Raw genomic sequence first — 41,049 nt, 5'->3', positions numbered from 1 at the left:
TCCACACCTACAACCACCACCGATGCCACACCGCACTCGCAGGCAAGCCCCCCATCAGCCGCGCAAACAACGCTTCAGGGCAATACACCTAGCCCGCGTGCCGCCACAGCGTCATGTCCGTGGACAGAAAGGCGATGTCCGGCATCGCGGTCGACTTCGTCTGGATCACGAGCAGCGCGATGTCTCCGTTGCGGTGCCGGACGCAGATCTCGGTGCCCGACGCCGCCGCGGCGAGCGGGAGGTGATGCTCCGTCTGGCCTTTGGTGAGGCTGCGGCACTCGTCGAGATCCGCGCCCGGCTCGCCGAAGATCATGGTGAAGACGCTGGTGTCGCTGTCCAGCGCGCAGCCGTCGTCCTTCGCGCAGGTGAAACGGATGTCCCCCGCGCGGTCCTTGCGCTGGAACGGTTCCCTGAAGCTCAGTGAGTCCTTCGCGTCCAGCCACTGCCCGGAGTGGGGCTCGCCCCGCACCCGCCCGGCCGTGGTGGGGGTGTCGCCCGCCGTGGCCCCCGTCTTGTCCGTTTCCTCGTCGGCTCCGGTGCCGTCTGCCCCCGACGCCTTCCCCGCTCCCTGGGCCGACGCCGATGCCGACGCCGACGCGCTCTTCGAGCCCTTTGGATCGGCCCCTGCCGACGTGCCCGTACGATCCGAGCCCGTGTCCGCCCGGTCGCGGAACGCGCCCGTCGCGTCCATGACCGTCCACGCCAGAACCGAGAGGACCACCACGGCCGCCGTCACGGCCACGCCCACGGCCAGCCTGGCCCCGCGTCTTCGTGACGCCGCCTCGCCCGAGCCCGTCGGCGCCGCCCATGGGTCGCGCGCCTGCCACGGCTGCGCGGCGTCCAACGGCAGCGTGTGTACCGGCGTCGGGACGGGCACCGGCGGCGGCACCGTCACCTCCGGCCCCATGACCTCGCGCCAGACGGTCGGCCCCGCGCCCGCGTCGGCATCCTCGCCCAGCTGCTGCCGGCACCACTCCACGACCTCGGCGAGGGTGGCTCGTTCCGCCGGATCGGCGGCCAGGCAGCGGGCGATCAGCGGACGGAGTCGAGCGGGCAGCAGCGACAGATCGGGCTCGGAGTGCACGATCCGGTACAGCACGCTGACCGCGGGACCATCCCCGTACAGCGGCTCACCGAGGGCCGCGAACGCCGCGGTCTGGCCGAGCGCGAACACGTCGGTCGCCGCCGTGACCTCGCCCGCGGAGGCCTGCTCGGGAGCCATGAACTGGGGTGTGCCGACGGTGGACCCGGTGGCGGTGTACGAACTGACGCCCGCGGCCAGCGAGATACCGAAGTCGATCACGCGCGGTCCGTCGGACGCGAGCAGGACGTTCGACGGCTTCAGGTCGCGGTGCACGATCCCCGCGCCGTGGATGGCCTGGAGCGCCTCGGCGACTCCGGCCATCAGCCACAGCACCGCGGGCACCGGCAGCCCTCCGCCCCGGCCGACGGCTTCCGCCAGCGAGGGTCCGGGAACGTACAGCGTGGCCAGCCAGGGCGGTGCGCCGTCTGCGTCGCCGTCGATCAGCTCCGCGGTGTACGCGCCCTTGACCCGCCGGGCGGCCTCCATCTCCCGGCGGAAACGCCGCCGGAAGTCGGGGTCGTCGGCCAGTTCGGGCCGGACGACCTTGATCGCCACGGGTCGGCCGCCCTGCGTATGTGACAGATAGACCCGTCCCATGCCGCCTGCGCCGAGCCGCGCGGCCAGCCGGTAACCGGCCACCACGGCCGGATCGTCCGCCTGCAGCGGCTCGAACACCTCATGCGCGTCGCACGTCGCCACTCGTCACCCCCCTGATCCCCGGGATCACCTGATCCCGGATCCCCTGGCCTTCTGGCCCCCTGGCCCCCTGGTCAACAAGCGAGTTGCTGCTGACCGACGGCAGTAGCCTAAGCCGTCCCCGCCCCTGGGGGATCTACCTGTCGCGGTGGCTTTCGGCTCGCACGCCCGGGGTGCGGCTGGCTCATTCACGTCGAGGTCGCCAAATGTCGTCGACGGTTCCGGGAACGTAGCGGGAACGTAGTCGGAGCCGCCGCCACTGGACAGATGTGCGGAGCTGGTCCACTCTTCTCGTCCGTGATCACCCCTTCCCAATCCCCTGAGCCCAGCGCGGGCGCCCGCTCGCGGCAGTTCGAAGCCATCGCCGCCGTGGCGGAGCAGACGGCCGCCCTGCTGCGGTCGTGCGCGGACACCGCGGTGCCCATCCCTGGTGCGCAGTGGACCGTCGGCGAGGCCGCCGCCCACCTGATGGTGGCCAACGAGCTGATGGTCGGCCTCGCCGAGGGCCGCCAACTGCCGTACGGCGACGGCACCCCGGAGAGCCTCGCCGAGGCCAACGCCGCCTCCCTCGCCGCCTTCACCGAGCGCGACGGCGCCGTGCTGGCGGACGGCATCGTCCGTCACGCTCAGGCGTTCAACGAGGCGGCCTGTCTGCGCCCCGCGGACGAACCGACGCTCACCCCGCTGGGCCCCATGGACCTGGCGACCCTCGGCTCGTACCTGCTGACCCACATACTCGGCCACGGCTACGACATCGCCGTCGCGTTGCGCCGTCCCCACATGGTCGACCGTGAACGCGTCGAACTGACCCTGCCGTTCCTCACCTTGGCGATGCCCCGGGTCGTCGACAAACGGGCCGCGGCCGGCCATGACGGCTGCTACGAGCTGCGCGTGCGCGGCGGCTCCCGCTTCGCGGTGACCTTCGCCGACGGCGTCGCGACCGTGAGCGCCGAGCCACCGCGCCGTCCTGACTGCACGATCGAGGCCGAGCCGGTCACGTTCTTCCTGCTGGCGCTGGGCCGGTGCAGCCCGACGCGGGCCATCGCGCGCGGCAAGATCCTCGCTTGGGGGCGCAAGCCCTGGCGCGCCCCGGGCTTCCCCACCCTGTTCAGGGCGCCGTAGCGGGTGCCCGTGCCCGTACGGGAGTCGCTGCGGCGGCACCGCCCGTTTTTGTTGCTCAGGTCTTACTCAACTCTCTTCATCCCAGGCCGGATCACAGCGATGATCACTCCAACGAAGACATCGAGTGGCGAAGCGTGGACCGACCGCCGCCCGGTCGCCGAAGCGCAATCATGGGGGAGCGGAAATGGCGAAAGCAGTGCGGGCCTCGTTGGGGGAGATGTGGATCACATGCCAGGTCTGCAAGAGCGATCTCTTCCGTGAGCGAGGCGTCAAGCTCAACAGCACTGGTGGGGAGCTGTTCAATCTGGCCTGGGCCGATGAGACCGCGACGGGGCTGATCTGCTGGCGATGCGGCTTCGTGCACCTCTTCGTGAATCGAGAGATCCAGTTGCACCGCGTCAAGGACTGAGCGATGACTGACGTGCCGGCCATGCCGTGGCTCGCCGGCCAGTCAGTCGGTGGCGTGGCGGGGTGCCTTCTGCGGGATCGGGATGCAGAAGAGCGCAAGGGCGGCGGCCGTCAGGTACGCGGCCGCACCGATGGCCATGCTCGTCCGCAGCCCGGCGGTGAAGTTGCCCGCGGCGGCCAGCAGGGAGCCTCCCAGCGCGACGCCTGCGGCACTGCCAATCTGGCGGGTGGTGTTGAACAGGGCGGAGGCGGTGCCGGAGAACTCGTCCGGGGCGGCGGCCATCACGGTGGTGGTTGACCCGGTGAGGGCGAAGGACGTCCCGAAGCCCGCCGCCATCATCGGCGCGACGAGCAGTGCGTAGTCCGGGTTCGGTCCGGCCGCGGCCCAGCCGGCCAGGCCTGCCGCTCCGAGGAGCATGCCGGTGACCACAAGCGGGCGGTGTCCCGTGCGGCGTGCCAGTCGCCCGGACAGGACGGAGGCGAACATCGTCATCGCCACCGCCGGGAAGAGGGCGAGCCCGGTGCGCAGCGCGGTCAGGCCGCGCTGATGCTGGAAGTACAGACTGGCGGTGAAGACCATGCCGTAGAAGGCGAAGTTGAACAGCATGCCGATGGTCGCTGCCCCGCTCATCGGGCGGGAGCGCAGTAGACGCAGGGGCAGCACGGGGGTGCGGGCCAGGTGCTCGCGCAGGACGAACGCGGCGGCTGCCAGCACGCACAGGCCGGCCCCGGTCAGGATCAGTGGGTCCGCCCAGCCGCGTCGTCCGGCCTCGTTGAGTACGGCGGTCAGCAGGGCCACCATCGCGATGATCGCGCACTGGGCCGGCCAGTCCACGGGGCGGTCCGTCCGCCGGACCGAAGCGGGCACGCGGCGCAGCGTGAGCAGCAGGCAGGCGCATCCGACGGGCAGGTTGATGAAGAACACCCAGCGCCAGCCCACGGTCGTGACCAGGAGACCGCCCAGGAGGGGGCCGGCGGAGGCGGCGATGCCTGCCATGGAGCCCCACAGGCCGAAGGCCCGGGAGCGCTCGACGGGTGAGGGGTACGCCTCTTGGAGGAGAGCGAGGGAGGGGGGCACGATCAGCGCCGCACCGAGTCCTTCCAGCAGCCGGGCGGCGACCAGAGTCCCGGTGCTCGGGGCCAGCCCGCAGCCCGCCGAGGCGACGGTGAACACCGCTACCCCGGTGCAGAAGATCCGGCGGTTGCCCAGCCGGTCCCCGAGCGCACCGCCGGTGAGCAGCAGGCCGGCGAAGATCAGGGTGTAGCTGTTGGTGATCCACTGGATCCCGGTCAGTGAGGTCGACAGGTCCCGCCCCATCACCGGAACGGCGACGTTGATGACGGTCACGTCCAGGATGACCATGAAGTAGCCCGCGCAGACCGCGAGCAGCGGGGCCAGGGGCCGGCCCGAAGCCGCAGACCTGTCCGGTCCACAGCCCTGAGGGCCGCCGCTACGCATCATGGCGACACGTTATTTCAGGAACGCGCCTCCCTCGGCAGCCCACGGCCGTGTCAAGCTCTCACGCTGAACCGCTTCGTCAGGAGTGCGATTCGGGACGGCCGCGGGGCCGGGCCACCCTGGCCCGTGGGGTCAGGCATCGCCCGGCCCCTGCCAGGGTGGCCTCGCCTCGCCTCGCCTTGCTGCGTCCGTCAGGAGATTCGGACGAGGTGGGATGCGGTCTAGTACGGGCCGTTCACGTTGTCGATCGAGCCGTACCGGGCGGCCGCGTAGTGGCAGGCAGCGGTGATGTTGGCGACCGGGTCGTAGCTGTCCATCGACGTGCCGGGCACGTGGTAGGCGGCGAACGTGGGGGCGATGACCTGCAGGAGTCCCTTGGACGGGGTTCCGGCGAGAGCGTTGGAGTCCCAGTTGTTGATGGCCATCGGGTTGCCGGAGGACTCGCGCATGACGTTGCGGTGGATGCCCTCGTAGGAGCCGGGGATGCCATGCTGGGCCATGATGTCGAGCGACTCCTTGATCCAGCCGTCGAGGTCGTTCGTGTAGGACTTCTTCGCCGGGGCGACGGCGGGCTTGGCGGTGAGCGTGGTCGTGCGCTCGGAGCGGTCCGCCCGCTCGGCGGACGCCCTGGCGGCGGCCGGCTTCTGCGCGGACTCGGCCGGGCCCTTCTTGCCGAGGGTGAGCTTGACGCCGGGGTGGATCAGCTTCGGGTCGTCGCCGAGGACGCTGCGGTTGTCGTCGTACAGCTTCTTCCACCCGCCGCTCAGGGAGTGGTCTCGGGCGATCTTGGAGAGGGAGTCTCCCGCGACGACGACGTAGCTCGTCTGGGCCGCGGCGGGCTTGGCCGCCGTGTCGGCCTGCGCCGCGCTGGCGGCGGTCGCGCCGAGCAGCGGGAGAACGAGCACAGCCCCGCCCGTGCCTGCTGCGGCGAGGCCCCGGGTGAGCGAGCTGGACTTGGGGCGGCGGTGCTTTCCCTGTGCAGCCATGACGAATTCCTCTCCGTCGCCTACGAGGTGAGCTGTCGGGTTCGGACGGGAGACGTCCGGCCGCACTGTGAATGCGACTTCACCCCGAGCCGTTCCGGAATCCGGATCAGCGACTTACCTGGGTTCCCCGCTCCTGCCGTGCGTGCGTGAGTGAGTGGGAGTTTCCGGACAGCGGCAGGATTCGGCGTTCCATCCGGATTGGCCGTGACGTTAGGCGAGAAAGCCCGGACGGAACAAGACCAAAATTTGAATAGGGAATGCGCGAGGTCGGTTCCTGGCGGCCGGAACACTGCGCCCTCTTTGATCGAAAAGCCCAACTCTCTTTGCGTGGAACGGAAGTCCGCTCGGCCGGCCCCGGGGGCCAAGGTGGTCGGCGTGACCCATTTCACTGAATGGGATGCGGGTTGGAATGCGGCTCGACGGAGATGCCGGAGCGTGATGTTTCGCGTGAATGCCGGGCAATGCGGTCAGTCTTTGTATATGTCGTTAATAATGCGAAGAAGTATCATTCATGCGCAAACATGGACATATCGAGGAGTGGGCATTTCGTGTCAAACTGGACATATGTCCATCAATGCTGGCCTGGCCGCGTCCGGACCTTCCTCTGCACGCACCGTTGAGGCACTCGCTGCGGCCGATGGTCGGCAGGCCCTCTCGGGTCAGTGGAATGTGGAGTTCCTAGTTCCTGCTCGAGTGCATCCCGGATGGCGCGATTCGTCGACGGCTGGGTGGCGCCTGGTGATTCCTCGACCGTGAGCTGATGCCCGGCGTTCCCAAGTGGTCGGGTCCATTGGGCGGCCTTGCCGGCGGGCGAGTTGAGTTCTCTGCGGACAGGTCAACGATGGTCACAGGGCTAAAGATTGATGGTCCAACCGCCAGTCCCGAAGGCGAAGGACGCCTCGAATCAGGGTCTTGGCAGTTCCGTCGAGACCGATCCCGATAGTGACGGGACGTCAATTAGGGACCGGAACGCACCATCGGATAATTCAATTGATCCCACTCACTGAAACGCGAGAGGGAGCGGGAGCGTCACTATCGACGGCTCGCTCACGGCCTTCCTCGTCGCCGTGCTCAGCGGCCGGCTTCCCGTCCCGCTCAACAGAGCCTGACCGAAGGCACGCCGCCGTACCTGCCAGGGCGCACTGCCGGCAATCCCACCCATCGGGAAAGCGCCATGGCCGTCGTCCTGCCTCCGGCCCATACTCGTCTCCCGCCGGCTGACAGGGGCGGGGCGGCACCGACGTGCTGATCCCCGTCCACCACGAGGACACGCACGCGCGCACGGCCGCCGACTGGCGCATCGTCACCCGCGCCGTTCACCTGCTCTGGTACGAGCGCCGTGCCTTCCCGGCTGCCGGCGCACAACCACCGGCAACCCACCACATCCAAGGGACGAGATGCCGAACACGCAGAACAGCACCACGCAGAACACGACCACACAGAACAGATGGGACCAGGAGTGCGACGTCCTGGTGGCCGGTTCCGGCGGTGGCGCGCTCACCGGCGCGTACAGCGCGGCGGTCCGTGGACTGGACACCCTGGTCATCGAGAAGACCGGCTACTTCGGCGGCACCACCGCCTACGCAGGCGCCGGCCTGTGGCTGCCGGGCAATCAGGCCCAGGAGCGGGGCGGTGTGGCGGATTCCGCCGACCTTGGTCGCGCGTACTTCCGTGGGGTGGTGGGCGACGCCACCCCGCATGAGCTGCAGGACGCCTACCTCGACCACGCCGGAGAGACGGTCGCCTTCCTCGAGGGCAACGCGCACGTGCGATTCGAGTACCGCGCCTTCCCCGACTACTACGCCGCACCCGGCCGCTTCGAGGCGGGCCGCGCTGTGTTCCCCGTGGACCTGCCGGCGCCCGAGGCGCCGCACGCACTTCTCGGCGCGGTACGGCCACCGGCGTGGGCCGAACGGTTCGGTCTGCCCATGCCTGACGGCCCGCTCACCGACGGCCGTGCCTTGATCGGTCGCCTGCTGCTCGCGCTGGAGTCCACCGGGCACGGCCGCACCCTGCGGCACACCGCCCTGCGACGGCTGATCGTCGAGGGCGACCGCGTGGTCGGTGCCGAGGCCGAGCAGGACGGCGGCACTGTGCGGATCCGCGCCCGCCGGGGAGTGCTGCTCGCCGCGGGCGGCTTCGAGGCCAACGCCGAGCTGCGACGCCAGTGGCAGAACCTGCCCGGTGCCGACTGGACGATGGGCGCACCTGGAGGCAACACCGGAGACGCGATCACCGCGGCGGCCGAGGCCGGAGCCGCCACCGCTCTGCTCGACGAGTCGTGGTGGTGCCCGTCGTTGCGCTTCCCCGACGGTTCGGCCGCCTTCACCCTCGGCCTGCATGGCGGGATCTTCGTCGACGGCTCCGGCCGCCGGTTCGCGAACGAGTCGCTGCCGTACGACCGGATGGGCCGTCAGATGCTGGCCGCCAAGGCCGGAACCACGCACGACAACCCGGTCTGGTGGGTCTTCGACGGACGGTTCGGCGACGAACTGCCCGGGATTACGGTGGTGCCCGCCGACCGGAAGGCCTTCACCGAGGCCGGGCTGTGGCGCACCGCTGACACGCTGTACGGCCTCGCCGAGCGAATAGGTGTCGACGCCGGAGCCCTGCGGACCACCGTGCAGACGTTCAACAGCTACGCAGCCGACGGCGTCGACGCGGACTTCCATCGTGGAGAGGACCCGTACGACCGCTTCTTCGCCCAGGGCGACGCGGTCAACCCCTGCCTGGTGCCGATCGAGGAGGGCCCGTTCCACGCGGTGCAGATCGTCCTCGGCGACCTGGGCACGAAGGGCGGTGTACGGACCGACGCCCGGGCCCGGGTGCTGCGCGAGGACGGCAGCGCGGTCCCCGGTCTGTACGCGGCGGGCAACACCACCGCCTCCGTCTCCGGCCCCGTCTATCCGGGGCCCGGAGTACCCATCGGCTCCGCCATGGTCTTCGGGCACATCGCCGCCTCGGACATGGTGCAACAGCGGGCGGTGGCCCGGTGATCGGGAACGCCGCCCGCGTGGCCGTCCACGCCGGCCGCCACAGCACCCGTACGCGATCGCGTATTCCGGTTCCGTGAGGAGAAGTTGATGGAATGCGCTCTGGTGCTCCACGTCCCACGGTGACGCGGTGACGTTCTTGCCGTCGGAGCAGTCCGGGGTCATCACCGGGACGACCCTGCGGGGGTGGACCGCGGGATCCTCGCGGCGCCGGGCTGGTTCCGGCGTGACGAGGAGTGCTTCACCAACATGCCCCGTCCGCTGCGGTGAACGGCCGACGCGGCTGACGGGGCGGGCCGCGTCCTGCCTGCCCGCCCACGCCAGTGCTACCGGTTCAGCGCCGCGCTGCGTCCTGCCCTGCGGCCGAAGAAGCTGCCGTCGCCGAGCGACGCACCGCTCGCGTACCCCCAGGAGGCGATGCCCGCCGTGGCCCGGCCCGCCGCGTACAGCCCGGGGATCGGCTCCCCGTTCACATGCAGCACCTCGGCGTCCGTGCCGGTGGTCAGTCCACCGAGGGCGAAGCCCGAGGTCATGCCCCGCAGGTCGACCGCGCCCAGCGGGCCGCGCAGCGGCCGCAGCCAGCGGGCGGCCTTGTGCAGCAGCGGGTCCCGGCCCTCCTCGGCATGCCGGTTGTAGACCTCCAGCGTCGCCTCCAGGGCACCGGGCGGCAGCCCCATCTCGGCGGCCACCTCGGCCGCCGTCTCGCACACCCAAGTCGGCCTCAGCTGGAGGGAGTCCGGTGCGGAGGAGGCTTTGCGGGCCTCCTCGAACCCCTGCTCGTCGAGGACGAGGAACGTCTGGTTGTCCTGCTGGAAGAGTGCGGCCTGACCGATCCGCCCGGGGTACGTGTCCTCGTTGATGAATCGCTGTCCCCGGCCGTTGACCATCATTCCGCGGATCAGGTACTGCGGGTCCATGTGGAGCGCGACCTCGCAGGCGTCCATGTGCGCGACCCCCGCGCCCAGCGCCTGAGCGAGTCGGACCGCGATGCCGTCGTGCTCCTCGACCGCCGAGCCGGGACGGTCGAGGAGCAGTGGGGCGTGTGCCGCCAGCATGCCCTCGTTGTAGGTGAAGCTCCCGGTTGCCAGGACCACGCCGCGCCGGGCTCGTATGGTGATCCGCTCGCCGTAACCGCGCGCGACCACTCCGCACACCCTGCCGTCCTGCCCGACCACCAACTGCTCGATGCGCGAGCCGTATCGGGCCTTGACGCCGAGCCGTTCGGCGGTCTCCACCAAGGGCTTCATCAGCATGTATCCGCCGCCGCGTTCGCCGGTGCGCTTGTTCTCCATCCGCGGGAGGTGCCCACGCGGCGCGGGCTGGGCGATCTCGTCAAAGGGGTGCGCGTTCTCGCCGCCGGAGTACATCAGCCCCTCGTCGGCGGCGGGTTCCCAGGCGGGCTCGCCGTAGAAGACGGGCTTGAACGGCACACCGCACTCGACCAGCCAGTCGAAGTGCGCGACGCTGCCCTCGCAGTACGCGGAGATCTTCGCTGCGTCGCTGCCCGGCCCCATCGCGGCCATCAGGAACGCGGACATCGCCTCGGGGGAGTCGTCGAACCCGCAGGCACGCTGCAGTGCGGTACCGCCGCCCAGGTAGATGAAGCCACCGGCAAGCGCCGCGGCCCCGCCCCAGCCGCCGGCCCGCTCGAGGACCAGAACCTCGGCCCCCGCAGTGGCGGCCTCCACGGCGGCCGCGGCTCCGGCCACGCCGTACCCGGCGACCACCACGTCCGTGGTGAGGTCCCAGGTGCCGATCTCCGTTGCTGCGCACGGTCTCATGCCGTCGTCCTCTCGCCTCGGGGAAGGAAGGCAGGAGCGTAGAGCGGCCGCTCGCCACCGCACACGCCGCAGGTCCCGGTGAGCGGGAAAACGGCCGGCACAGGGCGAAGCAAGCCGAGTCCCCACGCTTGACGGCCCGCGGCGGGAGGTCGCCGCGAAGGTGGAACCGGTGAGCGGTCCGTGTGGGTAGCCCCAGGTCAGGGTGAAGTCGGTGGATGTGCCGTCGGCGTACTCGGCGTACTGGACCCGGGCGGTGCCGGAGGGCGAGCCGTGGCCGTCGAGGGAGGCGATGCCGAGGCCGGTGCCGAGGTCGGTGCCTTGCGTAGCTGAAGAAGGTACGCCGCAGTCAGCGCAACGGCACGGTCCTCGTCACCCGACAGCTCCACGAGGGCACGTGACGCCGTCTTTCCCGGGACGGCGGCCAGCGCCTGAGTCACCCGTCCGCGTGCTGCCGCTTCAGTGGTGTCGTGGGTGAGGCGGTCGACGAGCCAGGTCGCGATCTGATCGGCCGTCGCGGTGTCGCTCGCCAGCACGCTCAGTGCGTCGGCTGCGTCGACATCGTTCTTTCCGTCCACGATCATGTCGATGAGCACCGGGACCGCGTCGGCCACGCCACGTGTCCCGAGCGCCAGAGCCGCACACCTGCGGACCACGACGTCGGAGTTCGCGAGGGCCTGCCGCAGCCGCGCGGTGGCCTCACCGCCGGTCATCTCGGCGAGGGATCGAACGGCACGTTCCCGCACCGCGGCCACCGGTGAGCCGAGGCCCTCCGCCAGCAGTGCCGGGCCGCCGTCGCCCGATCGCGCCAGCGCCCAGCGAATGGCTCCGGCGACGTTCGGCTCCGTCTCGCTCAGTGCCGCCTCGACCAGAGCCCCCACCGGGACGGGAACCTCCACCGCGGAGAGAGCCGCGCGCTGGCGTGCGTCGGCGCTCGTCGAGCCCAGTGCCTGGAGGAGCGCGACGACCTGAAGGACGTCCTCCCAGTCGGCGGGATTCGCGGCATCGATCCGGCGCAGCCGCGTGAGCAACTCGGTCTCGGCCGCGATGCGTTCGCGTGTCTGACCGATGAGGTCGCCGACGAGCGCCGAGGGCGTGAAGCCGGAATCGTCGAGCGCGCGCCCGATCTCACGCAGCGACAGCCCCAGCGACCGCAGGCTCTCGATGTGGAAGATCCGCCGGATGTCCTCCCCGTCGTACTCCCGATAACCGGAGCCCGTACGACCGGAAGGTCGTATTAGGCCCAGCGACTCGTAGTGCCGGAGCATGCGGGCACTGACCCCGGACCGTCGCGCCACCTCACCGATCAACACGTCTTATCGTCCCTCCTGGCCGGACCCGCCGAGGGCCACTACGCGCTTCGCCTCCTCGATCGCGAACTCGAATCCGGTGTCCGGATCGCGCAGCAGCCGTTGTGTGGCGAGCGCGTGCGCACGCACGCGCGGGTCAGGGACCATCGTCGCAGCACGCAGAGCCGGCGCGATTGCTTCACCCAGCGCGACCAGTGCCCGGCTGAGACTCAGCTGCGTCTCCCGCTCACCGCGCCCGAGCTGCGTCGCCAGCGCCGCGGCCAAGGCGGGCTCCTCGCCTTCCGGTACGAGTACGACCGCGGCCCGCCAGGCGCTCCGCGCCACCTCGTCGTCGGCGTCGGACAACAGCGTCCGTGTGATCGCCGGCCAGGCCTGCCGGTCTCCGATCTTGGACAGCGTGTGCAGCGCCTGGCTCCGTGCCTGCGCACGCTCCGAGCGGACCTCGCGGACCAGCCCGGGAAGCGTCAAGGACACCGGATGGCGGGTGAGCGCCCAGGTCAGCATGTCGCGGACGAAGAACTCGGGCTCGATCGCGCTTCGCTCGACGAGCTTGTCGACGAAGCGCGGGTCAGGCGCCGTGCCGACGGCCAGCGCAGCCCGCAGTCGCACGGACGAGCGGCCGTCCTCCAGCCCTTGGAGCGCTCGAATCGCATCCATGGTCTGTCCTGTGATCGTCATCGAGACCACCTCCTGGCATGCAGTGAAAGCCTTGTCACCGTGTCAAGGTCAAAGAGGGCCCGCTGCGCGATCACCAGTCAGGGGGGATGACTTCGGTGGAGATCGCCGGTCACTGGGCGAAGCTGAGCCTTCGGCTCGGTCAGTCGGGCCGACCACGGGCCTCAGGCGCCCCTCCTCTACGCTCGGTGATCGACGCGGCGGCCGCCGTGAACGGGAGCGACGGGGGAGATCGTGATGGGTGAGGGCCGGCGCAGACTGTGGCAGACGTTGGCCGTGGGCGGGATCGGACTGAGCCTGTACGCGGGCATGCTGACCGTCGACGACATCCGCGACCGGGCTTCCAGCGAGCGCGACATCGCCGCGGCCTGCGACCACCTGGTGTCGGGGGCGCAGGTGATGGATCTGCAGGGCGGCATGGTCCGAGCTGAGTCCAGCGACTATGACGAGTACCGGCTCGATGCACGGCATCGGAGCGCCTGCACCATCTACAAGGTGAGCGGCTCGAACAGGACCAGCGACCTGTTCCGGCTGATCGTCGAGAGCAGCGACGATTCCGAGCCGGTGAACGTGATCGGCGACAGGGGCTCCCCGTTCAGCACGTTCGACGGCTACCAGCCGAAGGACGACGTCACCGCGGTCGCCGACCGCGAGCCTGAAGCGCGGCCGCTGGGCGACGGCACGCTGGGCTCGTACACGAACTTCCGCACCACCATCCGTGCCGCATGTGCCCCCAGCAGTAACATGGCGGCGCCTAGGCTGCTGAACGTCACCGCCGTGGCCCGGTACCCGGAGGTCTCCGCCGAGGACCGCCGGCGCCTGGCCCGCATAGCTCGCTCGGCCACGCAGCAGCTCACCCACCGGATCGGCTGCCGGACCCGACTACCGGCCTTGCCCGACCGGATGACCGCGGTCCCCTCGAAGCTGGGCAAGGCCGCCTCGGCCACCGGCTCCTGCCGCTGGGTCGGCCAGTTGGTCAAGGAACGGGGGCAGGGCCGGCTGCCCGACCGCGTTCTGACGATTCCCGCCCGTGAGGCGAACCCCGTCGAAGGCTGCCTGCTGGCGGTCGGCCCCGGCCGGGTCCGAGCCATCGCCGACGGCCTGGACGACGATCAGCGCGACTACGCCGAGGGCGCGCTCACGCACTCGCCCTGGTGGCTGCGCACGGTGTCCTACTTCGGTGCCGAAGCAGAGTCCGTGGGCTACGACGAGGTCGGCGACGACGTGATCCTCAAGCCGGGAACGGCGGGAGCCAAGGAGGGCGCCTGGTGGGCGTCCTCGATCTGCGACGGCAAGCCTGCCCTGCACACCCTCACAGCCGGCCACGTCTACGACGACATCCTTGGCCCCAAGACGCTCAGCTCCCTGTTCCGCGCCTACGTCGACGACATCACCACCCGGCGCGGCTGCACCCACGTCACTTACCCCGCCGCCAAGGACTTCCGCGACTTGTGATCGCCAACTCCCTGGCCGGGGGCGGCCGTGGCTCCGGTCCCTCGGTGCTCAGCTGTGTTCTTCGGCGAGCGAGGGCCTCGGCTGTGCCGGACGCGATCGGCGCCACGCCGTCGCGGGCAGCGGGGTGTGGCCGCGGCGCACGATCTTGCTCACCACGACCATCACGGCGAAGTTGAGCACTCCGCTGATGAGGCCGACATTGACGCCGAAGGTGTCGACATGCCCGTAGTAGAGCACCAGGGCCAAGACCGTGCCGACGATCAGGCCCGCCGACACACCCACCGCGCGGATGCCCCGCATGAAGAAGATGGCCATGGTGCCGGGCACAAGTTGCATGCCGACGTAGTAGAGCAGGTTGAGGATCGTCACGAGCAGTGCCGGCGAGGTGTAGAGGGTCAACAGGATCGACAGGCAGAAGAACAGCACGATCCCGGTACGGACCCAGAACCGCTGCCACCGCTCGGGGATGTTGGGCACGACGTTGCGGCTGATGAGGCCACCCAGGCTGAGACCGCCGAAGGCCAGCACGAAGATCGCCGACACGAACGCGGCTCCGGCGACGAGCCCGACCAGCCAGGGCGGCAGGATTCGGATGGCAGTGGCGATGAAGGCGCTGTTCGGATCCTTCAGGTCCGGCAGCTTGTCCACAGCGAAGTACGTCGCGATGATCAGGAACGGGTACATCAGCATGTAGAGCGGGAACCAGACGTACTGCTTCTTCAGTGCGCGCTCCGACTTCGCGGTGAAGGCGTGCGTGCCTGCCGTCTGAGAGCCGGTGCCGCCCGCCGGAACCATCTGCGCGATGATCGTGGTCAACGTGAACAGGAACGCCGAGGGGGGAACCGACTCGGCGACGAATGCCGGGCGCCGTACGGCGTGCGCCGAGGCGGCGTCGAAGATGTCGCCCACCCCGCCGGTCGCGACGAGGATGGCCGCCACCGCGACGACGAAGATCGCGACGAGCATCAGCGTGTCCTTGAGGGGGGCGAGTGTCGCTTGCTGGCGCATCCCGCCGAACACGACGCACAGGAGCGCCAGCACCGAGGCGATGATCAACGTCAGCGTCGGCGGGATGTCGATGCCTGCGCCCGCGATCGCGTAGGACAGCCCGGCGAAGCTGTACTGCGCGCTGAACAGCGCCGCGAGGAACGTCACGACGAAGATGATGATCTCCAGCGTCCTGCTCCTGAAGTGGCGGCGGAAGACGTCGGCCTGCGTCATCGCGTCGTAGCGTCGCCCCACACGGTTCCAGTAGGGGGCCAGGAAGTACGCCACCGGCCAGGCCAGGACGATGTATCCCAAGAACCACATCGCGTAGCTGAACCCCTTGGCGTACACGCCCGACGGGAAAGCGACCAGCGTGCCGATCGTGTAGAACTCACCTGCCGAGATGAAGAACAGGGTCCAGGTGCCGAATGAGCGGTTGCCGACCAGCAGTTGGCCGACCGTGACTCGCCTGACGCGTAGCGCCCCGACGACGGCGACGAGCACCGCGATCGCGACGATGCCGATGAAGACCGTTGTCTGCATCACCACTCCTCCCCGTCGTCGAACTCCAACTCCTCATGAACCGGGCCGTCGATGACGTACCAGCAGATCGCCAGGCACACGGTCGTCAGCACGAACCAGCCGAAGATCCAGAAGTACAGGAAGGGGAAGCCGAAGATCTTGATCGAGATCCCGTTGAGGAGGAACGGCGCCACGGCGATGCCGAGGAAGGGAATGACGAGTCCGATGAGAACACTGAGAGCGGTGCGCGTTCCTGATGGTCGGGCGGTTCGTGCTGGTGGCATGACGACTCCTCGCTGTGTGCGGGTGCACCCCAGTAGTGGCGTCAGCAGGGTGGGGGGCAAGGTCCAGATCTTCGTCTCGCGGCGGTGCCAGCACCGCTCGCGGCGCACTTCTACGGCGGCTGGATGGCATGCCGGGGCCTTCGGCGGGAAACGGTCTGGTCCCATCCAGCAGAGCCGAACTGGACCTGGCCGGCCAAGGAACCGACGCTGAAACTAACAGTGCTAGTTACCATCGCGCCGGAGCCGACTCTCAACAGCGTGCGCTCATGAACCTCCTCGAAGCGCAGGTAGCTGTTGGCGACGGAGTTGATGTTGCCGATGTCGGTGGAGACCATGACGCGCGGCGGCATGGCACGCTCCGCTGCACTGAGCGACTACCGGGAACGGCTCGACCGCCGCATCGCCTCGCAGGGCATCAACGTCGGCCGCCGTAGGAGACGGCCGGGCGGTCCATGGCCGCGCCCTCTCGTAACGGATTCACCCTGCTGACGGAGTTCGACGACGCAGGCCCCTCATCGGCGCGAAGAAGGAACGGGGCTGCGGCTACGCGCTGCCGACCATCATCGGAGCCAAGGCCGCGGGGACGGCGCCTGGGGCATGAGCATGGGCGAGATCATGACCGCCGTACGACATGACATCCCCGTCACCGCCGTTGTCTTCCACAACCGTCAGTGGGGCGCGGAGAAGAAGAACCAGGTCGACTTCTACAACCGGCGCTTCGTCGCGGGGGAGCTGGAGAACGAGAGCTTCGCCGCCATCGCCGAGGCCATGGGCGCCGACGGCATCGTCGTGGAGAAGCTGTCCGATGTCGGTCCGGCCCTGCAGAAGGCCGTCGACGCCCAGATGAACGAGGGCAGGACGACGGTCATCGAGATCATGTGCACCCGCGAGCTCGGCGACCCGTTCCGCCGCGACGCGCTGTCCAAGCCGGTGCGGTACCTGGAGAAGTACCAGGACTACGTCTGAGGTACCCGAGCCGGCCGGCGCTCGCGCTCCCGCGACCGGCTGTGACTGCGGGGGTCCCGGTCCCGGCTGCCCTGTCAGGGGCCGGGACCCCCGCACCCGGTGCGCCGTGCGCGCCCCTCACGCGCTCGGCGCACCTCCGGATCCCGGACCGCACGCCCGGCGCCCCGCCGGAGCCGACCCCATGTGCCGGCTCCCATGCCTCGCTCCTTCCCTCCGACCCGCCCCGCTCACGCCAAGGGAACAGCCCCATGCTCATCGACCCGCTCGACCCGGCGAGGACCCCCGCAGGACCGGCCGGAGCCGCCGTGCAGCAGCTTCTCGACTCCTGGGCCGAGCGACTGCGGCCCGCTTCCCGCCGCCCCCGCGTCGCCCTGGCCGAGGGAACCGACTCACGGGCGATCTGGGCCGCGGTCCACCTCGCCGAACAGCACGCCATCACCCCGGTCCTGGTCGGCGACCCGGCGCGGATCCGCGCACGCGCGGCCGAACTAGGCATGAAGCTGCCCGATGACCCCGACCGGCTGGACCTGCTCGACCCGGCAGCCCTCGCCGCCGACGACGAGTGCGCCGACACCCTCGGGAAGGCGCTGTCCGCCCGGCGCGGTCTCGCACTCGCCGGGCAGCGCGCGCTGGCCACCGATCCCCTGTACCTCACCGCTACGGCGCTGCGCCTGGGAAAGGTCGACGCGTGCGTCGCCGGGAGCAACCGTCCCACCGCGGACGTCCTGCGGGCCGGACTGTACGTCGTCGGCCTTGCCCCGGGGATCCGCACCCTCTCCAGCAGCTTCCTCATGGTGATGCCCAGCGGTGATCTCCTCGGCTACGGCGACTGCGCTGTCGTCGTCGACCCGACCAGCAGAGAACTCGCCGACATCGCCCTCGCCACCGCCGCCACCTACCGGGCCCTCACCGGCGATCCGCCCCGGGTGGCACTGCTGTCCTTCAGTACCAAGGGCAGCGCATCCCATCCGCAGGTGGACCGGGTGCGCGAGGCACTGAGCCTCGTCCGTGCCACCGCGCCGGACCTGGTCGTCGACGGCGAGCTGCAGTACGACGCGGCGGCCGTCCCGGCGATCGGCCGGTCCAAGGTGCCCGCGTCGAAGCTCGCCGGCCGGGCCAACACCTTTGTCTTTCCCGGCCTGGCTGCGGGCAACATCGGCTACAAGATCGCCCAGTGGACCGGCGGGGCCGCCGCCCTCGGCCCACTGCTCCAGGGACTGGCCGCGCCGCTGCACGACCTCTCGCGCGGCTGTTCCGGATCGGACATCGCGGCCCTTGCCCTGGCAGGCGCCCTGCAGGCGGACGGCGCCCGCGCCCCTCATGCACAGGAGGAAACACCATGCCCCTGACGTCCCCGACCCCTTCTGCCCGCACCGCTTCCCGCGGCGGAATCCGCCTCGCCGTCATCGACATGGCCGGCACGACGGTCACCGACGCGGGCGCTGTCGAGAACGCCTTCGTCCAGGCCCTGCGCCACATGGACGTACCGGAAGGCAGCGCAGCCCACGCACGCATGATGGACCACGTCCGCGCCACCATGGGCGAGTCCAAGATCTCCGTGTTCCGTCACCTCTTCGGCGAGCCGGACGACGCGGACCGGGCGAACGACATCTTCGAGCGGGCCTACGCCGAACTCGTCGCTGCCGGCCACTGCAAGCCGATCCCCGGAGCACAAGAGACGATCGAGGCCCTCCGCGCGTCCGGCATCGCTGTCGTCCTCAACACGGGTTTCTCGCCCGGGACCCGCGACAGTCTGCTGGCTTCCCTCGGCTGGCTGGACCTCGCCGACGAGGTGCTCTCACCGGCCGACGCGGGCCGTGGCCGCCCGTACCCCGACATGGTGCTCACCGCCGTCCTGCGCACCCAGACGCCCTCGGTCCACGACACCGTGGTCGTCGGCGACACTCCGTACGACATCGAGGCGGGCCTGCGCGCCGGAGCGGGGCTGGTCGTCGCCGTGCTGACCGGTGCCCACACTGAACCCGAGCTGCGCGCCGCCGGAGCGCACTACGTCATCGAATCCGTCCGCCGCCTTCCGGAGGTCCTCCAGGGCAGCTGAGCGACACTTCTCTCGCGCGCTCCTGCAACTGGGGCGCAGGCAGCGGCAGTACGGCGGGACCTCGCCGTACTGCCGCCGCCTGCGCCCTCGGGCCTGTCCGGCGGATCAGGTGGCGTGCCGGACCCCGCGACCTGATCCGCCGGACAGGCCCTAACGCTGCTTGGCCACCCGGAGCAAGTGGAGCGCCGGTTCCGGCAGTTCGCGCCCCTTGGGCCAGACCGCGTGCAGAACCCGGTGCAGCCGGACGGCGGGATCGACCTCGACCTCGACGAGCCGGCCGGACGCCACGTCCTCGCGCACAGCGAGAGCGGAGAGCACCGCGGGGGCCAGACCCCGGGCTGCCGCGCTGCGCAGCGGCGCGGTGGAGCCGAGTTCGAGGACCGGCACGGCGATTCCGTCGTACGGGCGCAGTGCCCGCTCCAGCGTCTCCCGTGTGCCGGAGCCCGCCTCACGCAGCAGCAGTGGCGTGTCGGCCAGCTCGCGCCCGGTGAGCGCACTGCGGCGGTGTGTCCAGGGGTGACCGGGCGTCACCACGACCGCGAGCCGGTCGCGTCCCACCGCTGAGCTGTGCAGATCGTCCGGGACCCGAGGGCCCTCGACGAAACCCAGATCGCAGCTTCCGCGGCGCAGTGACTCGACCACGCCCCAGCTGTTGGTCACCGTCAGCCCGACGTGGGCGTCCGGCGCACTGTCCCGCATGGTGACGAGCCAACCCGGCATCAGCTCCTCCGCGATGGTCAGACTGGCGGCCACGTGCAGTCGGCTGTCCTGCCGTGACCGCAGGGCCGCCGCCCCCTCGACCAGTGCCGCGGCCTGTTCGAGCACCGCGCGGGCCCAGTCGGTCACCACCGCTCCGGCCGGGGTGAGCCGGGATCCCGCAGTGGACCGGTCCAGGAGATGGAGCCCGAGATGGCGCTCCAGCGTGCGCATCCTCGCACTGGCCGACGGCTGGCTGATGAGCAGCCGCGCCGCAGCCCTGCCCAGGCTGCCCGTCTCGGCGACGGTGACTAGCAGTTGCAGTGACTGCAGGTCGGGCAGAGGTCGTTGACCGCCATCGGGGGCCTCGCCGTGCTCACCCATACGACACCTCTCAAGCGACGCGTCTCGTGCGGGCTCTTCAAAGAAGACCCTCATAGGGAAACCACCATAGGGGAGCCCTCATAGGGGAACCCTATGACCTGGGTTCGGATTGGTGTCTACCGGGGTGCGGGGATCCCCCAGACGCTGGTGATCATGACACTGAGCACGGAACGCACCCAGTCACCGTCCCCCGGTCGACAGCCGGCGAAGCCGTCACCCGGAGGCAGCGCGCCGGCCCCGGGTCCGGTGCGCCGCAACGCTCCCGGCCTCGCGCTCGCCGTCGTAGGGCTCGGCCTCGCCGAGGCGCTGCACACCTTCCTGCCCGCCGTGCCGATGCTGACCGCCGCCGTCGTACTCGGAGTCATGGCGGCGCACGTTCCCGGCCTCCATCCGTTCGTACGCGGTCGGGGCCGTGCGGGGCTCTCGACGGCCGGCAAACGACTGATGCGCGCCGGCATCGTGCTGCTCGGACTCAAACTCAGCATCGGTGACGTCCTCGGCCTCGGCTGGGCGACGGTGACCATGGTGCTCGGCGTGGTCCTCGCCACCTTCTTCGGGACCTGGTGGCTCGGCCGGAAGCTGGGCCTGCCGGGCGACCAGCCGCTGCTCGTCGCCACCGGCTACTCGATCTGCGGCGCCTCCGCGATCAGCGCCGTCAGTTGTGCCCTGGGCAAGGACGAGGACGATGAGCAGTTGGCTGCCGACGTGGCGACCTCCGTCGCTCTGGTCACCCTGTGCGGGACCCTCGCCATCGCGGTCCTTCCACTGCTGCACCACCCGCTCGGCCTCGACGACATTCAGTTCGGCCGGTGGGTGGGCGCCGGCGTCCACGACGTCGGCCAGGTCGTGGCCACGGCGCAGACCGCGGGCCCGACCGCGCTCGGCGAAGCCGTGATGGTCAAGCTGATCCGCGTGGCGATGCTCGCACCGCTGGTCGCCGGAGTCGCGGTGGCCCACCGGCGCCGCCGGACCCATGACCGGGCCGGCGGCCCGCAGGTGGCGGACGCCCGCCGCCCGGCCGTGGTGCCGCTGTTCGTGATCGCTTTCCTGGCGATGACGGCCCTGCGCAGCACGGGCCTGCTCCCCACCGGAGTGCTCGACGCCGCGGACACCGCGCAGCAACTCCTCCTGGCCATGGCGCTGTTCGGCCTCGGCAGCGCCGTACATCTGCCGTCGCTCGGCCGCTCAGGAGTCAGGACGGCCCTGCTCGGTCTCGCCTCCTGGGTGGTCGTCGCGTCGGTGAGCTACGCGGGAGTCCTGCTCACCACCTGAACGGTCACCACCTGAGCGAGCACACCGGGCCCCAGGCCCGCGCCGCTCTAAAGGACCTTGGCCAGGAAGCTCTTGACGCGGGCGTTGTCGTTGGCCGGTGAGAAGAACTCCTCGGGCGGCAGGTCCGCGGCGATCCGGCCGCCGTCGATGAACACGACGCGGTCCGCGACCCTCCGGGCGAATCCCATCTCGTGCGTGACCACGACCATGGTCATGCCGTCCTTGGCCAGACCGCTCATGACCTCGAGGACATCGTGGACCACCTCGGGGTCCAGCGCGGACGTGGGTTCGTCGAAGAGCATCAGCTGCGGATCCATGGCCACGGCCCGTGCGATGGCGACACGCTGCTTCTGGCCTCCGGAGAGCCGGTTGGGGAAGACGTCCTCCCGGTGGCTCATGCCGACCCGGCCGAGCAGGGCGCGGCCCCGCTCCTCGGCGTCCTCGCGGCTGCGCCCGAGCACATTCATCTGCGGCAGCACGACGTTGCGCAGCGCGGTCATGTGCGGGAACAGGTTGAACTGCTGGAAGACCATGCCCATGCGGGCACGCAGCTGGTTGAGGTCGGACCCCGTCGCACTCAGCTCGTCCCCGTCGAAGACGACACGTCCGGTGGTCGGCGTCTCGAGCAGGTTCAGGCAGCGCAGGAAGGTCGACTTGCCGCCGCCGCTGGGGCCGATGACCGCGACGACCTGGCCGGGCTCGACGGCGAAATCGATGCCGCGCAGGACCTCGTGCTCGCCGTACGTCTTGGTGATGCCGTGGGTTTCCAGGAGTGCCATCAGACATACACCGCCATCTTCTTCTCGATCACTTGGGTCGCGGATCCGATGAGGTTGGTCAGGATGTAATAGAGGAGCCCGATGAACAGGTAGACGGTCAGCGCGTCGAACGTGCGGGAGATGATGGTCTGGCCGACGAGGAACAGTTCACCGATGGTGATGAAGGAGACCAGCGCCGAGTTCTTGGTCAGCGACACGAACTCGTTGCCCAGCGAGGGGAGCATGCGCAGGAACGCCTGGGGGACCACGACATGGCGCATCGCCGCGGCGTGGGACATGCCGCAGGAACGGGCGGCCTCGATCTGACCGCGGTCCACCGACTGAACGGCACCGCGGAAGATCTCGGTGACGTAGGAGCCGCTGTAGAGGCCGAGGGCGATCACGCCGGCGGCCATCGGCGGCAGTTGCAGTCCGAGCTGGGGCAGGCCGAAGTAGATGAAGAACAGTTGGACGACGAACGGGGTGCCGCGGATCACGGAGACGTAGGCATTGCCCAGCCAGCGCACCGGAAGGACCTTGCTGAGCTTGGCGAAGCCGCCGAGCATGCCGAGCGTCAGGCTGAGGCAGAGGGACAGCAGGATGATCATGATGCTGACGAGAAGGCCGTGCCAGATCTGGCTCCACGAGTCCACGATGGTCGCGGGGTTGAGGAGCGGGTGGTCCTTCTGAGCCTTGGCGCCGCTCTTGGCGCCGAACCACTTGCCGGTCAGCTTTGCGTAGGAGCCGTCGGCCTTCATGTCCTTGAGGGCGGAGTTGAACGCGGCAGTGACCGCGGAGTCCGACTTCGGGAGCGCGTATCCGTAGTTCTCACCGGTCAGTCGCTTGCCGACCTGCTTCAGGCCGCCTTGCTGGGCGATGAAGTATTGGCCGCCGGGCGCGCCGGTCACGACGGCGTCGGCCTGGCCGAGCTTCACCGAGGAGAACATCTGCTCGTTGGTCTGCACGGTCACGCGCTGGGCGCGGGGTTGGTGCTCCTTGAGCCACTCGACCGACTTCGTACCAACCTGCACAGCCACCTTCTTGCCGGCCAGGTCGTTCACCGAGTGCACCGAGTTGTCGTTCTCGGGGACGAACATCGCGAGGCCGCCGGGGTAGTAGACGTCCGTGAAGTCCACGACTCTGGCCCGCTCGTCACTGATGTAGATCGCCGAGGCACCGACGTCGATCTGGTGGGCCTGCAGTGCCGGGACGATGTTTCCGAACGGCATCTGCGTGAAGGTGACCTTCTTGATGCCCGCTCGCTCGGCCAGTGCCCGGACGAGCTCGACGTCGAAACCGATCTTGCCGGCCTTGGCGTCGGTGAACTCGAAGGGCGGGAACGTCGCGTCGGTACCCACCCGCAGGGTCGCGTGCCCGGAGCGGAGCCGGTCCAGCTTCTGGGCGCCCGCCTTGTCGGCCCCCTTGCCGCCTTGATCGGCGGCGGCCGGCGAGGCGCCGGCCAACAGCAGAACGGATGAGAGGAACCCGGCCAGGACGGCCGCGGCCCTTCGTCCTATGGATGCTCTTACCATGTTCAACTCCATTCGGGCCTGCGTGCGGGACGGATCCACGGTGCTGTGACTCTTCCGGCCAATGCCGCAGGCTGGGTGGGTGCGCCGGCGTCCGGGAAGCGGGGTGGCTGGGTCAGCCGAGGGGGACGGCGTCCGGACCGGTGGGCAACGTGGCGCGGCTCCGGGCACGTTGGGAGCCGACCGTGAGGGTGTGGACGAGCCGGGCGGCGAGCCCGGCGGTGCGGTCGTCGATGTCGTAGTCCGGGTTCAGCTCGACGACGTCCACCAGCCCGAGTTTCGGGCTGGCGGCGACCAGCTTGCAGATCTCGACGATGACGGTCGGGGGTACGCCGACCGACGCGGGCGCGCTGACGCCGGGTGCGCAGGCGGCGGGCAGCACATCGAGGTCGATGCTCAGGTGAAGGACGTCGACGCGGTCCACGAAGTCCGCCACGAAGGCGAGCACGTCGGAGAGGTGGCGCTCCTGGCATTCCTCGTCCGTCCGGTACGCCACGTTCAGGGCGTTCGCCGCGTCGAAGAGGGCGACTGTGTTGCTCGGCTCGCTGATACCCACCACCGCGTACGTGAACGACGCGCCGCGGGCGGCCTCGAGGCCGGTGATCTGCCGGAAGGGGGTGCCGGATGTGGCGCGCGATGCCTCGCGCAGATCGAAGTGCGCGTCGAGGTTGAGGATCCCGAGCCGCTGCCCGTCCAGGGCGCCGCTGTCGGCGAGTCCCCGGTACGAGCCGTACGCGGTCTCGTGGCCGCCGCCCAGCACCAGGGGGGTGTGGCCGGCACGGACCAGGTTGGCGACGGCAGCGGCGAGCCGGTCGTGCCCGTCCTCCAGGTCTTCTCCCACAACCCGGACGTCACCCGCGTCGTGGACGACGATGCCGGCGTCCAGGGCCTTGGACGCCAGGGCCCGCCGGATCGCTCCCGGGCCCTTGGAGGCGCCCGGGCGGCCGCCGTTGCGGCGCACCCCTTCATCGCTGCGGAAGCCGATCAGGGTCGTACCGGGCGTTGTGGCGTCGAAGGAGTTGATCGCGGAATGCCAGCGTCTGTGTGCCGGGCCTGAACCGTCGATTCGGCCTTCCCAAGTGGCGGGTTCGGTCACGACGGGCGTGGGGTGGGTGTTCATGGTGTGCGTCCGAACTCATGATGGTGATGTGGTGCTGGGAGGGGGGTTGGGTTGCGTCAACCGGTGGCCTGCGGGGTGTGCAGACGGCGGAACGGGCGTGTGGCGCAACGAGGTTGGGGGCGTCATGGCAGGAGCTCGTCGAAGCGACTGATGTCCTGAGCCGCGGCGTGGGTCAAGGTGAGCAGGGTCTGGTGGTTGTGGCGGATCCGGAATTCGGGTGCCATGGTGCTGACGGTTCCGGTCACCTGGCCGAGCCGGTCGAACACGGGGACGCTGACGCCCCAGACACCCTCGTCGACAGCCCCGGTGCTCACGGCGTACCCGCGGTCGCGGACACGTCTCAGCTCCACGTGGAGTGCCGAGACGCGTTCGGCGGTGAGCCCGTGGGCCTCGCCGACCGCGGTGACGCGCTCGCGAGGAAGGTGGGCGAGTATCGCCTGGGCGCTGGCTCCGAAGGTCAGCGGCTTGGTCAGGCCAGGGGAGAAGCTGCACTTGATCATCCGCGACCCCTCGGCGGCCTCGACGCACAGTACCTGGTGGCCGCTGGGGATGAGGAAGGCGGCCAACTCCTGGGTGTCGGCGGACAGTTGAGTGAGCCGACGCTTCACCTCGCCGCCGCTGAGCGTCTCGCGACGGTAGTTCTCGGCCATCTGCACGGCGAGCGACCCGGCGCAGTACCGGCCGCGGGTGCGGGTGTGACTGACGAGGCCGAGCTGCACGAGATCGTTCAAGTGCCGGTACACCGCGCTGATGGGAATCGCGGTACGCCGGGACAGATCCTGGGCGGTCACCGTCGTCTGTTCGGCGAGCGCGACCAGGATCACGCCGGTGCGGTGGCCCGGCCCCTGAGCGGTCCTTCTCGATGTCACCAGCCGGACACTAGAGGTTTATTTCAGCCACACAAGGGGCGTCCACCCACTGGATGGGAATTTTCCTGTCGACCAGTGGGAACTGCTTGCTCTCGCAGGGTGCCTGTCCATCTTGTTCGGACGTGCGTTCACATGTCGTGGCTCGAAATGTGCCACCGCGGGAAGGCTCCTGTAATAGGCTCAGTCAATGGATTGGGTGGCTGTTTGATTGTTGATGCCAAACCGACCCGACTCGTAGCGTCGCACCGGGCCCCTGCCCAGCCGTCTGTCGACGGCCTGCACGCCGAATGAGAGTCGATCTTGAGTATTTCCTTGCCGAAACCCGAAGCGGACGACCGCCTCCAGGCAACCGGAGCCGCATCGCCCGCCGCGGAAGACGCATCGGGTACGGCCTCGCCGTCGAAGGTCCGTTCCCTGCTGGATCTCGTCGGCTACGGCTTCTTTCCGCTCGCGTTCCTGAGCCGCATGCCGTTCGCCATGACCGTGGTCGGTGCACTCACGCTGGTCTCGGACGTCAGGGGCTCGATCGCCCAGAGCGGTGCGGTGTCCGCCGTGATCGGAATGGGCACGGCGGTCTTCGGCCCGGCTGTCGGGATGTTCGCCGACAGGTACGGGCAGCGCCGCGTCCTGCTGGCCGGCTCCGCGGTCAATGTCGCCGCTCTTGTCGGGTTCGTACTGATGACGTACTCGGCGGTGTCGATCGTCTGGGTCGGGGTCGTCGGCTTCCTCGTCGGCGCGAGTGCCCCGCCGGTCGCGCCCTTGTCACGCACACGCCTGATCACTCTCGTGACTGCGGGGACCGCGGCCACCCGTCGGCGTGACGCGCTCCTTTCCCTGGTCATGAGCTACGAGTCCGTCGCGGACGAGTTCGCCTTCGTGCTGGGGCCGGTGGTGATCGGCCTGCTGGCCACGGCCTTCGGGGCCGGCGCCCCGCTCGCCTTCGCGGCGCTGATCGCAGCCGTGTTCGTCGTGGCCTTCGCCCTCCATCGGACTGCGGCGCTGCCCAGGCTCCGCGAGGCGGCCGGGGGAGAAGCGCCGGCGGACGTCCGGAGCATCCTCCGCGTCCGGATCATGATCCTTCCCCTGGGAATGTTCCTGGTCGGCGCCTTCTTCGGCTCGACCCTGACCGCGCTGACCGTGTTCATGCGGGCCCGCGGCATGGAGCTGTCGACGGGGATCGTCTACGGCGGAATGAGCGTCGGCTCGGTCGCCACCGCGACTCTGATCGTCTTCGCCCCCGCGAGGTTCACCCTGCGCGCACGCTGGCTGGCGTTCGCGGCGATCGTCCTCGCGGCTTCGGGCGGGCTCGTCGTCGCCGACTCGGTGGCCCTGGTCACGGTGGCCCTGGCGTGCGCGGGATGTGGGATCGGCGGCGTGATCGTGACGCTGTTCAGCATCGCAGGCCGACGCACCCCGCAGGGGAGGACCGCCACGGTCATGACGACGCTCTCCTGCGCTCTGATCGTCGGCCAGGCGCTGTGGACCGCCCTCGGCGGGAGCATCAGCCAGGCCCACGGGTCGACGGCCGGATTCCAGGTCAGCGTCGTGACCGCGGCAGTGCTGATGCTCGTCGCGCTGGCGAGCTACGCGATGGACAGGCGCCGGGGGAAGAGCCCGGTGCGCGCGGGCGCCTGAGCCGGGCAGCGCACCAGGCGGACCGGCGCGCATGAGCGGAGCAGGAGCAGAGCATGGTCCCGGACGAACTCAAGAGACTCCCGGGCCCGCAGGGGGCTCCTCAGGCGAGGTTTCCGGCCTCGTCCGCAATGACCTCGCACAGTGCCCGCGCGTAGGGGCGGGGGTCGTCGTCACGCCACTGCATCTCCAGCGGCAGAGTCGCCGGCTTCCGCAGGGGAACCGTTCGCAGATCGTCCGAGAGGTGGCCGACGGCGGAACCGGGGACGAGCGAGAAGGCCCTGGCCTCGGAAAGGAGGTACAGGCGCGAGCCGACGATCCGGGGCGGGCTCACGAGCACCATCGGGTTGAGTCCCCGCTCGACACAGATCGCCAGCACGTAGTCGTAGTACGTCGGATGCTGCTCTCGTGACCACAGGAGCAGCGGTAGGTCATGCAGCTCCTCCAGGGCGATCTGGGCGGCTCCGGCACCGGGGTGGTTGCGGCTCAGCGCGACGAAGACCTCCTCGTCGGTGATCACTTCCGTACGGAAGCCTTCGATCGGATCGAGGAACCGGCCGAGCCCGATGTCGCCGTGACCTGCCGACAGGAGGCTGGACACGCCCCCGGTCTCGACGGCGATGTCCTCGATGTCGAGACCGGGAAGGTCTCTCTCGGACCGGCTGATCACAGCGGGAAGCAGCCGGTTGACCACGCTCGGCGTCGCGGCGACACGGATCGTCTTCATCCGCGACGCCTCGTACAACTGCACTTTGCTGACCAGGCGGTCGGCCTGAGAGAGCAGCCGACGCCCTTCCTCGACCAGCGCCTCGCCCGCGGGTGTGAGTGACGCCGAACGGCGGGTGCGGTCGAAGAGCGCCAGGTCGAGGGCCCGTTCGAGTCGGCTGACCTCCTGACTCACGGTCGGCTGGGAGATGTGCAGGGCCTCGGCCGCCCGCCCGAAGTGCAGGTGCTCGGCCACCATGACGAAAATCTCGACCTGCCGCAGCGTGATCCTCATAGCTCAAGCCTATCGAACACATGGCAATTGATTGCTGTTTCTGGTTGTCGCGGCGTCCGCATGCGCCGGATACGCGACGAGGTCAGCCGTTGCGCGCGGCCTCGACGAAACGGCGGATCAGGTGGGCACTCTTGACGCCTCTCGATGACTCGACCCCGCTCGAGACATCGACGCCGTCAGGGTTTGCCGACTGCACGGCCTCGGCAACGTTCGCGGGATCCAGACCACCGGCCAGCAACCAGAACCCCTGCGGAGGCCGCGCCCGCAGCACGTCCGTATCGAAACGGGTGCCGCCGCCCGGCAGCGGCGCATCGATGAGGAGACGGTCCGCAGGGTCCGTCGGCGGGCGCGCGAGGTACGTGTCCCGGGCCATTGCGCGGATCGTTCGGAACCCCGATGCGCGCAGCCGCTCGAAGTCGCCGTCCGACTCGTCCCCGTGGAGCTGGACCGTGGTGAGGCCCGCGGCCGAGGCCGTCGCGAGTACCTCCTCCACCGGTTGCGACCGGAAGACGCCGACGGTCTCGACCGCGGCGGGTACGCGTTCAGCCAGCGCGCGGGCCGACTCGGCGTCGATCCGCCGCGGACTGCCTGCCGCGAAGACGAAGCCCACGGCGTCGGCACCTGCGCCGACGGCGGCATCGAGGGTCTCAGCGGTGCGTAGACCGCAGATCTTGACGTACATCGAACCTCTTCTCATCTCCCTGATCCTGCACCTCGCCGAACGCGACCCGTCACGCGGCCCCTGCCGGGGCGAGGAGCGTGCGCGTGGCACGTCCGGCTGCCCATGCGGGGCGCCCGGGTGTCTGCAGTGACACCCGGGCGCCCCGCACCCTTCGTCCTCCGGCCGGTCAGTCCGCCGTCTCGGCGTCGACGGGTCGCGGAATCAGCAGCGACATGAGCAAGGCGAGCGCCATGATCGCGGCGCCGACGAGCAGCGCCGCGGTGTACCCGGCGTGGCTGCTCCCGCCGTGCGGGCCCATGGCCGCCTGCACGGCGGGCAGGATCGCGAAGCTCAGTCCGGCACCCAGGCCGAAGCCCGCGGAGTTCAGACCTGGCAGGAAGCCCGGGTTGCCCGGCGGGGAGAGCACGACCCCGAGGCCGTTGAGCATGATGTTGGCCATGCCCGCATAGACCACGCCGAGCAGCAGAGTGGCGCCGACGAGGAAGACCAGACCACGGGTGCTGAACATGGCGAGCCCGACGATGCCGACGACACTGCCCGCCAGCCCGATCCGCAGGATCGTGCGATAGCCGACGACGGACGCCAGCCTCCCTGCGAAGGGCGCGACGAACCAGCCCAGCAGCGCGTAGGGCGTCAGGAGCAGCAGCGAGGCGGAATCCGCTCCCAGGCCGAATCCGGTCACGGTGTCCTGCGCGATCGACATGGCGATCCCGTTGACCGCGGCGATCACACCCGCCAGGGTCAGCACGGTGGTGGCCACAGTCGCCCATGTCGCCCTGCGCTTGAGCAGGGTAGGCGAGGCCAGCGGCTGGGCGACCCTGCCCTCGATGCGCCAGAAGACCACGCCGCTGATGATGCCTCCGGCACAGAGCGCCGCGATCAGCGCCCAGTTCGCGCTGCGGCCCTTGCCCATTTCGTTGACCGCCGACTGGAACAGGAAGACGACGCCTGCGAGGAGCAGCACCCCGTACCAGTCCATGCGCACCCCGCGGGAGGGGCGCGACTCGGGGACACCGAAGTAGCAGAAGGTCATCGCGACGACGCCGACGGCGGCGATCACCCAGAAGACGGAGCGGAAGCCGAGCGTGGTCCCGAGCATTCCTCCGGCGATGGCGTCGATGCCCGCGATGCCTCCGTTGACCGCGGTGACGACGCCCATGAGGGTCCCGTAGCGTCGCGGGTCGCGGACCTCGTCGCGAAGGACCATCAGACAGATCGGCACCACCGCGCCGGTGACGCCCTGGATCCCGCGGGCGATGATCAGCACCGTCATGTCGGGCGCGAGCGCGGCGAGGATCTCCCCGACGATCATCACGGCCATCATCCCGAGCAGGATCCTGCGCCGGCCGACGATGTCGCTCAGCCGCGGGAGGAACAGCCCGAAGATGGCCGTGCCGGTGTAGAAGGCCGTCTGGGAGAGCCCGACGTCGACCTGGTCGGCATGGAGCTCCCTGCCCATGACGACCAGCACCGGGCTGAGCATGCTGGCGTTGAGCTGGAAAGCGGTGCACGCGGCGAGGAGCGCGATCACCAAGGCCACGACAGACCTGGGCCTGTCCACCTTCTGTGGCGACACGGTCGCTTCGATCGTGTCGCCCGCGGGTCGTGTCATCGGGATCCTGCGCTTGTGTCAGGGCCGGCCGAGGTCTCGGGAGCCATCGTGGAGCCGGGAGAGGCAAGGACGCGTGCCGCGCTGCTGTGGCCGCCGACGCACGCTTCGTACAGGTCATGGGTCGCGAGGTACGCCGTCAGGAAGCCGGCGGCGAAGGCGTCACCCGCACCGGTGAGGTCGCGGATCCGGTCCACCGGCGGCACCGGTACGGCAACGCGCTCGCCCCCAGGGACGTGGACGACGGTCGGATCGGGCCCGGCTTTCGCCACCACGACCGTCTCCGGGAGCAGGTCCCGGTTGGCCCCGGCCACACCGCCGGCCGAGAGGCCCAGGAACTCGGCCTCGCCCTCGTTGGCGATCAGGAATTTCGGCTTCAGGTCAGCCATGAGGTCCAGGAACCGCTGGACGCCGTAGTGCGACAGCATGCCGGTCGACGAGGCGTCGACCGAGACCGGAACACCGCGCTTCTTCGCCCGGCGGATCACCTCGACGACGGTGGTTCCGATGGGCTCGCCGTCGAAGGTGTACGCCGGTACGTGCAGCAATTCCAACCCGTCGAGCCACGCGTCCGGAACGTCGTCCAGCAGTGTCGACGCACCTCGGTGCGGCAACATCGTCCGCTCGGCGTTCTCGTCGATGAGGATCACGATCGTGCCGGTGCTTCCGCGGCGCTGGACGCGGACGTCCACGCCCTCTGCGGAGAGGCCGTCCACGAGCGAGTCACCGAGATCGTCGTCGCCGACACATCCGATGAACCGGGTCGGTCCGAGACGCGCCGCGCAGGCGGCGACGTTCGCACCGCTGCCGCCACGGGTGTGGAAGATCTCGGCTTCGGTGTCCGTACCGTGTCGAACCGGCTCCGCCAGCCACACGACGACATCCTGGACGAGATCGCCAATGATCCCGAGCAAGGTAGGCCTCCTAGTGCCGCTATTCCACTCGGTATGAGCGGATCAGTGTGTGAGGGCGGTGGCGATGCGGCCGCCGAGGGCGACATTGCCGCGGTAGACGTCGATGTTGACCTGGAGGCTGCGTCCGTCGGTGTCGCGCTGGATGAAGTCCAGGAGGAACGGGGTGGTGTCGTTGCCCGTGATCCCGGACTTCTCGGCCTGTTCCCAGGCGCGGGCGAGGATCGCGTCGAGTTCGGCGGGCGGCAGCTGCTTGTCCGCGGGGACGGGGTTGGCGAGCAGGACCGCCTGGGGCAGTCCCAGGGCGTCACGGCTGTCCAGGATGGCGGCGGCCTGTTCGGGGGTGGAGACCGAGTACGCGATCTCGTGTCCGGACTCGGTCACGTAGAAGCCGGGGTACTTGGTGGTGCCGAAGCCGAGCACGGGGATGTTCAGCGTCTCGAACCGCTCGAGCGTCGCGGCGACGTCCAGGATCGACTTCACACCCGCGCTGATCACGACTATCGGAGTCTGGGCGAGAGTGGTCATGTCCGCGGACTCGTCGAACGTCTGCGCCGCGCCGTGGTGCACACCGCCCAGACCACCGGTGGAGAACACCTTGATGCCGGCCTCGTGCGCGAGGAACGCCGTCGCGGCCACCGTGGTCCCGCCGTGCAGGCCCAGGGTGCTCACCACCGGCAGGTCACGCAGACTCGCCTTCGCGATACCGTCCGTCGCGGCGAGCTCGGTGATCTCCTCGACGCTCAGCCCCACCGTCGGCCGGCCCCCGAACACTCCGATCGTCGCGGGCACGACACCCTGCGCACGAAGGCTCTCCTCGGCTTCCAGAGCCACCTCCAGGTTCCGTGGACGCGGCAGACCGTGCGTGAAGATCGTCGACTCCAGCGCCACCACCGGACGCCCCTCACGGACAGCCTCCCGAACCTCGTCAGAGACCCGGACGGCGGTTACGGATGCACTCATCAGCTGCAACTTCCCTCTTGTCAAACAATTCTTCCGAAACCGGCCACGCGCCGGTCGCCTCACGGTATGAACCCCGACAACCAAAAACCATAAAGAGATCCGGCGCTTTTCATCGACTTTGCCTATGAGTGCTCGGGCTTCTGACGGAACTCGGCTCCGCTGACGCCAGGTGTCGCCCGGACAGTGGCCCGGGGCTCGGGGATCGGCTGCGCCATCCAGGGGTGTCGGCCGCCCGTGAAGGTGTCGCAGGGCCGTCGGCGGGGCGCGGAGTGTTTGCGTGGTGGGGTTGTACTCCCCCCAAACGGAGCGGTTCGATGCTGCTGACCTTGCACGAGCGTGAGCGTTTGATGATCTACACGGCTGCCAAACTTGCCGCCGAGCGCAGAGACCGTGGTCTGAAGCTCAATCTTCCCGAGTCGACGGCCCTGATCGCGTCGTTCCTGCAGGAGGGAGCGCGGGACGGCCGGACGGTGACCGATCTCATGGAGGCCGGCCGGGAGGTGCTCGGGCGGGACGACGTGATGGACGGGGTGCCGGAGATGCTCGCCCAGTTGCAGGTGGAGGCGACCTTTCCGGACGGCACCAAGCTGATCACGGTGACGGGGCCGATCTCGTGACCCGTGGTGAACATCCCAGCGACGACCCGGGTGGCGCCGGGCGACTGCAGGCGTCACGGCACCCGCACAGCGGTCCGAACGTCCCGAGCCTTCCGCGGCGTACGGGAACGGGCGAGCGGCAGGCCCCGAGGGAGCACTACACCGGTGAACAGCCGCATCTCGACCGGCCGTTGGTGCCGGGGGAGATCCTCTACGGCGACGGCCCCGTGGTCATCAACGAGGGGAGGGACGCCCTCACCCTGCGGGTCATCAACACCGGCGACCGCCCCGTTCAGGTCGGCTCGCACTACCACTTCGCCGAGTCGAACCCCGCGCTGGAGTTCGACCGGCAGGCGGCTTGGGGCAGACGGCTGAACGTGCTGTCCGGTGGCTCGGTGAGGTTCGAGCCGGGTGCGTTGGTGGAAGTGACACTGATCCCGATCGCGGGGCAGCGCATCGTCGCCGGGCTGCGTGGAGAGTGCGGAGGGTCCCTCGATGGCTGACGTCCAGCGCAGGGAGTACGCCGCGGCGTTCGGCCCCACGGCGGGCGACCGGATTCGGCTGGCGGACACGAATCTGTTCATCGAGGTCGAGGAAGACCGCTGCGCCGGCGGCGACGAAGCGGTTTTCGGCGGCGGGAAATCGGTCCGCGAATCGATGGGGCAGTCCCGGGCCACCCGGGCGGAAGGGACTCCGGACCTCGTCATCACCGGTGCCGTCGTCCTGGACCACTGGGGTGTGGTGAAGGCCGACGTCGGTATCCGGGACGGCCGGATCACCGCTCTCGGCAAGGCCGGCAACCCGGAGACCATGGACGGGATTCACCCCGGCCTGGTCATCGGGCCGTCGACGGAGATCGCCGCTGGCAACGGCATGATCCTTACCGCCGGAACCGTCGACACGCATGTGCACTTCGTGGGCCCGGACATGCTCGAGGAGGCTCTGGCCGCAGGCACCACGACCGTCGTCGGCGGGGGGACCGGCCCCACTCAAGGCTCCATGGCGACCCTGGCGACGCCCGGCACATGGTGGCTGGAGAGGATGCTGGAGTCCTTCGAGCCATGGCCGGTCAACGTGCTGTTCCTGGCCCGTGGAAATACGGTGTCCCACGAGGCGCTGTGGGAGCAACTGCGCGGCGGGGCAGCGGGGTTCAAGGTCCACGAGGACTGGGGAGCGACCCCCGCGGCCGTCGACGCCGCGCTGACCGTCGCCGACCAGGCAGGCGTGCAGGTCGCGATCCACAGCGACACACTCAACGAGGCAGGGTTCGTGGAGGACCTCCTCACCGCGGTCCGGGGCCGTACGTTCCATGCCTTCCACACCGAGGGCGCGGGAGGCGGACACGCCCCGGACATCATCCGGATCGCCGGGGAGCCGTACGTGCTGCCGGCATCGACCAATCCCACCCGGCCGTTCACGCACAACACCATCGCCGAGCACCTGGACATGGTGATGGTGGCCCACCACCTCAACCCGCAGGTACCCAACGACCTGGCGTTCGCCGAGAGCCGGGTCCGGGCCGGAACCATCGCCGCCGAGGACGTCCTTCAGGACCTCGGCGCCCTGTCGATCATGTCGTCGGACGCGCAGGCGATGGGCCGGGTCTCCGAGGTCGTGTCCCGGACCTGGCAGACCGCCCACCGGATGAAGGAACTGCGCGGGCCGCTGCCCGGGGACGACCGGGCGGACAACCACCGGGCCCGCCGCTACATCGCGAAGTACACGATCTGCCCGGCCGTCGCGCACGGGCTGGAGGGCGAGGTCGGCTCCGTCGAGCCGGGCAAGATGGCGGACCTGGTGCTGTGGCAGCCTGCGCTGTTCGGGGTGCGGCCGTCCGTCGTCTTCAAGGCCGGTATGGCGGCCGCCGCCGCGCTCGGCGATCCCAGCGCCTCGGTGCCCACCCCGCACCCCGTGCTGCCGCGCCTCGGGTTCAACGCCAAGAGCCCGTCGGCGGCGTCGACCAGCGTCGCGTTCGTCTCGCCGGCCGCAGTCGAGCACGGGCTGGGCGACCGGCTCACGAGGGTCGCCCGCCGACTGGTGCCCGTGGCCGACGTACGGGGCCGTGGCAAGGCGGACCTGCCGGAGAACACCGCGCTGCCCCGCATCGAGGTCGACCCCGATACCTACAGCGTCCGCGTCGACGGCGAGCTGATCGAGCACGAGCCCGCCCACGAGCTGCCCCTGACGCAGCGCTACTTCCTCTTCTAGATGACGACACCAGCAGGCCCGGCCGAGCCGCGCACCACACCGGCCGAGCCCTGCACCACAGCAGCGCGGACAGCGCGAAACTCGCTCTCCGCGCTGCTCCTGCTCGCCGACGGTCGCTTCCCCGCCGGAGCGCACGCGCACTCCGGCGGGCTGGAGGCGGCCGTCGCCCTGGAAGGCGTGCACGACCTTGCCGGTCTGGAAGCCTTCCTGAGCGGCAGATCCGCGACCGTGGGCCACGTCGCTGCGGCCTTCGCCGCCGCGGCCTGCGCAGCGCTCCGGCCCGGCGGCCCTCCGTGGGCCCAGGGCGGGCCGTCCGCAGGCCCACTGCGTACGCTCGACGACGAACTGGAGGCGCGCACTCCCTCTCCAGCCCTGCGCACCGCCTCCCGCCGCCTGGGCCGCCAACTGCTGCGCTGCGCTCGCCTGGTGTGGCCCGACAGCACCCTCGACGAACTCGCCGCCGTCGTACCGTGCGGCCCGCACCAGCCGGTCGTCCTGGGAGCCGTCTGTGCCGCAGCCGGCCTGGACCCGCAGGCCGCGGCATGGGCGGCCGCACACGATGCGGTCGTGGGCCCGGCGACCGCCGCGATCCGCCTGCTCGGACTCGACCCCTTCGCCGTGTACGCGCTGCTCGCCCGGATGGGCGGACAGATCGACAGTGCGGCCGCCGCGGGCGCCGCACAGGTCGACGTTCCCCCGGCGGATCTGCCCGCCCGGGGAACCCCGTTGCTCGATGTGTCCACCGAACGACACGCCACCTGGGAGGTGCGTCTCTTTGCATCGTGAATCCGCACTCGTCGGCGACCACGGCGGAGAAGGATCCGCGCGACAGCCGAGCGGTTCCCGACCGCCCGCGGACGCGGCACACCCCGACCCGCCGGGGCGCGGCAGCACGGCCCTTCGGATCGGCATCGGCGGCCCCGTCGGTTCGGGCAAGACCGCTCTCGTGGCCGCGTTGTGCCGCACTCTGAGCACCGAATACGAGCTGGCGGTGGTGACCAACGACATCTACACCACCGAGGACGCCGACTTTCTGCTGCGCCGTGGTGTGCTCCCCGCCGAGCGAGTCCGCGCGGTCGAAACCGGCTGTTGCCCTCATACCGCGATCCGGGACGACATCTCGGCCAACGTGGAGGCCATCGAGGAACTCGAGGCGGGCCTGCCGCCTCTGCACCTCGTGCTGGTCGAGAGCGGCGGCGACAACCTCACCGCCACGTTCAGCAGCGGGTTGATCGACCGTCAGATCTTCGTCGTCGACGTCGCCGGCGGGGACAAGGTCCCCCGCAAGGGCGGCCCCGGGGTCACGCGTTCCGACCTGCTCGTCATCAACAAAACCGACCTTGCGCCGCACGTCGGCGCCGATCTGGGCGTGATGGAGCGCGACGCCCGGGCGCAGCGCGGCGAACTGCCGGTGCTGTTCACCTCCCTGACGCAGGATTCCGGCGCCACGGCCGTCGCCGCCTGGATCCGGGAACTCATCGCCGTACCCGCCCGCTGATGCGTGCCCGTGCCGAGCTGGCGGTCGAGGGTCCTGGCGGACCGGCGGGCAGCCGTATCGCCCGGCTGCGTTCGGACGGCCCGCTGCTGCTGCGCCCTGCCATCGCGACCGGCCCCGAGCCGTTCCGGCGCTGGGGACTGGCCGGCCCGGGCACCGTCCGGGTCGCCCGGGTGGCCGGTACGGGCGGACCTCTGGGAGGGGACGATCTGCGGCTCCATGTGGACGTCGGCGCCGGTGCCGCCCTGGTCCTGCGCGACGTCTCCGCGACGGTGGCCCAGCCCGGTCCGCACGGCGAGCCCTGCCGGATCCGGACGACGGTACAGGTGGGACAGGACGCCACCCTGACGTGGCTGCCTGAGCCGGTCATCGCCGCACGCGGCTGCGATCACCACGTCACCACGTACATCGACCTGATGCCGGGCGCACGCCTGCTGCTGCGTGAGGAATTGCTGCTCGGCAGGCACGGGGAGACGCCCGGTGCCTGCCGGCAGCGGCTCCGCGTCTGCCGGTCGGGCCGGGCCGAGTACGACCAAGAACTGATCCTTGGGCCTGACGCCCCCGGCTGGCAGGGCCCTGTCGTCACCGGAGGCCGCCGGGCACTGGGCTCGCTCCTCGTGGTCGATCCGTACTGGGAGAGCAACCCGGAGGCCCTGCCCGCCGCCACGTCCCGTCCAGACACCGCCCTCCTCCCGCTGTCCGCCTCCACGGTCCTGTTCACGGCGCTCGCCGAGGACGCCCTCGACCTTCGCCGGCGGCTGGACGCCGGCCTGACGGAGCTGGAGGAAGGCGCAGGTCCGGGGGAGCTGGAGGAAGCCGGTCCGGGCGAGCTGGAGGAAGAGGCTTCGCGGGCGGCGGTTCGGAGCTGATCGTCATCTGCGGTGGTGGGGCTCGTGGGTCAGTCGTGCCAGTCGAGTTGCTGCTTCGAGATCCCGACGGATCGCCCGTAGTCCTGGGCTTGACGACGGCCTTCGGCTTGGCCGCGGGGACAGCGGAAGACTTTGCCGACACCGATCCCGCCGCCCGCCGCCATCGTCGGCCGCCGGGCGAATTGTCCGTGGCCGGAGGGAACTTGACGGGTACGGAGACGTCTATCCGTCCATCCATCCTGTTGTGCGAAGCGGCATTTTATGGCCTGCTCCACTGGCCGTTACGGTCGGATTCATGGACTGGAATCTTCAGACGGCCGAAATGCTCGTGGCCGCTTTGCGTGCTGGTGAAGTGACCTCGGTGGAACTGACCGACGAGGCGATCGCCCGTATCGAACGGGACGACAAGACGATCAACGCGATCTGCGTACCGGACTTCGACCGTGCACGGGCCGCCGCGCGTGATGCCGACCGGGCACGCGCCCGCGGTGAGGACCGGCCCCTGCTCGGCATTCCGGTGACGGTCAAGGAGTCCTACAACATCGCCGGGCTGCCCACGTCCTGGGGCATGCCGCTCCACCGGAACCACATGCCGGCCGAGGACGCGGTGCAGGTGTCGCGGCTCAAGGCCGCGGGCGCGGTGGTGCTCGGTAAGACCAATGTGCCGTTGGGGCTGCAAGACATCCAGAGCTTCAACGAGATCTACGGCACCACCAACAACCCGTGGGACCACCGTCGTACGTCGGGCGGATCCTCCGGCGGCTCGGCGGCGGCCCTGGCGTCGGGATTCGGCGCGCTGTCCATCGGCTCCGACCTCGCCGGTTCGTTGCGCACCCCCGCGCATTTCTGCGGCGTCTACGCACACAAGCCCACCCTTGGGCTGGCGGCGAGCCGCGGTAGTTTGGCCCCGCCGACCGCACCGGCATTGCCGGCCGACCCTGACCTCGCCGTCGTCGGTCCGATGGCTCGTACTGCCCGCGACCTCACACTCCTGCTCGACGTCATGGCCGGACCGGACCCGCTGACGCTCGGTGTGGCACACGAGTTGACGCTGCCGCCCGCGCGCCGCGAGCGGCTCTGCGACTTCCGGGTCCTGGTCCTCGACGAGCATCCGCTGATTCCGACCGGGGCCGCGGTGCGGGCGGGCGTGAACCGGGTGGCCGACGCGCTTGTCGACGGCGGCGCCCGCGTCGAACGGCACAGTCCGCTGCTGCCCGATCTGACCGAAGCCGCCGTGCTCTACACGCAGTTGCTGTTCTCGAGCACGGTTGCGCGTTTCCCCGTCGAAGCATACGAGCAGCTGCGGACCCGCGCCGCCGCACTGCGGGCGGACGACCAGAGTCTCGACGCGGCGCGGCTGCGCGCCATGGTGTTCAGTCACCTCGACTGGATCGTGGCGAACGGCCGTCGCGAGGTCCACCGCCACGGCTGGCGGCAGCTCTTCGCCGAGTTCGACGCCGTGGTGTGCCCCATCACGCCCACTCCCGCGTTCCCGCACGACCATAACCCCGACCTGATGAAACGTCGGATCGACATCGACGGGATCGAATACCCGTACTTCGACCAGCTCGTCTGGGCGGGACTACCCACCATGCCCGGCCTGCCCGCCACCGCCATACCAACGGGCCGATCCCCCGAGGGCCTGCCGGTGGGAGTGCAGCTCATCGGCCCGATGTTCGAGGACCGCACCCCGCTGCGGCTGGCCGAACTGCTCGAGCAGAAGATCGGCGGCTTCCAGGCACCTGAGTAGGGCGGACTACTGGGTGTTTGTCGAGGACGAGGTGCGGACCGCTACGAGCCCCTCCCCGGGCTCGTAGTCGGACCTTCGTCTTCTGCTTGGCCAGGCACGCGCGGAGAGACCCCGGCTTCGGTGGTGACGTGCACGACCGCACGGGTCCGGCCGTGTGCGACGAGCTTCGGCGCCCCCGATGTCCGAAGCGCGTTCACATGCGTCACCGAAGCACCTCGGCACCTCGGCCGGCCGCGATCGCAGTGAGAAGGGGGAACGCGATGAGCAGCGCGACCGCGACGAGGAGTCCGCTTGCCCACAGCGGCCCGAGAACCCCGGCTTCGGTGCTGAGGGTGGTCACTGCGATGAGGGGGCCGACGGCGGCGCCGACGTTGAGTGCCGCGGTCGCATAAGAGCCGGCCATGGCGGGAGCTCCCGCGGCCTCGTAGAGGACCCGCGTGATCAGCGTGCTGCCCAACGCGAACGACAGCGCGCCCTGTACGAACACGAGGGTGAGGAGCGGGACCGGCTCGTCGGCCAGCATTGCCAGGGCCGGCCAGCCGATGAGCAGCAGCGGACCACCGACAGCGATGACCAGGGCGGGACGCTGGTCGGACACCCGGCCGGCGATCGTCACGCCGACGAAGGAACCGGCACCGAAGAGCACCAGAACGACAGGGACCCACCACTCGCCCAGCCCGGCGGTGCCGGTCACAACGGGGGCAAGGAAGGTGAAACTCGCTAACGTTGCCGAGTTCACCAGCGCGCCGAGCAGCATCACCAGGACCAACCGTGGCTTTGCGAGCTGAGCGAGCTCCGCTCGCAAAGCCGGCCTGTGGGCCGCCTCATCCTTCACACGTTCCGCTGCGATCCCCTTCAGGATGCCGGCAGCCGCAGGCAGGCAGAGAGCGGCGACAGCCCAGAACGCGGCCCGCCAGCCGAGCCACGTGCCGAGGAGCGACCCACCTGGGACGCCGGCGATCGTGGCCACTGTCGTGCCTGACAGCAGTACGGCCAGCGCACGGCCCTTCTTGTCGGGCGGGACCAGCGTGCCGGCGGCCGTCAGAGCGACGGCAAGGAACCCTGCGTTCGCGAGCGCGGCGACGACTCGGGTGGCGAACAGGACGGAGAAGCTCGTGGTGACGGCGCCCAGGGCGTGAGCTGTCGCGAAAGTGAGGATGAACCCGAGCAGGGTGGAGCGCCTGGGCCAGGTGCGGGCAAGCGCGGCCACCAGGGGGGCACCGACGATCATGCCGACCGCGAACGCGGAGGTGAGGATGCCCGCTGTCCCGACGGTGACGTCGAGATCAGAGGCGATGTCCGGCAAGAGGCCGGCGAGCATGAACTCCGAGGTGCCCATGGCGAAGACCGCCATGGCAAGCAGGTACAGCGGAAAAGGCATCGAGTGGCTCCGAGGTGAGGAGAGGCACGAGAAGGTCATCTCGTCACCGCGGCCAGCCCCAAGAGCACACCCGTCCCACCACGGAATGCGGCGCGACGACAGGGCTATTGACTCAGTGGTTCAGGGGACTGACGGCGTGACCGAAAGCCCCCTCCTTGTCTGACTCAGGACTCGACATGGCCCGCACGCTACCCGACCGATGCCCGCCGAGACACCTCGGTTTCACCGGCACCGGCACCGGCACCGGCACCGGACCGCGCCACGGACGTCATGTCCCGCTTCGGCCCGGAGTCCCGGTGCTCATCACAGGAATGGCACCTACGCACTCATTGTTGAACAGGTCATCTGCGCAGCATGCGATCCATCGGACAGCGCACTTCGACAACGAAGCGCCGCAGATGAGAAGGCAAACGTCATGCTCAAGATCGGCATCATCCTCGGCAGCACCCGCCCAAACCGCAACGGCGAACAGGTGGCCAAGTGGGTGCTCGACATCGCCTCGCGCCGCGACGACGCCACCTTCGAGCTCATCGACCTCCGC

37 protein-coding genes and 1 riboswitch (1 of these 38 only partly in view) are annotated in these 41,049 nt (G+C 69.8%); of the genes, 17 read left to right on the top strand and 20 right to left on the bottom strand.

What is annotated here, in order from left to right; genetic code table 11:
* Positions 1 to 88: 88 nt before the first annotated feature.
* Positions 89 to 1,783, bottom strand: coding sequence for a serine/threonine-protein kinase (locus AC07EJ_RS34150; protein ID WP_478885713.1), 1,695 nt, complete (start codon positions 1,781 to 1,783; stop codon positions 89 to 91).
* 297 nt (positions 1,784 to 2,080) lie between these two features.
* Between AC07EJ_RS34150 and AC07EJ_RS34145 the strand changes: the two genes are divergently transcribed.
* Together AC07EJ_RS34145 and AC07EJ_RS34140 are read left to right on the top strand one after the other, a co-directional pair.
* Entirely contained in the window at positions 2,081 to 2,902 is an 822-nt protein-coding gene (locus AC07EJ_RS34145) for a maleylpyruvate isomerase family mycothiol-dependent enzyme (protein WP_389486613.1), read from the top strand.
* A 184-nt stretch (positions 2,903 to 3,086) separates the two neighbouring features.
* Entirely contained in the window at positions 3,087 to 3,311 is a 225-nt protein-coding gene (locus tag AC07EJ_RS34140) for a hypothetical protein (RefSeq protein WP_389486500.1), read from the top strand.
* A 42-nt stretch (positions 3,312 to 3,353) separates the two neighbouring features.
* Here AC07EJ_RS34140 and AC07EJ_RS34135 read toward each other — a convergent pair whose 3' ends face one another.
* Together AC07EJ_RS34135 and AC07EJ_RS34130 are read right to left on the bottom strand one after the other, a co-directional pair.
* A complete protein-coding gene (locus AC07EJ_RS34135) occupies positions 3,354 to 4,769 on the bottom strand; it encodes an MFS transporter (protein ID WP_478885717.1) in 1,416 nt (471 codons plus the stop codon).
* A 221-nt stretch (positions 4,770 to 4,990) separates the two neighbouring features.
* Positions 4,991 to 5,755, bottom strand: a complete 765-nt coding sequence (locus AC07EJ_RS34130; RefSeq protein WP_478885712.1) for a transglycosylase SLT domain-containing protein — start codon at positions 5,753 to 5,755, stop codon at positions 4,991 to 4,993.
* A 2-nt stretch (positions 5,756 to 5,757) separates the two neighbouring features.
* Positions 5,758 to 5,926: riboswitch (cyclic di-AMP (ydaO/yuaA leader) on the bottom strand.
* A gap of 1,226 nt (positions 5,927 to 7,152) precedes the next feature.
* Here AC07EJ_RS34130 and AC07EJ_RS34125 point away from each other — a divergent pair.
* Entirely contained in the window at positions 7,153 to 8,751 is a 1,599-nt protein-coding gene (locus AC07EJ_RS34125) for an FAD-binding protein (protein WP_478885711.1), read from the top strand.
* Between the two features lie 323 nt (positions 8,752 to 9,074).
* Here the strand turns inward: AC07EJ_RS34125 and AC07EJ_RS34120 are convergent, their stop codons facing one another.
* The 3 genes from AC07EJ_RS34120 to AC07EJ_RS34110 all read right to left on the bottom strand — a co-directional run bounded on the left by AC07EJ_RS34120 (position 9,075) and on the right by AC07EJ_RS34110 (position 12,514).
* Positions 9,075 to 10,529 carry an FAD-dependent oxidoreductase gene (locus AC07EJ_RS34120; protein ID WP_478885710.1) on the bottom strand — a complete coding sequence of 485 codons (1,455 nt, stop codon included), beginning with the start codon at positions 10,527 to 10,529 and terminating at the stop codon, positions 9,075 to 9,077.
* Positions 10,530 to 10,726: 197 nt separating this feature from the next.
* Positions 10,727 to 11,839 (bottom strand): HEAT repeat domain-containing protein, encoded by a 1,113-nt coding sequence (locus tag AC07EJ_RS34115; protein ID WP_389486490.1) that lies wholly within the window; start codon positions 11,837 to 11,839, stop codon positions 10,727 to 10,729.
* 3 nt (positions 11,840 to 11,842) lie between these two features.
* On the bottom strand, positions 11,843 to 12,514 hold the full coding sequence (locus AC07EJ_RS34110) for a HEAT repeat domain-containing protein (RefSeq protein ID WP_389486488.1): 672 nt from the start codon (positions 12,512 to 12,514) through the stop codon (positions 11,843 to 11,845).
* A 234-nt stretch (positions 12,515 to 12,748) separates the two neighbouring features.
* Between AC07EJ_RS34110 and AC07EJ_RS34105 the strand changes: the two genes are divergently transcribed.
* Positions 12,749 to 13,966, top strand: a complete 1,218-nt coding sequence (locus tag AC07EJ_RS34105; protein ID WP_389486486.1) for a hypothetical protein — start codon at positions 12,749 to 12,751, stop codon at positions 13,964 to 13,966.
* 48 nt (positions 13,967 to 14,014) lie between these two features.
* On the opposite strand, the gene AC07EJ_RS34100 is transcribed toward AC07EJ_RS34105, so the two are convergent.
* From AC07EJ_RS34100 to AC07EJ_RS34090, 3 genes are all read right to left on the bottom strand, one after another.
* The gene (locus AC07EJ_RS34100) at positions 14,015 to 15,496 is read right to left on the bottom strand and encodes a sodium:solute symporter family protein (protein WP_478885709.1); all 1,482 of its coding nucleotides are present in this window, start codon (positions 15,494 to 15,496) and stop codon (positions 14,015 to 14,017) included.
* Positions 15,496 to 15,759, bottom strand: a complete 264-nt coding sequence (locus AC07EJ_RS34095) for a DUF3311 domain-containing protein (RefSeq protein ID WP_389486482.1) — start codon at positions 15,757 to 15,759, stop codon at positions 15,496 to 15,498. Before AC07EJ_RS34095 ends, AC07EJ_RS34100 begins: the two co-directional genes overlap by 1 nt.
* Positions 15,760 to 15,869: 110 nt before the next feature.
* Positions 15,870 to 16,109, bottom strand: coding sequence for a hypothetical protein (locus AC07EJ_RS34090; protein ID WP_389486480.1), 240 nt, complete (start codon positions 16,107 to 16,109; stop codon positions 15,870 to 15,872).
* A gap of 187 nt (positions 16,110 to 16,296) precedes the next feature.
* On the opposite strand from AC07EJ_RS34090, the gene AC07EJ_RS34085 reads away from it, so the two are divergent.
* The 3 genes from AC07EJ_RS34085 (at position 16,297) to AC07EJ_RS34075 (ending at position 18,784) form a co-directional block, all read left to right on the top strand.
* A complete protein-coding gene (locus tag AC07EJ_RS34085) occupies positions 16,297 to 16,725 on the top strand; it encodes a thiamine pyrophosphate-dependent enzyme (RefSeq protein ID WP_478885716.1) in 429 nt (142 codons plus the stop codon).
* Positions 16,726 to 16,973: 248 nt separating this feature from the next.
* Entirely contained in the window at positions 16,974 to 18,074 is a 1,101-nt protein-coding gene (locus AC07EJ_RS34080; RefSeq protein WP_389486476.1) for a phosphate acyltransferase, read from the top strand.
* A complete protein-coding gene (locus AC07EJ_RS34075) occupies positions 18,065 to 18,784 on the top strand; it encodes a phosphonatase-like hydrolase (protein WP_478885708.1) in 720 nt (239 codons plus the stop codon). The genes AC07EJ_RS34080 and AC07EJ_RS34075 overlap by 10 nt, the downstream gene beginning before the upstream one ends.
* Positions 18,785 to 18,934: 150 nt before the next feature.
* Here AC07EJ_RS34075 and AC07EJ_RS34070 read toward each other — a convergent pair whose 3' ends face one another.
* Positions 18,935 to 19,864 carry a LysR substrate-binding domain-containing protein gene (locus AC07EJ_RS34070; RefSeq protein ID WP_389491422.1) on the bottom strand — a complete coding sequence of 310 codons (930 nt, stop codon included), beginning with the start codon at positions 19,862 to 19,864 and terminating at the stop codon, positions 18,935 to 18,937.
* A gap of 153 nt (positions 19,865 to 20,017) precedes the next feature.
* Between AC07EJ_RS34070 and AC07EJ_RS34065 the strand changes: the two genes are divergently transcribed.
* On the top strand, positions 20,018 to 21,136 hold the full coding sequence (locus AC07EJ_RS34065) for a YeiH family protein (RefSeq protein ID WP_478885707.1): 1,119 nt from the start codon (positions 20,018 to 20,020) through the stop codon (positions 21,134 to 21,136).
* A 47-nt stretch (positions 21,137 to 21,183) separates the two neighbouring features.
* Here AC07EJ_RS34065 and AC07EJ_RS34060 read toward each other — a convergent pair whose 3' ends face one another.
* The 4 genes from AC07EJ_RS34060 to AC07EJ_RS34045 all read right to left on the bottom strand — a co-directional run bounded on the left by AC07EJ_RS34060 (position 21,184) and on the right by AC07EJ_RS34045 (position 25,412).
* Positions 21,184 to 21,915, bottom strand: coding sequence for an amino acid ABC transporter ATP-binding protein (locus AC07EJ_RS34060; protein ID WP_389491427.1), 732 nt, complete (start codon positions 21,913 to 21,915; stop codon positions 21,184 to 21,186).
* Complete coding sequence (locus AC07EJ_RS34055) at positions 21,915 to 23,426, bottom strand: ABC transporter substrate-binding protein/permease (RefSeq protein WP_478885706.1); 1,512 nt, start codon at positions 23,424 to 23,426, stop codon at positions 21,915 to 21,917. The genes AC07EJ_RS34060 and AC07EJ_RS34055 overlap by 1 nt, the downstream gene beginning before the upstream one ends.
* A 112-nt stretch (positions 23,427 to 23,538) precedes the next feature.
* Positions 23,539 to 24,543: a formimidoylglutamase gene (hutG, locus tag AC07EJ_RS34050; RefSeq protein WP_389491431.1), complete on the bottom strand. Its 1,005-nt coding sequence runs from the start codon at positions 24,541 to 24,543 to the stop codon at positions 23,539 to 23,541.
* Positions 24,544 to 24,665: 122 nt separating this feature from the next.
* Positions 24,666 to 25,412: an IclR family transcriptional regulator gene (locus tag AC07EJ_RS34045; RefSeq protein ID WP_389491433.1), complete on the bottom strand. Its 747-nt coding sequence runs from the start codon at positions 25,410 to 25,412 to the stop codon at positions 24,666 to 24,668.
* 312 nt (positions 25,413 to 25,724) lie between these two features.
* On the opposite strand from AC07EJ_RS34045, the gene AC07EJ_RS34040 reads away from it, so the two are divergent.
* Complete coding sequence (locus AC07EJ_RS34040) at positions 25,725 to 27,047, top strand: MFS transporter (RefSeq protein ID WP_478885705.1); 1,323 nt, start codon at positions 25,725 to 25,727, stop codon at positions 27,045 to 27,047.
* A gap of 100 nt (positions 27,048 to 27,147) precedes the next feature.
* Here the strand turns inward: AC07EJ_RS34040 and AC07EJ_RS34035 are convergent, their stop codons facing one another.
* The 5 genes from AC07EJ_RS34035 to AC07EJ_RS34015 all read right to left on the bottom strand — a co-directional run bounded on the left by AC07EJ_RS34035 (position 27,148) and on the right by AC07EJ_RS34015 (position 32,209).
* Positions 27,148 to 28,044 (bottom strand): LysR family transcriptional regulator, encoded by an 897-nt coding sequence (locus tag AC07EJ_RS34035; RefSeq protein WP_389491439.1) that lies wholly within the window; start codon positions 28,042 to 28,044, stop codon positions 27,148 to 27,150.
* An 82-nt stretch (positions 28,045 to 28,126) separates the two neighbouring features.
* Entirely contained in the window at positions 28,127 to 28,726 is a 600-nt protein-coding gene (locus AC07EJ_RS34030; protein WP_478885704.1) for a phosphoribosylanthranilate isomerase, read from the bottom strand.
* A gap of 166 nt (positions 28,727 to 28,892) precedes the next feature.
* Positions 28,893 to 30,338 carry an MFS transporter gene (locus AC07EJ_RS34025; protein ID WP_478885703.1) on the bottom strand — a complete coding sequence of 482 codons (1,446 nt, stop codon included), beginning with the start codon at positions 30,336 to 30,338 and terminating at the stop codon, positions 28,893 to 28,895.
* Positions 30,335 to 31,249, bottom strand: a complete 915-nt coding sequence (locus tag AC07EJ_RS34020) for a carbohydrate kinase family protein (protein WP_478885702.1) — start codon at positions 31,247 to 31,249, stop codon at positions 30,335 to 30,337. The genes AC07EJ_RS34025 and AC07EJ_RS34020 overlap by 4 nt, the downstream gene beginning before the upstream one ends.
* A gap of 42 nt (positions 31,250 to 31,291) precedes the next feature.
* Positions 31,292 to 32,209, bottom strand: coding sequence for a pseudouridine-5'-phosphate glycosidase (locus AC07EJ_RS34015; protein ID WP_389491450.1), 918 nt, complete (start codon positions 32,207 to 32,209; stop codon positions 31,292 to 31,294).
* A gap of 314 nt (positions 32,210 to 32,523) precedes the next feature.
* On the opposite strand from AC07EJ_RS34015, the gene AC07EJ_RS34010 reads away from it, so the two are divergent.
* From AC07EJ_RS34010 to AC07EJ_RS33980, 7 genes are all read left to right on the top strand, one after another.
* Positions 32,524 to 32,826, top strand: a complete 303-nt coding sequence (locus tag AC07EJ_RS34010) for an urease subunit gamma (RefSeq protein WP_389491453.1) — start codon at positions 32,524 to 32,526, stop codon at positions 32,824 to 32,826.
* 170 nt (positions 32,827 to 32,996) lie between these two features.
* Positions 32,997 to 33,308 (top strand): urease subunit beta, encoded by a 312-nt coding sequence (locus AC07EJ_RS34005; protein ID WP_389491458.1) that lies wholly within the window; start codon positions 32,997 to 32,999, stop codon positions 33,306 to 33,308.
* Complete coding sequence (locus AC07EJ_RS34000) at positions 33,301 to 35,013, top strand: urease subunit alpha (protein WP_389491455.1); 1,713 nt, start codon at positions 33,301 to 33,303, stop codon at positions 35,011 to 35,013. The genes AC07EJ_RS34005 and AC07EJ_RS34000 overlap by 8 nt, the downstream gene beginning before the upstream one ends.
* Positions 35,014 to 35,799: an urease accessory protein UreF gene (locus AC07EJ_RS33995; RefSeq protein ID WP_393585316.1), complete on the top strand. Its 786-nt coding sequence runs from the start codon at positions 35,014 to 35,016 to the stop codon at positions 35,797 to 35,799.
* Positions 35,789 to 36,511, top strand: a complete 723-nt coding sequence (gene ureG, locus AC07EJ_RS33990; protein ID WP_478885701.1) for an urease accessory protein UreG — start codon at positions 35,789 to 35,791, stop codon at positions 36,509 to 36,511. Before AC07EJ_RS33995 ends, ureG begins: the two co-directional genes overlap by 11 nt.
* Positions 36,511 to 37,377 (top strand): urease accessory protein UreD, encoded by an 867-nt coding sequence (locus tag AC07EJ_RS33985; protein WP_389487869.1) that lies wholly within the window; start codon positions 36,511 to 36,513, stop codon positions 37,375 to 37,377. The genes ureG and AC07EJ_RS33985 overlap by 1 nt, the downstream gene beginning before the upstream one ends.
* Before the next feature lie 295 nt (positions 37,378 to 37,672).
* Positions 37,673 to 39,127: an amidase gene (locus AC07EJ_RS33980; protein WP_393585318.1), complete on the top strand. Its 1,455-nt coding sequence runs from the start codon at positions 37,673 to 37,675 to the stop codon at positions 39,125 to 39,127.
* A gap of 202 nt (positions 39,128 to 39,329) precedes the next feature.
* On the opposite strand, the gene AC07EJ_RS33975 is transcribed toward AC07EJ_RS33980, so the two are convergent.
* Entirely contained in the window at positions 39,330 to 40,508 is a 1,179-nt protein-coding gene (locus AC07EJ_RS33975; protein WP_478885700.1) for a Cmx/CmrA family chloramphenicol efflux MFS transporter, read from the bottom strand.
* A 415-nt stretch (positions 40,509 to 40,923) separates the two neighbouring features.
* Between AC07EJ_RS33975 and AC07EJ_RS33970 the strand changes: the two genes are divergently transcribed.
* Positions 40,924 to 41,049: the 5' end (the start) of an NADPH-dependent FMN reductase gene (locus AC07EJ_RS33970; protein ID WP_389487875.1), read on the top strand. Its footprint extends 450 nt past the window's final position; the window shows 126 of its 576 coding nt (coding positions 1-126); the start codon lies at positions 40,924 to 40,926; its stop codon lies off the right edge, out of view.

The organism is Streptomyces sp. NPDC045026, from assembly GCF_056432625.1.
Note: the sequence above shows the minus strand (reverse complement) of the source record. Positions and strands in the feature narration are given on the sequence as shown.

Coding starts and splice junctions, on each gene's coding strand:
- AC07EJ_RS34140 (WP_389486500.1), top strand. CDS start 3,087: ATGGCGAAAGCAGTGCGGGCCTCGTTGGGGGAGATGTGGATCACATGC.
- AC07EJ_RS34135 (WP_478885717.1), bottom strand. CDS start 4,769: ATGCGTAGCGGCGGCCCTCAGGGCTGTGGACCGGACAGGTCTGCGGCT.
- AC07EJ_RS34130 (WP_478885712.1), bottom strand. CDS start 5,755: ATGGCTGCACAGGGAAAGCACCGCCGCCCCAAGTCCAGCTCGCTCACC.
- AC07EJ_RS34125 (WP_478885711.1), top strand. CDS start 7,153: ATGCCGAACACGCAGAACAGCACCACGCAGAACACGACCACACAGAAC.
- AC07EJ_RS34120 (WP_478885710.1), bottom strand. CDS start 10,529: ATGAGACCGTGCGCAGCAACGGAGATCGGCACCTGGGACCTCACCACG.
- AC07EJ_RS34110 (WP_389486488.1), bottom strand. CDS start 12,514: ATGACGATCACAGGACAGACCATGGATGCGATTCGAGCGCTCCAAGGG.
- AC07EJ_RS34105 (WP_389486486.1), top strand. CDS start 12,749: ATGGGTGAGGGCCGGCGCAGACTGTGGCAGACGTTGGCCGTGGGCGGG.
- AC07EJ_RS34100 (WP_478885709.1), bottom strand. CDS start 15,496: ATGCAGACAACGGTCTTCATCGGCATCGTCGCGATCGCGGTGCTCGTC.
- AC07EJ_RS34095 (WP_389486482.1), bottom strand. CDS start 15,759: ATGCCACCAGCACGAACCGCCCGACCATCAGGAACGCGCACCGCTCTC.
- AC07EJ_RS34090 (WP_389486480.1), bottom strand. CDS start 16,109: ATGCCGCCGCGCGTCATGGTCTCCACCGACATCGGCAACATCAACTCC.
- AC07EJ_RS34080 (WP_389486476.1), top strand. CDS start 16,974: ATGCTCATCGACCCGCTCGACCCGGCGAGGACCCCCGCAGGACCGGCC.
- AC07EJ_RS34075 (WP_478885708.1), top strand. CDS start 18,065: ATGCCCCTGACGTCCCCGACCCCTTCTGCCCGCACCGCTTCCCGCGGC.
- AC07EJ_RS34070 (WP_389491422.1), bottom strand. CDS start 19,864: ATGGGTGAGCACGGCGAGGCCCCCGATGGCGGTCAACGACCTCTGCCC.
- AC07EJ_RS34065 (WP_478885707.1), top strand. CDS start 20,018: ATGACACTGAGCACGGAACGCACCCAGTCACCGTCCCCCGGTCGACAG.
- AC07EJ_RS34060 (WP_389491427.1), bottom strand. CDS start 21,915: ATGGCACTCCTGGAAACCCACGGCATCACCAAGACGTACGGCGAGCAC.
- AC07EJ_RS34055 (WP_478885706.1), bottom strand. CDS start 23,426: ATGGTAAGAGCATCCATAGGACGAAGGGCCGCGGCCGTCCTGGCCGGG.
- hutG (WP_389491431.1), bottom strand. CDS start 24,543: ATGAACACCCACCCCACGCCCGTCGTGACCGAACCCGCCACTTGGGAA.
- AC07EJ_RS34035 (WP_389491439.1), bottom strand. CDS start 28,044: ATGAGGATCACGCTGCGGCAGGTCGAGATTTTCGTCATGGTGGCCGAG.
- AC07EJ_RS34030 (WP_478885704.1), bottom strand. CDS start 28,726: ATGTACGTCAAGATCTGCGGTCTACGCACCGCTGAGACCCTCGATGCC.
- AC07EJ_RS34025 (WP_478885703.1), bottom strand. CDS start 30,338: ATGACACGACCCGCGGGCGACACGATCGAAGCGACCGTGTCGCCACAG.
- AC07EJ_RS34015 (WP_389491450.1), bottom strand. CDS start 32,209: ATGAGTGCATCCGTAACCGCCGTCCGGGTCTCTGACGAGGTTCGGGAG.
- AC07EJ_RS34010 (WP_389491453.1), top strand. CDS start 32,524: ATGCTGCTGACCTTGCACGAGCGTGAGCGTTTGATGATCTACACGGCT.
- AC07EJ_RS34000 (WP_389491455.1), top strand. CDS start 33,301: ATGGCTGACGTCCAGCGCAGGGAGTACGCCGCGGCGTTCGGCCCCACG.
- AC07EJ_RS33995 (WP_393585316.1), top strand. CDS start 35,014: ATGACGACACCAGCAGGCCCGGCCGAGCCGCGCACCACACCGGCCGAG.
- AC07EJ_RS33985 (WP_389487869.1), top strand. CDS start 36,511: ATGCGTGCCCGTGCCGAGCTGGCGGTCGAGGGTCCTGGCGGACCGGCG.
- AC07EJ_RS33980 (WP_393585318.1), top strand. CDS start 37,673: ATGGACTGGAATCTTCAGACGGCCGAAATGCTCGTGGCCGCTTTGCGT.
- AC07EJ_RS33975 (WP_478885700.1), bottom strand. CDS start 40,508: ATGCCTTTTCCGCTGTACCTGCTTGCCATGGCGGTCTTCGCCATGGGC.